Source organism: Streptomyces sp. CNH287, assembly GCF_000424825.1.
Genome location: NZ_AUKQ01000015.1, coordinates 170,322 through 214,781 on the forward strand (window position 1 = coordinate 170,322; position 44,460 = coordinate 214,781).

38 protein-coding genes (1 of these 38 cut by a window edge) are annotated in these 44,460 nt (G+C 72.5%); 16 read left to right on the top strand and 22 right to left on the bottom strand.

The window, feature by feature from the left end:
- Both H299_RS0116935 and H299_RS0116940 read right to left on the bottom strand, forming a co-directional pair.
- On the bottom strand, positions 1-211 hold the start of the coding sequence (locus H299_RS0116935; protein WP_027749365.1) for an SUKH-4 family immunity protein. The gene continues 350 nt to the left of window position 1, outside the view; the window shows 211 of its 561 coding nt (coding positions 1-211); the start codon lies at positions 209-211; the stop codon falls past the left edge of the window.
- A gap of 25 nt (positions 212-236) precedes the next feature.
- A complete protein-coding gene (locus H299_RS0116940) occupies positions 237-1,121 on the bottom strand; it encodes a hypothetical protein (RefSeq protein WP_027749366.1) in 885 nt (294 codons plus the stop codon).
- A gap of 284 nt (positions 1,122-1,405) precedes the next feature.
- On the opposite strand from H299_RS0116940, the gene purN reads away from it, so the two are divergent.
- Positions 1,406-2,005, top strand: a complete 600-nt coding sequence (gene purN, locus H299_RS0116945) for a phosphoribosylglycinamide formyltransferase (RefSeq protein ID WP_486587305.1) — start codon at positions 1,406-1,408, stop codon at positions 2,003-2,005.
- Between the two features lie 23 nt (positions 2,006-2,028).
- Positions 2,029-3,588 (top strand): bifunctional phosphoribosylaminoimidazolecarboxamide formyltransferase/IMP cyclohydrolase, encoded by a 1,560-nt coding sequence (gene purH, locus H299_RS0116950; RefSeq protein ID WP_027749368.1) that lies wholly within the window; start codon positions 2,029-2,031, stop codon positions 3,586-3,588.
- Positions 3,589-3,645: 57 nt separating this feature from the next.
- Here the strand turns inward: purH and H299_RS0116955 are convergent, their stop codons facing one another.
- Together H299_RS0116955 and H299_RS0116960 are read right to left on the bottom strand one after the other, a co-directional pair.
- A complete protein-coding gene (locus H299_RS0116955) occupies positions 3,646-4,317 on the bottom strand; it encodes a hypothetical protein (RefSeq protein WP_027749369.1) in 672 nt (223 codons plus the stop codon).
- Positions 4,318-4,432: 115 nt separating this feature from the next.
- Positions 4,433-5,074 carry an RDD family protein gene (locus tag H299_RS0116960; protein WP_027749370.1) on the bottom strand — a complete coding sequence of 214 codons (642 nt, stop codon included), beginning with the start codon at positions 5,072-5,074 and terminating at the stop codon, positions 4,433-4,435.
- A 343-nt stretch (positions 5,075-5,417) separates the two neighbouring features.
- Here H299_RS0116960 and H299_RS0116965 point away from each other — a divergent pair, with 343 nt between their 5' ends.
- The 4 genes from H299_RS0116965 to H299_RS0116980 all read left to right on the top strand — a co-directional run bounded on the left by H299_RS0116965 (position 5,418) and on the right by H299_RS0116980 (position 9,591).
- Positions 5,418-6,275 carry a bifunctional methylenetetrahydrofolate dehydrogenase/methenyltetrahydrofolate cyclohydrolase gene (locus tag H299_RS0116965; RefSeq protein ID WP_027749371.1) on the top strand — a complete coding sequence of 286 codons (858 nt, stop codon included), beginning with the start codon at positions 5,418-5,420 and terminating at the stop codon, positions 6,273-6,275.
- A 127-nt stretch (positions 6,276-6,402) separates the two neighbouring features.
- Complete coding sequence (locus tag H299_RS0116970; RefSeq protein ID WP_027749372.1) at positions 6,403-6,831, top strand: DUF3017 domain-containing protein; 429 nt, start codon at positions 6,403-6,405, stop codon at positions 6,829-6,831.
- Between the two features lie 228 nt (positions 6,832-7,059).
- Positions 7,060-8,319, top strand: a complete 1,260-nt coding sequence (locus H299_RS34635; RefSeq protein ID WP_078512811.1) for a helix-turn-helix domain-containing protein — start codon at positions 7,060-7,062, stop codon at positions 8,317-8,319.
- A gap of 282 nt (positions 8,320-8,601) precedes the next feature.
- Positions 8,602-9,591, top strand: a complete 990-nt coding sequence (locus H299_RS0116980; RefSeq protein WP_027749373.1) for a malate dehydrogenase — start codon at positions 8,602-8,604, stop codon at positions 9,589-9,591.
- Positions 9,592-9,693: 102 nt separating this feature from the next.
- Here the strand turns inward: H299_RS0116980 and H299_RS0116985 are convergent, their stop codons facing one another.
- From H299_RS0116985 to rocD, 4 genes are all read right to left on the bottom strand, one after another.
- Complete coding sequence (locus H299_RS0116985) at positions 9,694-10,260, bottom strand: Uma2 family endonuclease (protein WP_078512812.1); 567 nt, start codon at positions 10,258-10,260, stop codon at positions 9,694-9,696.
- Between the two features lie 177 nt (positions 10,261-10,437).
- A complete protein-coding gene (locus tag H299_RS0116990; RefSeq protein WP_027749375.1) occupies positions 10,438-11,199 on the bottom strand; it encodes an isocitrate lyase/PEP mutase family protein in 762 nt (253 codons plus the stop codon).
- Positions 11,196-11,675, bottom strand: a complete 480-nt coding sequence (locus tag H299_RS0116995; protein WP_027749376.1) for a carboxymuconolactone decarboxylase family protein — start codon at positions 11,673-11,675, stop codon at positions 11,196-11,198. Before H299_RS0116995 ends, H299_RS0116990 begins: the two co-directional genes overlap by 4 nt.
- 236 nt (positions 11,676-11,911) lie before the next feature.
- Complete coding sequence (rocD, locus tag H299_RS0117000) at positions 11,912-13,153, bottom strand: ornithine--oxo-acid transaminase (RefSeq protein WP_051262551.1); 1,242 nt, start codon at positions 13,151-13,153, stop codon at positions 11,912-11,914.
- 254 nt (positions 13,154-13,407) lie between these two features.
- Here rocD and trpS point away from each other — a divergent pair, with 254 nt between their 5' ends.
- The 3 genes from trpS to H299_RS34640 all read left to right on the top strand — a co-directional run bounded on the left by trpS (position 13,408) and on the right by H299_RS34640 (position 16,281).
- A complete protein-coding gene (gene trpS, locus H299_RS0117005) occupies positions 13,408-14,424 on the top strand; it encodes a tryptophan--tRNA ligase (RefSeq protein ID WP_027749378.1) in 1,017 nt (338 codons plus the stop codon).
- A gap of 145 nt (positions 14,425-14,569) precedes the next feature.
- Entirely contained in the window at positions 14,570-15,193 is a 624-nt protein-coding gene (locus H299_RS0117010; RefSeq protein WP_027749379.1) for a 2'-5' RNA ligase family protein, read from the top strand.
- A gap of 65 nt (positions 15,194-15,258) precedes the next feature.
- Positions 15,259-16,281: a YihY/virulence factor BrkB family protein gene (locus H299_RS34640; protein WP_051262561.1), complete on the top strand. Its 1,023-nt coding sequence runs from the start codon at positions 15,259-15,261 to the stop codon at positions 16,279-16,281.
- Between the two features lie 25 nt (positions 16,282-16,306).
- On the opposite strand, the gene H299_RS0117020 is transcribed toward H299_RS34640, so the two are convergent.
- The 7 genes from H299_RS0117020 to H299_RS34650 form a co-directional block, all read right to left on the bottom strand.
- Positions 16,307-17,281 (bottom strand): HAAS signaling domain-containing protein, encoded by a 975-nt coding sequence (locus tag H299_RS0117020; RefSeq protein ID WP_027749380.1) that lies wholly within the window; start codon positions 17,279-17,281, stop codon positions 16,307-16,309.
- Entirely contained in the window at positions 17,278-17,625 is a 348-nt protein-coding gene (locus tag H299_RS0117025; protein ID WP_051262552.1) for a helix-turn-helix transcriptional regulator, read from the bottom strand. The genes H299_RS0117020 and H299_RS0117025 overlap by 4 nt, the downstream gene beginning before the upstream one ends.
- A gap of 100 nt (positions 17,626-17,725) precedes the next feature.
- Positions 17,726-18,097, bottom strand: a complete 372-nt coding sequence (panD, locus tag H299_RS34645) for an aspartate 1-decarboxylase (RefSeq protein WP_037759335.1) — start codon at positions 18,095-18,097, stop codon at positions 17,726-17,728.
- A 2-nt stretch (positions 18,098-18,099) separates the two neighbouring features.
- Complete coding sequence (locus H299_RS0117035; protein WP_027749382.1) at positions 18,100-18,315, bottom strand: MbtH family protein; 216 nt, start codon at positions 18,313-18,315, stop codon at positions 18,100-18,102.
- 58 nt (positions 18,316-18,373) lie between these two features.
- Entirely contained in the window at positions 18,374-24,979 is a 6,606-nt protein-coding gene (locus H299_RS0117040; protein WP_027749383.1) for a non-ribosomal peptide synthetase, read from the bottom strand.
- Between the two features lie 89 nt (positions 24,980-25,068).
- Complete coding sequence (locus tag H299_RS0117045) at positions 25,069-26,001, bottom strand: TauD/TfdA family dioxygenase (protein WP_027749384.1); 933 nt, start codon at positions 25,999-26,001, stop codon at positions 25,069-25,071.
- A gap of 5 nt (positions 26,002-26,006) precedes the next feature.
- Positions 26,007-26,909 (bottom strand): thioesterase domain-containing protein, encoded by a 903-nt coding sequence (locus H299_RS34650; RefSeq protein WP_078512814.1) that lies wholly within the window; start codon positions 26,907-26,909, stop codon positions 26,007-26,009.
- Between the two features lie 422 nt (positions 26,910-27,331).
- On the opposite strand from H299_RS34650, the gene H299_RS0117055 reads away from it, so the two are divergent.
- Entirely contained in the window at positions 27,332-28,381 is a 1,050-nt protein-coding gene (locus H299_RS0117055) for a diiron oxygenase (protein ID WP_027749385.1), read from the top strand.
- Positions 28,382-28,486: 105 nt separating this feature from the next.
- On the opposite strand, the gene H299_RS0117060 is transcribed toward H299_RS0117055, so the two are convergent.
- Positions 28,487-28,882: a cupin domain-containing protein gene (locus tag H299_RS0117060; RefSeq protein WP_027749386.1), complete on the bottom strand. Its 396-nt coding sequence runs from the start codon at positions 28,880-28,882 to the stop codon at positions 28,487-28,489.
- A gap of 114 nt (positions 28,883-28,996) precedes the next feature.
- Positions 28,997-30,115, bottom strand: a complete 1,119-nt coding sequence (locus H299_RS0117065) for a serine hydrolase domain-containing protein (protein ID WP_027749387.1) — start codon at positions 30,113-30,115, stop codon at positions 28,997-28,999.
- Positions 30,116-30,290: 175 nt separating this feature from the next.
- On the opposite strand from H299_RS0117065, the gene H299_RS0117070 reads away from it, so the two are divergent.
- Together H299_RS0117070 and H299_RS0117075 are read left to right on the top strand one after the other, a co-directional pair.
- The gene (locus H299_RS0117070) at positions 30,291-30,959 is read left to right on the top strand and encodes a TetR family transcriptional regulator (RefSeq protein WP_027749388.1); all 669 of its coding nucleotides are present in this window, start codon (positions 30,291-30,293) and stop codon (positions 30,957-30,959) included.
- Positions 30,960-31,316: 357 nt separating this feature from the next.
- Positions 31,317-31,856 (top strand): hypothetical protein, encoded by a 540-nt coding sequence (locus tag H299_RS0117075; RefSeq protein WP_027749389.1) that lies wholly within the window; start codon positions 31,317-31,319, stop codon positions 31,854-31,856.
- 138 nt (positions 31,857-31,994) lie between these two features.
- Here the strand turns inward: H299_RS0117075 and H299_RS38420 are convergent, their stop codons facing one another.
- From H299_RS38420 to H299_RS0117090, 3 genes are all read right to left on the bottom strand, one after another.
- Positions 31,995-32,102, bottom strand: a complete 108-nt coding sequence (locus H299_RS38420; RefSeq protein ID WP_078512815.1) for a DUF397 domain-containing protein — start codon at positions 32,100-32,102, stop codon at positions 31,995-31,997.
- A gap of 192 nt (positions 32,103-32,294) precedes the next feature.
- Positions 32,295-32,501, bottom strand: coding sequence for a DUF397 domain-containing protein (locus H299_RS0117085; RefSeq protein ID WP_027749390.1), 207 nt, complete (start codon positions 32,499-32,501; stop codon positions 32,295-32,297).
- A complete protein-coding gene (locus H299_RS0117090; RefSeq protein ID WP_027749391.1) occupies positions 32,485-33,372 on the bottom strand; it encodes a Scr1 family TA system antitoxin-like transcriptional regulator in 888 nt (295 codons plus the stop codon). The genes H299_RS0117085 and H299_RS0117090 overlap by 17 nt, the downstream gene beginning before the upstream one ends.
- Positions 33,373-33,740: 368 nt before the next feature.
- Here H299_RS0117090 and H299_RS34655 point away from each other — a divergent pair, with 368 nt between their 5' ends.
- Genes H299_RS34655 through H299_RS40495 form a run of 3 tightly spaced genes read left to right on the top strand, consistent with a single transcriptional unit; the run spans position 33,741 to position 34,995 of the window.
- Entirely contained in the window at positions 33,741-34,220 is a 480-nt protein-coding gene (locus H299_RS34655) for a hypothetical protein (protein WP_486587306.1), read from the top strand.
- On the top strand, positions 34,217-34,564 hold the full coding sequence (locus H299_RS0117100; protein ID WP_027749392.1) for a DUF6415 family natural product biosynthesis protein: 348 nt from the start codon (positions 34,217-34,219) through the stop codon (positions 34,562-34,564). The genes H299_RS34655 and H299_RS0117100 overlap by 4 nt, the downstream gene beginning before the upstream one ends.
- Positions 34,561-34,995: a DUF7848 domain-containing protein gene (locus H299_RS40495; RefSeq protein ID WP_486587307.1), complete on the top strand. Its 435-nt coding sequence runs from the start codon at positions 34,561-34,563 to the stop codon at positions 34,993-34,995. Before H299_RS0117100 ends, H299_RS40495 begins: the two co-directional genes overlap by 4 nt.
- A 160-nt stretch (positions 34,996-35,155) precedes the next feature.
- On the opposite strand, the gene H299_RS0117110 is transcribed toward H299_RS40495, so the two are convergent.
- A complete protein-coding gene (locus tag H299_RS0117110) occupies positions 35,156-35,971 on the bottom strand; it encodes a class I SAM-dependent methyltransferase (RefSeq protein ID WP_027749394.1) in 816 nt (271 codons plus the stop codon).
- A gap of 308 nt (positions 35,972-36,279) precedes the next feature.
- On the bottom strand, positions 36,280-37,914 hold the full coding sequence (locus H299_RS0117115) for an AMP-binding protein (RefSeq protein ID WP_027749395.1): 1,635 nt from the start codon (positions 37,912-37,914) through the stop codon (positions 36,280-36,282).
- Positions 37,915-38,152: 238 nt separating this feature from the next.
- Here H299_RS0117115 and H299_RS34660 point away from each other — a divergent pair.
- Positions 38,153-44,460, top strand: a 6,308-nt coding sequence (locus tag H299_RS34660; protein ID WP_037759338.1) for a non-ribosomal peptide synthetase, incomplete at its 3' end; no start/stop codon positions are given.

The window sequence follows — 44,460 nt, forward strand, 5'->3', positions numbered from 1 at the left end:
CCTCTTCGCAGTGCGCACCGTAGGTCTTGACGCCTTCCTCCAGGTCGGAGGCGTAGGAGAGCGCGTCCAGCAGGTTCGTGGGCAGCCCGGTACGCGTCAGCGAGTGCCCGGCGGGCTGCCCTCGGAGTTCTTCCGGTACGGCTTCGGGGGGAAGGAGCACCACGTCTTCTCCGAACACCTCTACGAGGCGTTCGTGGGTTATCGCTTCCACTCTTGTCCTCCCCTTGCGTAAGTGCTCAGCGCTGGCTTTCCAGGAGGGGGAGGATGGTGTCCGGGACGAGGTCCTCGCACTGTTCGCGGGAGGACTGGGTGAGGGCGTCGCTCTCGCAGGAGAAGTAGTCGCTGTAGATCAGTTCCAGGCTGAAGGTGCCCAGCACGATCGCCAGCGTCAGGCCGCCGGTGACCAGACCGCTGATCGCCGCGGTCGTGCGGGCCTTCCTGGCCTGGGCCGGGGTGGCGGTGACCGGGATGGGCGAGGTCGTGGTGCGCGCGGGGGCCGCGGGCGAGGCCGTGCGGTCGCTGCCCGAGACGTCCTGCGCGGTGGCCGTCCCGTCCGACCGGCGGCCGGCCGCGCCCGCCTCGCCTCGGCGCGGCTTGGCGCGCAGGCCGCTGACGCCCCAGTAGACCGAGAGCGCGCCCAGCAGCAGGGCGATCTCCACGAGGCTGAAGAGGGCGAAGAAGAGCCCCCAGATTCCGGCGTGCAGCGCGTAGCGGGCGTGCCGCTGGTGCGGGTCGCTCGGGTCCCAGCGCAGGCCGCCCTGGCCGCGGCCGCCCTTGCGGCCGTTGCCACCGTTCCCGTTCCCGCCGTTCCCGCCGTTGCCGTTCCCCTGGCCCGGCTGGCCCGGTCCGCCGAAGCCGCCGCCCTGGCGGCCGGGCTGGTGGCGGCTCCACTTGCCGCCCCAGCGGGACGAGCCGTCGCCGTTCCCGCCGTCGCCGCCGTTCCCGTTCCCCCCGCTCTGGCCGCCCCTCCCGCTGCCTCCGCTGCTGCCGTCTCCGCCCTCGGAGCCCGCCGGTCGGCGCGGCTCCCAGGGCTTGTCCGGGCTGCCCTCCGGCGGCGCGGCGAAGGGGTTGTCGTCGTGCGAAGGCTCGGCGTGGGCCGCGCGGCGGCGTCGGTCGGTCATGTGGTGTGTGTCTTCCCCTTGCTCTTCCCGCGTCGGGCACGCAGCGCTCCGGTACGCACAGGCACGTACGCGTGGGCACGCATAGGTACGGCTGACGCTACCGCGCGCACCGGCCCCCGTCCCGTGGGGGTCGGCTCGGAGTGCCGGTATCGTTGCCGACGGTCGGCCGCCTCGCGGAGTTCCCCGGAATCCCTGATTCCCCGCGCTGCCACGGCCGCCCTCCGCACCGTCTCGCCAGAAAGTGCCCCATCGTGGCCGTGCCCGAGTCCCGTCCCCTCCGCGTCGTGGTGCTCGTATCGGGCTCCGGTACGAACCTCCAGGCCCTGCTGGACGCCATCGCCGCGCAGGGCGCCGCGGAGTACGGCGCCCGCGTCGTGGCCGTCGGCGCCGACCGCGGCGGGGTCGAGGGCCTCGCGCGTGCCGAGCGCGCCGGGATTCCCACGTACGTGTGCCGGGTGCGGGACCACGCCGACCGGGCCGCCTGGGACGCCGCGCTGGCGCGGGCGACGGCCGCGCACGAGCCGGACCTGGTGGTCTCCGCGGGCTTCATGAAGATCGTGGGGGAGGCGTTCCTCGCCCGCTTCGGGGGGCGCTTCGTGAACACGCACCCCGCGCTGCTGCCCAGTTTTCCCGGCGCCCACGGCGCGCGCGACGCGCTCGCGTACGGCGTGAAGGTGACCGGGTGCACCGTCCACTTCGTCGACGACGGCGTCGACACCGGCCCGATCATCGCCCAGGGCGTGGTCGAGGTGCGGGACGAGGACGACGAATCCGCTCTGCACGAGCGGATCAAGGAAGTCGAGCGACGTCTGCTCGTCGACGTCGTCGGGCGCCTGGCGCGCGACGGCTACCGCATTGAGGGACGAAAGGTAAGGATTCCGTGACCTCCGAAGGTGCCACCGAAGGTGTGACCCCTGAACAGCGGCGGCCCGTCCGCCGTGCGCTGATCAGCGTCTACGACAAGACGGGCCTGGAGGAGCTGGCCCGCGGCCTGCACGCGGCCGGGGTGGAGCTGGTCTCGACCGGCTCCACGGCCGCGCGGATCGCGGCGGCCGGGGTGCCCGTCGTCCCGGTCGAGGAGCTGACCGGCTTCCCCGAGTGCCTGGACGGCCGGGTCAAGACCCTGCACCCCCGCGTGCACGCGGGCATCCTGGCCGACCAGCGGCTGGAGAGCCACCGGCGGCAGCTGAGCGAGCTGGGCGTGTCGCCCTTCGAGCTGGTCGTGGTGAACCTCTACCCCTTCCGGGAGACGGTCGCCTCCGGCGCGTCCCCCGACGAGTGCGTGGAGCAGATCGACATCGGCGGCCCGTCGATGGTGCGCGCGGCGGCCAAGAACCACCCCTCGGTCGCCGTGGTCGTCAACCCCGGGCACTACCCCGAGGTGCTCGCGGCGGCGGAGGGCGGCGGCTTCACGCTGGCCGCCCGCAAGCGGCTGGCGGCGGAGGCGTTCCAGCACACGGCGGCGTACGACCTGACGGTGGCCACCTGGTTCGCGCTCGACTACGCGGCCGTCGACGACTCCGCCTTCCCGGACTTCCTGGGCGCCGCCTACCAGCGCACCGAGGTCCTGCGCTACGGCGAGAACCCGCACCAGCCCGCCGCCTTGTACGCGACCGGCAACGGCGGTCTGGCCGAGGCCGAGCAACTGCACGGCAAGGCCATGTCGTTCAACAACTACACCGACACCGAGGCGGCGCGGCGCGCGGCGTACGACCACGCCGAGCCGTGCGTGGCGATCATCAAGCACGCCAACCCCTGCGGCATCGCGGTCGGTTCGGACGTCGCCGAGGCGCACCGCAAGGCGCACGAGTGCGACCCGCTCTCCGCCTACGGCGGCGTGATCGCCGTCAACGCGCCGGTCACCCTGGCGATGGCCGAGCAGGTCGCCGAGATCTTCACCGAGGTCATCGTCGCCCCGTCCTACGAGGAGGGCGCCCTGGAGGCGCTCGCCCGCAAGAAGAACCTGCGGGTGCTGCGCTGTGCGGAGGCACCCTCCGACCCCGTCGAGATCAAGCCCATCGACGGCGGCGCGCTGCTCCAGGCCACCGACCGGCTCCAGGGGGAGGGCGACGACCCGGCCAACTGGCAGCTGGCCAGCGGCAGTCCGCTGGAGCCCGCCGAGCTGGCCGAGCTGGCGTTCGCCTGGCGGTCCTGCCGTGCGGTGAAGTCGAACGCCATCCTGCTGGCCAGGGGCGGCGCGACGGTCGGCGTGGGCATGGGCCAGGTCAACCGCGTGGACTCCGCCAAGCTCGCCGTCCAGCGGGCGGGCGAGGAGCGGGCGGCCGGGGCGTACGCGGCCTCCGACGCGTTCTTCCCGTTCCCCGACGGCCTGGAGGTGCTCACCGCGGCGGGCGTCAAGGCCGTGGTGCAGCCGGGCGGTTCGGTGCGCGACGAGGCCGTGGTCGAGGCGGCCCGGGCGGCCGGGGTCACCATGTACTTCACCGGGACGCGGCACTTCTTCCACTGAGCGGGCACCCCGGGAACCGGGCCGGCGGGCGCGAACAGGCGCGCGTGCCGGCCCGGTTCACTGGTAGCGCGGCCTGCGGAACCAGGTGTTCGCCTCGGTCACCGAGCAGAAGATCAGGGTGAGCACCGCCGTGCCGAGCCACACCATCGGGACGGCCGGGCTGTCCAGCGTGGTCTCGCCGTTGCCGTACTGCATCAGCACCAGGCCCGCGACCACGCCGTTGAGCGCGCTGGCGACGAGCGCCATCGCACGGGTGCCCGGCCCGCCCCGGCCGAACAGCGAGGCGGCGGTGATGTGCAGCGCGGCCAGCCCGCCGCCGAGCACGAAGAAGACGAAGCCGAAGAGCGCCGCGGCGTCCCCGGAGTCCTCGGCGAACATCAGGCCGTCGCTGTCCTTCTCGGCGGATATCCCGGACAGCAGCATGACCACGGACAGCAGGGCCCACAGGGTGCCCGCGATGAACAGCAGTACGCGCGCGGTGGCCAGTTGGCCCGGCATGCGCGGCGGCGCGTACGGCATCCCGCCCGGGCAGGGCTGCATGCCGTAGCCCGCCTGCGGCGGGTACCCGTAGGGCGGCGGCTGCTGGTACTGCTGCGGGTACGGCTGGAAGGGCTGGGTCTGCGGCTGCTGCGCGTACGGCTGCGGCGGCTGAGCCTGCTGGGGCTGCACCTGCGGCTGGGCCTGGGTCGGCTGCTGGTACGGGTTGTGCGGATCGGGCGGAAAGCTCATCGCGGCATCCCTCCGGGGGCATCGGGCCGGCCTCTGGGCCGTATACGCACCGGGGCCGGGAGCGGATCACCGCACCCGGCCCGGTATGTCAGCGTGAACTCAGCGTAGCGTGCGGTCAGTTGGCGGTGACGACCACGGTGCCGCAGACCTTGTCCGCGAACGTCTGGCTCTTGGCGTCCCACAGCGGCCACAGGTAGCCTATGTAGCAGAATCCGTCCAGGAAGTGCGCCAGCTTCCGCACGAAGGCCATGCCGAAGCCGATCGGCTGTCCCGTCGACTCCTTCACCAGGCGGATGTTGACCATCTTCTTGCCCTGGGTCTGGCCGGTCGTGCCCTCCTGGTACACCTGCCACACCAGCACGCCGATGTACGCGAGCACACCGAGGACGATCAACATGGTGCCCGCACCGCCACCGATGATCGCGCCGATGATCATCAGGACACCGCCGGCGGCAGCGGCGATGAGCCCGTCGACGATGCTGCCGCCGACGCGCGCGCCCCAGCTCGCGTAGTCGCGCGGTGCGCCGACCGGGTTGTAGCCGTAGCCCGGCTGCTGCGGGTAGCCCTGCTGGGGGTAACCGCCCTGCTGGGGATAGCCCCCCTGCTGGGGATAGCCGCCCTGCTGCGGGTAGCCGTAGCCCGGCTGGCCCTGCGGCGGCACACCCTGCGGGGCCTGGTAGCCGTAGCCCGGCTGCTGCGGCTGCTGGCCGTACGGGTTTTTCGGGTCCTGGCCTTGCGGCGGGGGTGGGTAGCTCACGAGCAGATGCCTCCGAGCGGGAGAATGGGGACGGAACAGTTCGGACTGCCTTGGGGAATCACGGGTCCGCCCCCGCAGGTGTGCTGCGTGAGTTGCGCGGTGTGCACGTGTTGCCTCCCCCGAGTGTCAGCGGGCCGTGCGATCCCCCAGGTGTCTCTGAACGGGCACGGCGCCAGCGCACAATGGTGGTAGCCCGAGGGCGACGATGTCCAGCCAAGATTTCCGACTGTGGCGAATCCGCAACGCTTGACACTGCGTGGTCACCCATGATTCAGAATCCGCGCACACCACCGGCGGCGGCCGGGATTGGAGACCACCCGCCGGTATCCGCGAAGATGGGGCCATGACCGCTCAGATTCTCGATGGCAAGTCCACCGCAGCCGCGATCAAGTCCGAGGTCGCCACCCGCGTCGAAGCGCTCCGGGCCCGTGGCATCACCCCGGGGCTCGGCACCCTGCTGGTCGGCGAGGACGTCGGCAGCCAGAAGTACGTGGCGGGCAAGCACCGCGACTGCGCGCAGGTGGGCATCGCCTCCATCCAGCGCGAACTGCCGGAGACCGCCGGGCAGGAGGAGATCGAGGCGGTCGTGCGCGAGCTGAACGAGGACCCGGAGTGCACGGGGTACATCGTCCAGCTGCCGCTGCCCAAGGGGATCGACGTCAACCGCGTGCTGGCCCTGATGGACCCGGCCAAGGACGCCGACGGCCTGCACCCCACCAGCCTGGGCAAGCTCGTGCTGGGCGACCCGGGCCCGCTGCCGTGCACGCCCAACGGCATCATCGAGCTGCTGCGCAGGCACGGCGTCGCCCTCGCGGGCGCGCACGTCGTCGTGGTCGGGCGGGGCATCACCGTCGGCCGGTCGATCCCGCTGATGCTGACCCGCAAGTCCGAGAACGCCACGGTGACCCAGTGCCACACCGGCACCCGCGACCTGCCCGCGCTGCTGCGCCAGGCCGACATCATCGTCGCGGCGGCGGGCGTGCCGCATCTGGTCAAGGCCGAGGACGTGAAGCCGGGTGCGGCGGTGCTGGACGTCGGCGTGAGCCGGGACGAGCACGGCAAGATCGTCGGCGACGTGCACCCCGGCGTCGCCGAGGTCGCGGGCTGGCTCTCGCCGAACCCGGGCGGCGTGGGCCCGATGACGCGGGCCCTGCTGCTCCAGAACGTCGTGGAGGCGGCGGAGCGCGGCACCGGGGGCTGATCGGCGGCACCGGTGCCGTGCCAGGCCGGAGGGCGGGGTGAACCTCGCCTGATGCGGCACTAGTCTTCCGAACCGAGAGACGATCAGAACCGAGAGTCTGTCCGAAGCGAGATTCAGGAGCGCACCGATGAGCGGACCGCAGGCGCCGGCACCCGGCGGGGCCGCGCCGAAGGCGAAGTCGCGCCGGTTCCCCACCTTCACCCGTGACACCGCCCGCCCCGAGGGCGGCGGCCGGGCGGCGAGCGGGGACGCGCCCGCGCCGTACCGGCAGTGGCCGCTGCTCGCGGTGTGGTGCGGGGTGCTGGCGGGGCTGCTGGTGACGTTGGCCGAGTTCCGCGCGGGCACGATCATCATCGGCCTGTCCCTGGTCGGCGCCGCCGTGCTGCGCTGGGCGCTGGCCTCCGTCGGCATGCTGGCGGTGCGCTCCCGCTTCACGGACATGACGACGTACGCGCTGCTGGGCTCGGTGATCACCCTGCTGGCGATGATGGCGCAGCCGGCGCCGTGGATCTCGATTCCGATCCTGGACGACATCGTGCATTTCTCGGTCCGGTGACCGCCTTGATCCGTAGGCCATGAGGGCGGTACACGGCGCCTGCCTGCTCCGGTACGAGGCCGGTCCGCAGGCGGGTGGCAGACTGGGCGCGCACGCGCGCGGCCGGTGACCCGGGACGCCCCGTGCGCCCCCCGGTCTGATACCGCGATCCCGGCTTTCCACATCCCCCTGTGAGCCGGCGACGCATAACCGGGGGGACCGCACCCATCGGGGGGACGAGGGGGAGAGATGCCTCGCTGGAAGACGTTGCCGGACGAACTGGACCCGCAGATCCGCGAGTTCACCCACCAGTTGCGCCGTCTCGTGGACCGCAGCGGGCTCAGCCTCGCCTCGGTCGCGGACCGTACGGGCTACAGCAAGTCGTCCTGGGAGCGCTATCTCAACGGACGGCTGCTCGCCCCGCGCGGCGCCACCGAGGCACTCGCCGACGTCACGGGCACCGAGGTGCGGCATCTGGCGACCATGTGGGAGCTGGCGGAGCGGGCCTGGAGCCGCAGTGAGATGCGTCACGACATGACCATGGAGGCCATCCAGGTCGCGCAGGCGCGCGCCGCGCTGGCGGAGGTGGAGGAGTCCCCGGCCAAGAGCCGCAAGTGGGGACTGAACCGGGACCGCAACGCCGAGGGCGATCCGGCGCAGCCCCCGCAGGGCGCGGTCGGTGTGGAGCCGCGCGTGCCCTCGGCGGCACCGCTGGTGCCGTCCGCGCCGCCCGCCGCGCCTCCGTCGGTGCCGCCCGCCCGGTCGGCTGCCGCGGCGGACCCGACCGACCCGGGGACCGCCAAGCTCAGCAAGCAGGCCCTCGCCCGCGCCGCCGCCGACGCGGCGGCAACGCCCCCCGCGGGCGACCCGCCGCGCCGGTCCCGCGGCCGCGCGGGCGCCGCCGGGGGCGGCCCCAGGAACCCCGGCCCCCCCGCCGGGGGTGGCCGGGGCCGGGGCGCGATGGTCGTCGGCAGTGCCGCCGCCGCGCTCGTCATCCTCGTCGGGGTGGCCCTCGTGCTCGACGGCCCCAGCGGCGAGTCCGCCGCCGAAACCCCGCCGCCGTCGCCCAGCGCCCCGGTCAAGAAGCTGCCCGCGGGCGTCAAGTGCACCGGTGAGGACTGCAACGGCAAGAACCCGGAGGAGATGGGCTGCGGCGGCCGGCACGCCAGGACGGGCGGATCGGGCAGCGTGGGGCCGAGCATGATCGAGGTCCGGTACAGCAAGGTGTGCAACGCGGCCTGGGCGCGGATCGCCGGCGCGGTCGACGGCGACAAGCTGGTGATCTCGGGGGAGAAGCGCACACAGACCGAGCGGGTGGTGGACGCCACCGACGCGTACACCACGATGGTGCCGGTCGAGACGCTGGAGCGGGCGCGTGCCTGCGCGACCCTCGCCGCGGGCGGCGCGGGCTGCGTCCAGGGCGGGACGGCGCCTTCTGCCGAGCCCCCCGCCCAGCCCTCCGCCGAGACCCCCGGGGAGCCCACCGCGTCCCCGTCGAACGACTGGTGAAGCGGCTGCCGTAACCGATTCGAGATTTCTGGCATGCCCGGCGGGATACCGGGGCAGGCGTCGAGTAACCCCCCACGGGTGTGCCACACACCCGGGCAGCCGCCCGCCCGTCCCCCCTCCTTGTGCGGGCGGCTGCCCATGGTGATCGGACGTCCGATAGCCTGACGGCGGGGTCTCTTGATGTAGAGAGACCTTCACGAGCCAGCACAGGGAGCCGACCCAGACCCCGGGTCCCGCTCCAGGGGAGACCCACCGCCACCGTCAGGTACTACGGAGACCGCCATGACCCGCACTCCCGTCAATGTCACCGTCACAGGCGCCGCCGGACAGATCGGCTACGCGCTGCTCTTCCGCATTGCCTCCGGCCATCTGCTCGGCGCGGACGTGCCGGTCAAGCTGCGCCTGCTGGAGATCCCGCAGGCGGTGAAGGCCGCCGAGGGCACCGCGATGGAGCTGGACGACTGCGCCTTCCCGCTGCTGCGGGGCATCGACATCACCGATGACGCCGCCGCCGCCTTCGACGGTACGAACGTCGCGTTGCTCGTCGGCGCCCGCCCGCGCGCGAAGGGCATGGAGCGCGGCGACCTCCTGGAGGCCAACGGCGGCATCTTCAAGCCGCAGGGCAAGGCCATCAACGACCGCGCGGCGGACGACGTCCGCGTGCTGGTCGTCGGCAACCCGGCCAACACCAACGCCCTCATCGCCCAGGCCGCCGCGCCCGACGTACCGGCCGAGCGCTTCACCGCGATGACCCGGCTGGACCACAACCGCGCGATCTCCCAGCTGGCCAAGAAGACCGGCAGCGCCGTCTCGGACATCCGGAAGCTCACCATCTGGGGCAACCACTCCGCGACCCAGTACCCGGACATCTTCCACGCCGAGGTCGCGGGCAAGAACGCCGCCGAGGCCGTGGGCGACGAGAAGTGGCTGGCCGACGACTTCATCCCCACCGTGGCCAAGCGCGGCGCCGCCATCATCGAGGCCCGCGGCGCCTCGTCTGCCGCCTCCGCCGCCAACGCCGCCATCGACCACATCCACACCTGGGTCAACGGCACCGCCGACGGCGACTGGACGTCGATGGGCATCCCCTCCGACGGCTCCTACGGCGTGCCCGAGGGCCTCATCTCGTCCTTCCCGGTCACCTGCGCCGGCGGCGCGTACGAGATCGTCCAGGGCCTGGAGATCAACGACTTCTCGCGTACGCGCATCGACGCCTCCGTCAAGGAGCTGTCGGAGGAGCGGGACGCGGTGCGCGGCCTCGGCCTGATCTGACGCGTTGCGCGGCAGCGCCGCTCGTCGGCACGCTGCCGTACGGCGCGTGGGCCCGTACGGACCGAGCCGGTCCGTACGGGCCCACGCGCCGTACGGGCCCGCTCAGCTACGCGGGAACTCGTCGGTCGCCAGCGACAGGCCGACCTCCGTGCCGGTGAGGTCGACGGCCTCGCCGAAGGCCACGATCAGCTCGCTCTTGTACGTCTCGCCCTTGGGGTGGGTGAACACGTGGCACTCGCCCTTGTACGGGTCGGCGATCAGGTAGACCGGGACCCCGGCGAGGGCGTAGGCGGTCTTCTTGCGGCCGTAGTCGTTGGCCGCGGTGCCCGAGGAGATCACCTCGACCAGGCATTCGATGTCCGCGGGCTGCCAGCGGTTCCGCCCGTCCATCGCGGCGTCCTCCCGGAGCGCGGCGAGGTCGGGGGCGAAGCCGTTTCCCTCGCCGGGGAAGTCGAAGCGCACATCGGACTTGATGTGCTTCTTCGAATACCGGGATCCCAGCTGGAGGATCAGGTTCAGGATGATCTCCCAGTGCGCGTTGCGCTGCGGTGACATGTAAAGGGTCCCCTCGACGACCTCGACCTTGTAGCCCTCGGGGACGGGCATGCGCTCCAGTCGCTCGAACATCTCGTCGAGCGTGATTTCTTGCGTCTCGTCAGTCTCGGCCATGTCGATCCTGTCGCTCAGCGCGATGGTCAGCGTGCCGCTCCTCCCCGCTGCTGCGTGTGACGCGGGCAGTCGCGCAGTACAACGATACGCACGGAGACGAGGTCACGGCCCCGGCGCGCGGGGGCGCCTGGGGCCGGACCCGGGGGACGGGCCGCCGCGGGGACGGCCGCAGGGGGGTCAGTGCCCGTACGACTCCCGCAGCTCGCGGGCCAGGCCGGTGACCGCCGCCACCGCGCGTGTGTGCAGGTCGCCGCCGAAGGTGACACGGGACGCGCCCGCCTCGCCCAGCTCCCGGACGCCCGCCCCGCCCGCGCCCGTCGGGTCGCCCGGGCCGCCGGTGCGGCACAAGGCGTTCACCGGGACGCCCAGCTCCGCCGCCAGCACGCCGATGTCCTCGGGCGGCGCCAGGATCGGGTACACGCACTCCGCGCCCGCCGCGACGTAGAGCCGCCCCCGTTCGACCGCCTCGGCCAGCGGGTCGGGCGCGCGGCGCACGTAGGTGTCGATGCGCGCGTTGAGGTAGACCCGGCCGCCCGCCGCCGCGTGCACCTCGGCCAGCCGGTCGGCCTGCCGCTGCGGCTCCACCAGCACGCCGTCCGCCGAGTCCTCCAGGTTGCAGCCGACCGCACCGGTCTCCAGCAGCCGCGCCACGAGTTCGCCCGGGGGCAGCCCGTAGCCGTTCTCCAGGTCGGCGGAGACCGGCAGCGCGCCATCCACCGCGGAGACGATCCGGGCCACCGCCTCGAACATGCCGTCGGCCCCGACTTCCCCGTCCCTCAGGCCCAGGGACTCCGCGATGCCGTGGCTGGGCGTGGCGAGGCCCTCGAAGCCCGCCGCCGCGAACACCCGTGCGCTGGCCCCGTCCCAGGGGCCGGGCAGCACCAGGGGCGTGCCGCCCGCGCGCCCCTGGTGCAGCGCGCGCAGCTGGCCGGCGCTCACGCCGGACGCTCCTTGCCCAGGCTGGCCGGGACGGTCCGGGTGGTGACCGCGAAGCGGTTCCACACGTTGATGGCCACGATCTGGGCGATCAGCTGGGCCAGTTCGGTCTCCTCGAACTGCTCGGCGGCCCGCGCGTAGACCTCGTCCGGCACGAAGCCGTCCGTCAGCACGGTGATCGCCTCGGTCAGGGCGAGTGCCGCCCGCTCCCGGTCGGTGTAGAGGCCGTCGACCTCCTCCCAGGCGGCGAGCAGGTCGAGGCGCAGCTGCGTCTCGCCCGCCTCCCGGGCCTCCTTGGTGTGCATGTCCAGGCAGAAGGCGCACTTGTTGATCTGCGAGGCGCGGATCTTGATCAGCTCGGCCACCACCGGGTCGAGCCCCTGCGCCGCCGCACTCTGGAAGGCGGACACGCCCTTGTAGAGGTGGGGCAGGGTCTTCCAGACGTTCAGGCGGGCAACGGATGTGTCGGTCGTCGTCATGAACCCGACTCTACGGAGCGCGGGGCTGCGCGTATGGTCCATTTCCATAGAGAGTTCGTGGGCCATTTCCGGGACGGACCCGCACCTGGAGGTCTCCCGCGGCGGCGGCCCTGATGGCCGAGCTGGACGAGCGCCTGCGGCGGCACCTGGCGCTGTGACCCGGCCGCCCTGCCCCGCCCCGCCCGGCCACCGGTCCGGCGGCCGGGCGGGGCGCGCGTGACGCCGGGCGCGGGCCGTCAGCCCGCCGCGAGCACCGCGCGGAGCTGGTCCAGCCCCCAGTCCAGGTCCTCCTTGGTGATCACCAGGGGCGGCGCCATCCGGATCGTGGAGCCGTGCGTGTCCTTGACCAGCACGCCCCGCTCCATCAGGCGCTCGGAGATCTGCCGCCCCGTGCCGCGCGCCGGGTCGATGTCGATGCCCGCCCACAGGCCCCGGCCGCGTACGGCCGCCACCGGGCCCTCGCCCGCCAGCACGCCCAGCTCGCGGTGGAGGTGCTCGCCCAGTTCGGTGGCCCGCTGCTGGTACTCGCCGGTGCGCAGCATGTCGATGACCTCCTGGGCGACGGCGCACGCGAGCGGGTTCCCGCCGAAGGTGGAGCCGTGCTCGCCGGGCCTGAAGAGCCCCAGCACCGCGCGGGAGGAGACCACCGCCGAGACGGGTACGATCCCGCCGCCCAGCGCCTTGCCGAGCACGTACATGTCCGGCACGACGCCCTCGTGCTCGCAGGCGAAGGTCGCCCCCGTGCGCCCCAGCCCGGACTGGATCTCGTCCGCGATGAAGAGGGTGCCGCGCACCCGCGTCAGCTCCCGCACCGCCGGGAGGTAGCCGGCCGGGGGCACCAGCACGCCCGCCTCGCCCTGGATGGGCTCCAGCAGCACGGCCACCGTGTTCTCGTCCACGGCCGCCTCGAGCGCGGCGAGGTCGCCGTAGGGCACGATCTCGAAGCCGGGGGTGTACGGGCCGTAGTCGGCGCGGGCCTCCTCGTCGGTGGAGAAGCTGACGATCGTCGTCGTCCGGCCGTGGAAGTTGTTCTCCGCGACGACGATCTTGGCTTGTCCCTCCGGCACGCCCTTGACCTGGTAGCCCCACTTCCGCGCGGTCTTGACCGCCGTCTCCACCGCCTCCGCGCCGGTGTTCATCGGCAGCACCATCTCCATGCCGCACAGCTCGGCCAGCGAGGAGCAGAACGCGGCGAAGCGGTCGTGGTGGAAGGCGCGGGAGGTCAGGGTCACCCGGTCCAGCTGGGTCTTGGCCGCGTCGATCAGCCGGGGGTGGCCGTGGCCGAAGTTCAGCGCCGAGTACCCGGCGAGCATGTCGAGGTAGCGGTGGCCCTCGACGTCGGTCATCCAGGCGCCCTCCGCCGAGGCGACGACGACGGGGAGGGGGTGGTAGTTGTGCGCGCTGTACGCGTCCGAGGTGGTGATCAGCTCGGCGGACCGGGTGGTGCCGGAGCCGGGGAGACCGGAGGGCTTCGCCATGGGTGGGCGCTCCATTCTTCTTGCCAGATCTTCTTGCCGGACAGACGGGCGGTGCCTCTTTCTATCGTCGGCCGGTGCCTTTGCGCGGAAACCTTCCGGAAGTGGCAGCCGCTGTCCCGGTTCCGCCCGGCGATCCCGCCCCGTACACGCGTCCGGTCGTCCGGCGTGTGACCTGTATGACACTGTAGGGGCAGGTTGTCCCGATACGGTTCCTGGGCGCCCCAGGGGCCCCCGGGCTCTGCGAGAATGTGCGCATGGCCAACGATCGTCGCCCCCGCGTGCTGTCCGGAATCCAGCCCACAGCCGGGTCGTTCCACCTCGGGAACTACCTCGGCGCTGTGCGCCAGTGGTCGGCGCTCCAGGACACCCACGACGCCTTCTACATGGTCGTCGACCTGCACGCGATCACCATCCCGCAGGACCCGGAGCAGTTGCGCCGCAGCACCCGGTTCGCCGCCGCCCAGCTGCTCGCGGCCGGGGTCGACCCGGACCGCTGCACGCTCTTCCTCCAGAGCCACGTGCCCGAGCACACGCAGCTGGCGTGGGTGATGAACTGCATGACGGGCTTCGGCGAGGCGTCCCGGATGACGCAGTTCAAGGACAAGTCCGCCCGGCAGGGCGCCGAGAGCACGACGGTCGGCCTCTTCACCTACCCGGTGCTCCAGATCGCGGACATCCTGCTTTATCAGGCCGAGCGCGTCCCGGTCGGCGAGGACCAGCGCCAGCACATCGAGATCACCCGGGACGTCGGCGCCCGCTTCAACGCGCGCTTCGGCGAGACCTTCACCATCCCGGAGCCGTACATCCTCAAGGAGACGGCCAAGATCTACGACCTCCAGGACCCGTCGATCAAGATGAGCAAGTCGGCGTCCTCGCCGAAGGGCATCATCAACCTGCTCGACGAGCCCAAGGCCACCGCGAAGAAGATCAGGAGCGCGGTGACGGACGCCGGCGGCGAGATCCGCTTCGACGAGAAGGAGAAGCCGGGGGTGAGCAACCTGCTCACCATCTACTCCACCCTCACCGACACCGGAATCGCGGAACTGGAGCAGAGGTACGAGGGCAAGGGCTACGGTGCGCTGAAGACGGACCTCGCGGAGGTCGTCACCGAGTGGGTGGAGCCCTTCCGGGTCCGTACGCAGGAGTACCTGGACGACCCGGAGTCGCTGGACGCAGTCCTGGCCAAGGGGGCCGAGAAGGCGCGTGCGGTCGCCGCCGAGACGCTGGCGGACGCGTACGACAAGGTGGGCTTCGTGCCCGCGAAGCACTGACGGAAGGCCCTTGCCCCGGTGGGGTGGGCAGCCCGCACACTGTGACGGGCACAGCCGCGCGCGCGAGCGGGCGGCCACGACGGCCGCGCGGGCGGGACGGCGACGGCCACCGGACAGGACACGGTTACCGAGAAGGGAGAACGACGTGGGGACCGTCACACTCGGTGTATCGATCGCGGTACCGGAGCCGTACGGCAGCCTGCTCCAGTCGCGGCGCGCGGGCTTCGGCGACCCGGCCGCGCACGGCATCCCCACCCACGTCACCCTCCTCCCGCCGACGCAGGTCGAGGCCGCCGCCCGGCCCGTGGTCGAGCGGCACCTCGCGGGCGTCGCGGCGGCCGGGCGGGCCTTCCCGATGCGGCTGAGCGGCACCGACACCTTCCGTCCGCTCTCACCGGTCGTCTTCGTCCAGGTGGCGGAGGGCGGGTCGGCCTGCGGCTGGCTCCAGGAGCGGGTGCGGGCGGCCGAGGGGCCGCTCGTACGCGAGTTGCAGTTCCCCTACCACCCGCACGTCACCGTCGCGCACGGCATCGCCGAGGAGGCGATGGACCGGGCGCACGCGGAGCTGGCCGACTTCGAGGCGGCCTGGACGGTCTCCGGCTTCGCGCTCTACGAGCAGGGCGCGGACTGCGTCTGGCGCCTGCGCCGTGAGTTCGCCTTCGGGGACCAGCAGTGCGTCCCCGGCGGTGCGGGCTCCTCCGGCGTTCCCGGCGTGGCGGGCGTACCGCGCCAGGCGGGCCTGGCACGCCCGCCTGCGCCGTCGGTCTAACCCTTTCAGGGGGTGTGCCCGCAGCCCGGCCGTGCGACGGCCGTCATTGGGGGTAGTCGGAGATGATGGACTGGCTCCGCAAGCTGCCCGTGCTCGGCCCCGCCGCCGCGTGGTTCTTCCGTACCCGCGTCTGGCGGGTGTACGAGCACCTCGACGCGCGCAAGTGGCAGCGGCTTGCCGCCGCCATCACCTTCACCAGCTTTCTCGCGCTCTTCCCGATGCTCGTCGTCGGGGTCGCCATCGGCGCCGCCGTGCTGCCCGCCGACCGGATGGACGACGTGCAGGACGCCATCACCGACCAGGTGCCCGGCATCGCGGACGACCTCGACCTCCAGTCGCTCGCGGACAACGCGGGCACCATCGGGCTGATCGCCGGCGCGCTGCTGCTGTTCACCGGCGTCGGCTGGGCGGGGACGCTGCGCGAGTGCCTGCGCGCGCTGTGGGACCTGGAGGAGGACCCGGGCAATCCGGTGCTGCTGCGGGTCAAGGATCTGGCGGTGCTGATCGGGCTCGGCATCGCGGGGGCGGTGTCGGTGGCGGCCTCGGCCTTCGCGCTCACCGTCGTCGGCTGGCTGGCCGAGCGGATGGGGCTCGCCGAGGGCGGCCTCGGCACCTGGCTGCTGCGGCTGGCGGGGTACGCGGCGGCGGTCGGGGCGGACTTCCTGGTGCTGATGTACGTGCTCCAGTGGCTGCCCCGGGTCCAACCGCCGCGCCGGGCGCTGTTCGCCGCCGCGCTCATCGGCGCCGTCGGCTTCGAACTGCTCAAGCTGCTCCTGGGGGGCTACCTCCAGGGGGTGGCGGCGAAGAGCATGTACGGCGCCTTCGGCGTGCCGATCGCGCTGCTGCTGTGGATCAGCTTCATGACGAAGCTGCTGCTGTTCTGCGCGGCTTGGACGGCGACGGAGGAGGAGGGGGCGCACGACATGGAGGCGCCTGACGAGGACGACGGCGCCGGTGGCGGGGACGACGGCGCCGGTGGCGGGGACGGCGGCGCGGAGGGGGATGCGGAGGGGGATGCGGGAGCGCGCGCGGGCGCGGAGCCCGAGCCGGAGCCCGGAGGGGGCGGCGCCGGAGCCGGGAAGGGCTGAACCCCTCCCGGCCCCGGCGGCGGGGTCAGCGCTTCCCGCGCCCCGCCGCCCGGTTCAGCTCGCGGAAGCGGTCGAAGACGTCGCCCCCGCTCCACAGCAGGACGGCGACGGCCGCGCTGCTCCAGAAGGCGTCCGGGGTGGTCCAGTCCTCGCCGTTGAAGTGGTGCAGAAAGGTCTCGTTGACGAACATCTGCTCCGCCAGCAGCCAGGCCGTGGTCACGGCGAAGACCGCGTGCGAGGCCGCGTACCACAGGACGAGGCGGGTGTTCCAGCCGCCGACGGCGATCCGCACGAGCTGGACGACGGCGATGCCCGCGAGCCCGGCCAGGACCGGCCACATCCAGCCGGACCACAGGTCCGGGTCGAGCAGCTGCACCTGCTCGCCGTCGGCGTCGTACGGCTCGGCCAGGTGCTGCCAGACGATGCCGCAGATCAACAGCGCGTGCAGGGTCACGGAGGTGAAGGGCCAGAAGAGCGCGCCGCGCCTCTGCTGTTCCGGCTCGCGGTGCTCCGGCAGGTCGTCGGGGGTCCAGCCGTCCGGCCTGGTCGCGGTGCCGCGCCGCTGGCGGGCGTACTCGACCAGGGCGAAGACCACGGTCACGCAGGCGATCAGCTGGCCGCCGACGGTGAACAGCGCCAGTACGGCGCCGCCCAGCGCCGGTCCCAGGCCCGCGCCGCCGGCCACGTCGGCCAGGAGCAGCACGAGGACGATTCCCGGCAGGGCCCCGGCGAGCAGCACCCGCATCAGCCGCAGGTAGGTGGGGTAGAGCTCCGGGCCGATCAGGGACAGCCGCCGGTCGGAGTAGCGGGCGGCGAGGCGCATGGGGTCGCCCATCTCGAGCAGCACCGTGCGTTCGGCCTCCGGGCCGCCGCCGCCCCGTGCCTCGACGGTGTCCGCGATGGTGGCGTGCAGTTCGTCGGCCACGTCGTCGCGCTGGTCGGCCGGGATCTGCCGGACGACCTCGTGCACGTAGCGCGCGGTCAGCGTGTCCGTACTCATGGGCTCCCCCTGGTCAGTCGGGATAGTGACGTCACGATGTCCTGCCACTCGCCGGTCAGTTCGTCGCATACGCGGGAGCCCTCCGGGCTGGTCCGGTAGAACTTCCTGGGCCGGGTCTCGTCGGTGTTCCACTCGCTGGTGAGCAGTCCCTGCTTCTCCAGTCTCCGAAGCAGCGGATAGAGGGTGTTCCCCTCGACCGTGATTCCGGCGCCGTTCAGCGTCTCCAGCAGGGCGTAGCCGTACTGGGGCCGCTCCAGGAGCGTCAGGCACGCCAGCATGACCGTGCCGCGCCGCAGCTCCTGGGTCTGGGTCTCGATCAGCTGGGTCGGGATCGGTCCGTCCATACTCACACGTCGCACGTTACTGTGTGCCGCACAGTATCGTCAACGCCTCGCCCCGCCGTCCGCGCGGATCGGGCACCGCGGACGGCGCGGCGGGGGAGGGTCAGGCGGCCGGGTCGCTGCCCGTCTTCAGCAGCTGGTTCCGCTCGTCCACGAAGACCACCTTGGGCTCCAAGGTGCGGGCTTCCTCGTCGCTGACCAGCATGTAGCCGATGATGATCACCAGATCGCCCGGGGCCACCAGGCGGGCGGCGGCGCCGTTGAGGCAGATGGTCCCCGAGCCCCGCTCACCCTCGATGACGTAGGTTTCGAACCGCTCGCCGTTGTTGATGTTGACGACGTGCACCTGCTCGCCCGTCAACAGGTCCGAGGCCTCCATGAGAGCGGGGTCGATGGTGATCGAGCCGATGTAGTTGAGGTTGGCCTCGGTGACCGTGGCGCGGTGGATCTTCGACTTGAGCATCGTGCGCTGCATCGTCAGCTTCCTTCCTGGGTGGCGGTGACAAGACTTGCAGGGCGCATGTCGGTCCAGTGCGTCTCGATGTGGTCCAGGCAGCTCTGCCGGTCGCTGTCACTGAGGGCAATCTCCCAGCCCTCCGGCACGACGGCGAAGGCGGGCCACAGGCAGTGCTGGCGTTCCGCGTTGACCAGTACGTGGAAGGTGCCGTTCTCGTCGTCGAAAGGGTTAGCCATCGCGGTGTCCTTCTTCTCGGTGTCCTGGCTTCTTCTCGGTTCTCACGGGTCTCTCGGTTCAGGACAGTTCGTCGGCCAGCGCGCGGGCTGTCCGGCAGCGGAACACCACCTCGACGTCGACCGGGCGGCCCACCGCCGTCTCGATGCCCCCGGCCAGCCGCAGTGCGGTCAGCGAGTCGCAGCCGAGGTCGAACACGTCCTCGTCGGGCCCGACCTGGTCCCGTCCCAGCACCCGGGCGATCAGGGTGCGCAGCGACGCCTGGGTGTGCCGCAGCCCCGACGGGCCTTCGGCCAGGAGGTGCTCGGTCGACTCCTCCAGCGCGTCCGGCAGCCGTACGCACAGCGCCCGCAGCCGGTCGGCGACCTCCCGGGCCTCCGCCGCCCCGAACAGGTCCGGGCGGTGGCTGATCTCCAGGTGGAGCCGGTCACCGGGGGCGGCCATCAGCTTCAGCGGGTAGTGGTACGCGTCCCGGCCGACGATGTCGGCCAGCCGCAGCCCCTCCTCGCCGTCGTCCGGCATCCCCTCGGTGCTGGGGTAGTTCTCGAACACCACGCAGCTGTCGAAGAGCGTGCCGTGACCGGCCGTGCGCTGGATGTCACTCAACGCCAGGTGGTGGTACGGCAGCAGGTCGGCGTGCTCGCCGTGCAGCCGGTCCAGCAGCTTGCCCACCGGCTCGGTCGGGTCGAGCCGGACCCGCACCGGCACGGTGTTGATGAACAACCCCACCATCTCCTCGACGTCCGGCAGTTCGGGTACGCGGCCGGAGACGGTGGTGCCGAACACGAGGTCCCGCTGGCCGGTCTCGTGGTGCAGGCAGAGCGACCACGCGACGTTGACCAGGGTATTCAGGGTCACTCCGCGGCTGCGCGCGGCCTCCCGCAGCGCAGTGGTGGCCGCCTCCGGGAGTTCCACGACGAGGCGTTCGGGCAGCTCCCGGACGCGGGCGGTGTCCGCGCCGGGGCAGACCAGGGTGGGTCCCGGCAGACCCGCCAGCGCCTCGCGCCACGCCTCGCGCGCCGCGTCGCGGTCCTGCGCGGCCAGCCACCACAGGTAGTCGGGGTAGTGCCCCGGCTCGGGCAGGGCGCTCTCCGCGCCGTCGTAGAGGGCGAGCAGGTCGCGCAGCAGCAGCGAGGTGGTCCAGCCGTCGACCACCAGGTGGTGCAGGCTCAGCACCAGCTGGTGCCGGGACTCGGCGAGCGCCACATGGGTGCAGCGCAGCAGCGGCGGCCGGGCCGGGTCGAAGCGGCGCCGCCGGTCGGCCGCCAGGATCTCCGCGAGCCGCAGCTGCTGCGCGTCGGCGCCGAGGCCGGTGAGGTCGTGGGAGTCCCAGGGGACGGTGACCTCCTCGGGCACCGCCTGCACCGGTTCGCCGGAGGGCAGCTGGAGGAACGCCGCGCGCAGCATGGGGTGCCGCCGCAGCAGGGCGTCGCAGCTGCGGCGGAAGAGGCCGAGGTCGGGGCGGCCCTCCACCACCAGCGCCATCTGCACGTGGTAGACGTCGAGCCCGCCGCTGTCGTAGCGGGCGTGGAAGAGCAGGCCCTCCTGGAGCGGGGTCATCGGCAGGACGTCGGTGACGGGCGTGCCGAGCCGGGAGGTGAGGTGGGCCAGGTCCGCCGCGTCGTACGTCCGCTGCGCGCCGCGGCGGTGCGCGGGGGCGGTTCCGGCGGTCCTGGTGGTGCCGGCGGTGCCGTGGCCCGGTGCGGTCGCGGCGTGTGCCACCAGCGCACGGAGCGCGGTGAACCACAGCTCGGCCAGCTCCCGGGCATCCTCGCCGGACAGCAGCTCGCCCGCCCACAGCCAGTGGGCGACCAGCCGGGACCCCTGCGGGCCGCTGTGCACGGCCGCGTTGACCTCCACGACGTGGCCCATCGGCATCCGGGGATCGGCGCCGACGGCGAGCGCGTCGGACTCGGGCGCCAGGTCCCAGTCGTCGGTGCCCTCGGTGAGCCCCTGCCGGCCCAGGTAGTTGAACAGCAGCTGGGGCGCTGCGCAGGCCCGAAGACCGGGTGCGGTCTGCTCGTTGAGGTGCCGCAGCAGGCCGAAGCCCAGGCCGCGGCCGGGCACCTCGGCCAGACGGCGGGAGACCCGGCGCACCGCCTCGCCGAGCCGCGGGTCGGCCGGGTCGTGCTCCGGCGCCCAGCCGGGGAGGCCGCCGTCGATCCGCAGGGGGTAGAGGCTGGTCAGCCAGCCGACGGTGTCGGACAGGTCGGTGTCCTCGCCGAGCTGCTCCCGGCCGTGGCCTTCCACGTCCAGCAGGAGCCCGCCGTCGCCGTCGGGACCGCTGCCGGGACCGCCGCCGAGGCCGTGCCGCCGCCGCCAGGCGGAGACGGCCAGCTCCAGCCCGGCGAGCAGCACGTCCTGCGGCTGCCCGCCGAGGGTCGCCGGGACGGTGCCCAGCAGCGGATCGGTGACCTCGGGCGGCAGCGTCAGGCGCAGTTCCCCGGCGGTCGCGTAGGTGTCGCGGCCCGGGGTGAGGGCCCCGGGGCTGAGCGGGGTGCAGTCGGTGCCCAAAGTGCGCGTCCAGTAGGGGAGTTCGGCGAGCACCTCGGGTGTGGTGGCGGCTTCGCGCAGCCCCGTGCTCCACTCCCGCAGCGGCAGCGGCACCGGGTCCAGCTGCGGTGCGCCGCCCGCCCCGGCCGCCTCCCAGGCGCGGTAGAGGTCGGTCAGCAGGATGTGCCAGGAGACCGCGTCGACGGCCAGGTGGTGCACGGTGACCAGCAGCCGTCCCTGGGCGTCGCCGGTGTCGAACCAGGTGATGCGGACCATCGCCCCGTCGCGGGGCGCCAGCGCGTCGGCGTCCGCCCGTGCGCGCTCGGCGATACGGGCGCGTAGCGCCTCCGGGCCCAGGCCGCCCGCGTCGACGCGGTGCACCTGGTCGCGCAGCTGCGCGGGGTTGACCGGGGCGACCGCCAGGGAGCCGTCCGGGAGCAGCCGGGACCGCAGCGCCTGGTGCCGCTTCAGCACGGCCCGCGCGGCGGTGGTGAGCCGTCGGATGTCCAGGCCGGAGGGGGCGCGCAGCAGCGTGGACTGGTGGAACGCGTCGTGGCTGCCGCCGAGTTCGTGCAGCCACCGCATGATCGGGGTGGCCGGGACGGCGGACGGGGAGACGGCCGCGGGGGCGGGTGCCGGGCGTGGCGGCTGTGCGGTGGGTGTGGTGGGTCGGAGGAGTGTGGCGAGGGCTTCGGCGGTGCGGTGGGTGAAGATCTGCTTGGGGGTGAGGCGCAGGTCTGCTTGTCGTGCGCGGGCGGCGAGTTGGATGGCGGTGATGGAGTCGCCGCCGAGGGTGAAGAAGTCGTCCTCGGGCCGGGCGGTCTCCAGCCCCAGCACCTGCGCGAACAGCCCGGCCAGCGTGGCGGCTGTGTCCTCGGGGCCGGGTGCGGTGGGCTCCGGCGCGGGGGTGGGTGTGGTGGGTCGGAGGAGTGTGGCGAGGGCTTCGGCGGTGCGGTGGGTGAAGATCTGCTTGGGGGTGAGGCGCAGGTCTGCTTGTCGTGCGCGGGCGGCGAGTTGGATGGCGGTGATGGAGTCGCCGCCGAGGGTGAAGAAGTCGTCCTCGGGCCGGGCGGTCTCCAGCCCCAGCACCTGCGCGAACAGCCCGGCCAGCGTGGTGACCAGGCTCTCCCCGTCGGTCAGGGACACGGGCGCAGGCACGGGTGCCGGTGCGGGCCGCGCCTGCGGCGCGTCGTCCAGGTCAGGTTCGGGCAGTGCCGCGCGGTCCAGCTTGCCGTTGACGGTCAGCGGCAGCGCGGTCAGCGGGACGAACGCGGAGGGCACCATGTACGTCGGCAGCCGCGCGCCGACACGCTTCGCCAGCGCGGCGGGCCCGGCCTCCTGCCCGTCGGCGGCGACGACGTAGGCCACCAGTTGTGCCGCGCCCCGCCGGTCGTCGCGTACGACCACGGCCACCTGCGCGACGGCCGGGTCCGCGCCCACGGCGGCCTCCACCTCGCCCAGTTCGATCCGGAAGCCCCGGATCTTGACCTGGTCGTCGGTGCGGCCGAGGTAGACGAGCACACCGTCGGGCCGCCACCGGGCGAGGTCGCCGGTCCGGTACATCCGGGCACCGGGCGGGCCGCAGGGGTCGGCCACGAACCGTGCGGCGGTCAGCGCGGCGCGGTGGAGGTAGCCGCGGGCCAGCGTGTCCCCGCCGATGTACAGCTCGCCGGGCACACCGGGCGGCACCGGCCGCAGGTACCCGTCCAGCACGTACACCCGCGCGTGCGGCACCGGGTGGCCCACGGGCACCGGGCCGGACGGCAGCGGGTCACCCGGTTCCAGCCGGTACTCCATGCACCCGACGGTCGCCTCGGTGGGCCCGTACTCGTTGATCACGGTGGTGCCGGGGTGCCTCTCCCGCCACTCGGCCAGCGCCTCGCCGGTCAACTGCTCTCCACCGAGGACGAGTTCGCCCGTCGGCGAGTACCACGGCGGTGAAGCCAGCAGCACCGGCAGATGGCTCGGGGTCGCCTTCACGAACGCGGGGGCCGCTCCGGCCGGACCGGCCGGGGCCGCGAAGTCCGTCATGTCGACGAGGTTCGCGAGACCGCCGGACGTCAGCGGACCGAAGATGCCGGTGACCGTCAGGTCGAAGGACGGCGGCGAGTGCACCAGCGCCTCCCGTGCCAGCCCCGGGTAGGCGTGGTGGCAGAAGGTGAGGTAGCGGACGACGCTGTGGTGCTCCACCACGACGCCCTTCGGACGGCCGGTCGACCCCGAGGTGTAGAGCACGTAGGCCGCGTCGGATGCCCGCAGCGGCCCGCCGCGCTCCTCGTCGGTCGGCGGCCGGTCCGGCAGCAGCGCGAGTTGTGCCCGTACGGCGGGATCGGCGGGCAGCAGGTACGGGTGGGACCCCCACGCGCGGTCGGGAGCCGTACCGCAGACCACCACGCGCGGCGCCGCGTCGCCGAGCATGAACGCGACGCGCTCGGGGGGGTATCCCAGGTCGAGGGGCAGGTACGCGGCGCCCGCCTTCAGCGCGGCGAGCATCGTGACGATCAGCTCCGTCGAGCGGGGCAGCGCCACCCCGACAAGGTCGCCGGGGCGTACCCCGCGCGACAGCAGCAGGTGCGCCAGCCGGTTCGCGGCGGCGTCCAACTGGCGGTACGTCAGGGACCCTTCCGCGTCGGCGACCGCAGGGGCGTCCGGGGTACGGGCCACCTGCTCCGCGAACCGCACCGGGAGGGCCGCCGGTTCGGCACCGGCATCCGCACCGGCCGCCGTGTGCCCCGTACCCCACCCGTGAAGGGTCTCCGCCTGCTCCTCGGGCCGGAGCAACGGCAGCCGGGCCAAAGGGGTTTCGGGCGCGTCCGCGAAGACGTCCAGGAACAGCCGCAGCCGCGCGGCGATCATCTCCACCCGCTCGGCGGGGAACAGCTCCGTCCGGTAGTTCAGCTCCAGCCGCAGCTGCGGTCCGGGCACGGCGACGACACTGAGCGGGTAGTGCGTCGAGCCGGTACGGTCCTCCGCCCCGGTGGCCTCCCCGTCGTCCTCCAGCGGGAGGACCTGGAGGCCCGGCAGGCCGTCGCGGATCGCCGTCCAGTCGAAGGGCGCGTTGCCGAAGCCGGTCGAGGTGTCGAAGAGCGGTCCCAGCCCGGTCTGTCGCTGGATCGCGGCCAGCCCCAGGTGCTGGTGCCGGTCGAGGGCGAGCTGCTCGTCCTGGAGGCGGGCGAAGAGCCGCGCCATCGACTCCTGCGGGCGCAGCCGTACCCGCACCGGCACGGCGTTCATCAGCAGCCCCACCACCGTCTCGGAGCCCGGCAGTTGCGACGGCCTGCCGTGCACGGTCTGCCCGAAGGCGACGTCGTCCCGGCCGGTGAGCATGGACAGCAGCAGCGCCCAGACGCCCTGCACCACGGTGTTGAGGGTCAGGCCGTTCTTCCGGGCCGCCGCGGTCACCGCCGCGGTGGTCTCCTCCGGCAGGGTCACCGCGGCCAGCCCCGGCAGGGCGCCGTCCCCGGCCGCCGGTGCTCCGGGTGCCACCAGCGTGGGTTCGGCGAACCCCGCCAGCGCGTCCTGCCACGCCTGCCGGGCGGCGTCGGCGTCCTGCTGCGAGAGCCAGCGCAGGAAGTCGGCGAACGGAGTGGCGGGCTCCAGCTCCGCTCCGGCCCCGCCGTCCTCCGCCCCTTGGCGGTAGAGCGTGCACAGGTCGCGCAGCACCAGCGGCAACGACCAGCCGTCCAGCAGGATGTGATGGTAAGTCAGCACCAGTACGTGGCGCCGCTCTGCCAGCCGTACGCAGGCGAAGCGGATCAGCGGCGGCTGCGCCATGTCGAAGCGCCGCAGCCGGTCCTCGGCGAGAAACGCCAGCAGCCGCTCGCGGCTGTCCTCTTCGGGCCCATCGGGCCCACCGGACCCACCGGACCCGCCGGACCCGCCGGAGAGGTCCAGCCGGGTCCAGGGGATCTCCACCGCGCGCCGGACCAGCTGCACCGGCCGGCCGTTCTTGCGCTGACGGAAGCCCGCCCGCAGCACCGGGTGCCGTGCCACGGTGGCGGCGCACGCGGCGCGCAGCCGGTCCTCGTCGAGGTCGCCCGCCAGCTCGAAGGCCGCCTGGATGGTGTACACGTCGGTGGCTTCGGAGTCGTACAGCGCGTGGAAGAGCATGCCTTCCTGAAGCGGCGTCAGGGGCAGCGCGGACTCGATCGGCGACTCTGTCACATCGTTCACTGTGGGACTTCCCCGAAGGCGTGGCGGAGCGGACAGGACAGTTGCGGGGCGCGCCGGGGCGGGGTGCGCCGGGGGTCGGTGCGGGCGGCTCAGGACCGGGAGATCAGGTCGCTCAGCGAGACCAGCACCCGCCGTTCGCCGGTGAACGCCTCCCGCCCGTGCGACCAGCGCATGTTGTCGATGACCAGCAGGTCGTGCCGCTGCCAGTCGAAGCGCTGCACGTGCCGGCCGAAGGCGGCCCGTACGGCGTCGACCAGCGCGTCGTCGATCGGCGCGCCGTCGCCGAAGCGCACGTCGTTGGGCATCCCGTCGGCGCCCAGCAGGCTCACCAGGTTCTCCCGGAGCGAGCCGGGCAGCGACGACGGGTGGAAGAGCACCAGGTGGTTGAACCAGACGCGCGCCCCGGTGCGCGGATGTGCGGCCAGCGCGGGCGCCTGCCGGACGGTGCGCAGGCAGTCGTCCTCCAGCCACTCCCGCTCCAGCCCGTTGGCGGCGCAGTAGCGGTCGACCTCCGTGCGGTCCTCGGTCTGGAAGGCGTCGCGCCAGTCGAGCCCGACGCCGCTGCCGTAGTTGCGCACGTAGCGCAGGCCGCGGGACTCCAGGGTCGCGACCACCTCGGCGGGGATGTCGGTGAGGACCTTGGCCACGTCGGTGATCGGCGTCGCGCCGCCGGTCTCGGCGGGGGTGGCGCAGAAGAACGCCAGCCGCCCCGGCCAGGCGCCCGCGTAGGACGACTCCAGGTGCTGCGGGATCACCTCGCGGGCCGGGTACTCGGTGGAGGTGAAGACCCCGTCGCTGACCTGGCTGCGGGGCGTGGAGCGTTCGGTGTACTCCAGCGGCTCGAAGCCCAGGCCGTCCACGGCCCGCTGGAAGTCCTCCGCCCCCTGGGCGCCGCCGCCGCGGACCAGTACCGCGCCGTACTCGGCGAGAGCGGTCTCGACCGCCCGCGCGTGCTCGCGGGTGAAGGCTGCCAGCTCCGAGCCGTCCGCGGGGAACACCTTGATGCCGGTGAGATCGTCCATCTCCGTCAACTCCCTGGGGCTGGGGCCGCGTTGCGGGGCCCGCTGTCCGCGTGTGGGTCACCGGCCCGGACCAACGCCGCCAAGACGGCGTCGAGCATCGCCGGTGCGCCGGTGAAGAGGTAGTCGTGCGCGCCGGGCAGCTGCCGCACGGTGCAGGCGCCTCCCGGGCCGCCGCCGTCCGCCCGCCAGCGCGCCAGCGTTGCGGCGTCCACCAGCGGGTCGTCCGTGCCGCCGAAGACCCGCAGCGGGCACGGGAGCGGCTGCGGCGCGGGGACGTGGTAGTCCTCCGTCAGCGCGAGGTCCCCGCGGATGGTCCGCAGCGCGTAGCGGAGGTACGCGGGGTAGCGGGAGAGTTCGGCGGGCAGCCCGCCGAACCCGTCCAGCCAGGCGAGGAGGCCGGCGTCGTCGCGGTCGGAGACGCGCTCGCGCACCCGTACGTGCGGGGCGCGGGCGGCCGAGACCAGCAGCGCGGTGGGCGGCGGGAGTTCACGCCGCGCGCCCCGGACGACGATCTCGTAGCCGAGCAGCGCGCCGAAGCTGTGGCCGAAGACGGCGTAGGGCAGGTCGAACTCCCCGGCGATGCCGTCGAGTACGGCGTCCGCCAGCTCTTCCATGGTGCCGGGGAGCGGCTCGCCCGCGCGGGTGCCCCGGCCGGGCAGCTCGACCGTCGCCAGCTCCACCCCGGGCGGCGGGGTCAGCCGCCACGGCGCGAACGAGGCGGCGCTGCCACCTGCGGGCGGCAGGCAGAACAGCCGCAGCCGTGGCTGCGGCGGGCCGACCCGCCCCACGATCCACGGTGACGTCGACCGGTCCGCGCCGTACTCCACCGCACGCGGCGGCGCGGCGGGCGCGGACGCCGCCGGTGCGCCCACGGCGTCGGTGACCGGTGCGGTCGCCCGCGCGTGCATCTCATCCCCCCTGTACCTGCCTGTACCTGCCTGCCGTCATGTCCTCCGGGAGGCTCACCCCCGGCCGCTCCAGCGTGTGCCGCACGTCGGCCCGCCACCAGGCACGGGCGGCGGCAACCGGACTGCCGCCTAGTTGCCCGGGCGATGCCTGGAGCGGGTACGAGCGGGCCGGACAGGATGCGGGACACGTACACACACGGCCTGGGCGGAGGCCGCAACCGACCTTCACGCTTCCCGGGCACGAGGGATGCGGCTCCAGGGCCTTTCGCGTGATCAGCCCGGGGCCACGGGATCTGGCGCGCACCTCCGCGGCGTCGCCCCCACCCGACGGCGCACCCCGCCGCCCCGGCCCTCCGCCTCGCAGCCGCCCGCGCCAGATCCCGCCACCCGATCCGGCCTGATCACACGAAAGGCCCCAGCCGATGACCACCGTTCCCGATTCGGCGGCCGACTCCGCCGCCGATTCCGCTGCCCCGACGCCGTCGCTCTTCAGCCTCGAAGCCTCCGGTGTCGGGCAGATGAACGTCGAGGCCGTGTTCCAGGCGTGCATGAACTGGAACTACGGGCACCGCGACAGCAACGTCTTCGCGCTGTACGAGAAGAACAAGCTCGCGCAGTGGAACGCCACCACGGACATCGACTGGGACCACGACATCCGCTTCGGCTCCGAACTGACCGAGGAGAACGGCGCGCAGCTGGCCTCCTTCGTCGTCGGTGAGGGCAGCCCGGTGCCGCGTGAGCTGCTCACGCAGTTCCGCTGGGAGTACCAGTCCTGGATGTGCAGCCAGTTCCTGCACGGGGAGCAGGGCGCACTGGTGACCACCGCGCGCCTGGTGGAGACCGTCCCCGACATGGACGCCAAGGTCTACGCGGCCTCCCAGGTCGCCGACGAGGCCCGGCACGTCGAGGCGTTCGCCCGGTACGTCGACGAGAAGCTCGGCCACTCCTACCCGATCAACCCGGGCCTGGAGACGCTGCTGCGGGACCTGCTCTCGGAGTCCGAGTGGGACATCGTCTACCTCGGCATGCAGGTCGTCGTCGAGGGCCTGGCCATCACCGCGCTGCGGCTGGCCAGCTCCAGCTTCGGCGACCCGATCATCCGCCAGATCACCCGCCTGGTCGCGCGGGACGAGGCCCGGCACATCGCGTTCGGCGTGAGCGCGCTCAACGGCATGTACGACGACGTCACGACGGCGGAGATGCGCGCCCGCGAGGACTTCCTGCTGGAGGCCATCCACCTGATGTCCCGCCGCTTCCTGCTCCGCGAGGTGTGGGAGCGGATGGAGCTGGACGTCAAGGAGGGCCTGCACTTCGCCCGCACCAACCCGATGATGAAGACCTACCGGCAGCTGCTCTTCCAGCAGGTCATCCACGTCCTCAAGCAGCTGGACCTGCTCTCGGACCGGATTCGCGACCTGCTGCACTCCGAGATGCTGGCCCGCCCCGAGGCCCTCCGGACCGTCCACGACTGACCCCCACGACGGCCACCCGTACCGTCCCCCACCGCCGCCGCGACCCACGGCGCACACCAGCGCCCCGCCCCGGCCACAACCCGGCGGCGGGGCGCCGTTGCGCGCTCAGGACTGGGTCCGCTGCTCCTGACGGGTGCCGCGTGGCAGCGTGACGGCCATCATGTCGCTGGGGGCGTCCAGCGCGAGCCGGTGCCATCGGCCGCGCGGCACGATGGCGGCGGTGCCCGCGCCCAGCGTGATCACCTCCTCCTCGCCGCCCGGCTGTTGCGGGCGGAGGATGATCCGTATGCCGCCGGTGAGGCAGGAGACGAACTCGTCCGCCTCGGCGTGGATTTCCCAGTGGTCGCCGTGGACGTCGGCCTCGGTCTCCACATGGGCGACCATCAACATCCAGCCGTCCCGGTCGAGTTCGGTTTCCTCGGTGGGCTGCTCGGTGTGCATCCGGCCGTCCGGCTGAAGGGTGACCAGGGAGCCGAAGAGGTCGACAGAGGTGACAGTCATACGGGGACGTCCTTCCTGCGGTGGGCTTTCCTTAGGTGTGCTGTGGGTGTGCTGCGGGCGAAGAAGGTCGGCGGTCCGCCGTGCGGAACGCGCCGTCCGGCGGGCACGTTCGCCTCAGCCGTACATCGCCACGCGGTAGAGAGCCGCGAGCGCGTGGTCGATGGGATGGAGCTGCGGCCTGCCGCCGGAGTCGATCTTGTTCCACCGCTGCATGTTCAGCGCGACCGCCAGCTGCCGCCCGCCGTCGGCACGGGTCATGGCCAGCGTCCCGCCGCCCCAGACCGTGCCGCCGTTGCCCCAGAAGGTGCCCTGACCGGCCTCCTCCATCGGGAACAGGCCGAGGCCGTAGTCGATCGTCCTTCCCTCGTGGGAGACGACCGGGCCGGTGCGCTGCATCTGCGCCAGCGACGACGGGCTGACGATCTCGCCGGCCAGCAGCAAGCCGTAGAAGCGGTTGAGGTCCGCGACGGTCGAGATCAGCGAGGCCGCCGGCCCCGTCCATGACATGTCGTAGACGCTGTAGTCGCGCGGCGGATCGATCTTGCCGAACCACGCCTCGTAGAGATGCGAGTGCGGCCCCTCGACGTGCGGCCCGGTGGGGAATCGGGTGTCCCGGAGCCCGGCTGGTTCGATGATGTTCTCGGTGATGTACCGCTCGGCCGTCGTGCCGGTCACCTGGGCCAGGAGCTGGCCGAGGAGCAGGTAGTTGGTGTTGGAGTACACCCCCGGCGTGCCGCCCGGAGTGCCGGCGGCGGGTGCGGCCACCCCTCTCCCGATCAGCTCGGTGGGGTCGAACCGGGTGAGCCGGTGGTCGTCCAGGCTCTGCGGCCCGACCTTGGTGAGGTCGGGGAACGCCTTGAGGGACGGGTAGATGTACGGCAAGTACTCGGCGAGGCCGCTGGTGTGGTTGATCAGCATCCGGACCGTGATCGCGTCGCCGCGCGCTCCGGGCACCAGTTTCGGCAGGTACCGGCCGATCGGTGTGTCGAGGCCGAGCTGACCCCTCTCAGCCTGCTGGAGGACGGCGGCGGCGGTGAAGGTCTTGGTGACGCTGCCGATCCGGTGCCGCATGTCGGCGGTGACGGGACGGCCGGTGGCGGCGTCGGCGACTCCGGCGGCGCCGCGCCAGACCTCGTCGCCGTCGCGCACCTCGGCGAACAGGCCCGGTATCCCGGCGCGGCGGACGTCTTCCAGAGCGGCATCCAGTGCTGCGGGATCGAGTGGGTTCTTCATGGTCTGTGTCCTTTCCGCTGCTCCAGGGCGGGGCGCAGCGTCGGTCGCCCTTCCCGGGCCACACGCGGCTCGAGTGGCGGGCCGGCCCCGGCCACGGGCACATGTCCTCATTATGCACGCGGTGCGTGCAACACCAAGTGCACAGGTACTCTGACAGCTGGCGAGAGGAGCGGGGATGGCAGGCCGCAGGCGATGGTCGACCGAGGAGATCCTGGACGCGGCGGCGGAGCTGCTGCGCACGAGCGACGCGGATTCCTTCAGCGTGCGCAAGCTGGCCGCGGCCCTCGGCACCGATTCCTCCAGCCTCTACCGGCACTTCCGCACCAAGACGGAACTGCTGCGCGCGGTCGCCGACCGGATTCTCCTGGCCTCCATGGACGGCTACCGCCCCGAGGGCGACTGGAAGCAGCGCATCACCGCCCTGGCCCTGCGCGTGCGGGAGGCGTTCGGCCGACAGCCCCAGCTCGCCGCGGTCTGGGGCCGGTACGCGTCGGGCGGCGCCGGTTCCCGGCTGGTCGTCGAAGAGGTGCTCCAGGCCCTGCGTGCGTCGGGACTGCCCGACGAGGAGATCCCCGCGCACTACCACCGGCTCGCGGTCCTCATCGCCGCGCTGACCGCCTCCGAGGCCGGAGTCAGCAGCCTCACCCCGGAGGAGTACGCACAGGGCATGGAGCAGTTCCGCGTCGCGGTGCTCGGAGCCGACCCCGAACACTTCCCCGCCCTGGCCCACTTCGCCCGCGACATCCGCCCCCTGGGGGCGGACCGCCGCGCCGCGTTCGAGGAACTCCTCGCCGCCCAACTCGCCCACATCGAGGCCGAGATCGGCCCGAACCACCGGACCTGAACCGAGACCGGCTGCCCACGGGACGAAGGCGGCGGACCTGCTCCACCAGGAGGACGCGGGCGGCAACCGCTGCGTCGTGCGCGCACGGGCCGCTCCCGGCCCGGCATACTGAGCGGCCACGACATCCTGCGCACGCAGTGCGAGTTCCGGCGCGGCGAACGATCGGTAACCTTCGCGTGTGTGACGCTGCGGGCCGCCAGGGGCCCGTGGGCGCTGGGAGAAACGCCTCCCGAGCCGCATCCAAGGTGAAGGGCGAAACCCCTCATGCCCGCAAGCACGGAGAAGCAATGCTACGAAAGCGCCCTAGCGAGACTGCGGCACCGAGGCTGGACAACTTCGGAAGGTCAGGATCTCGGGATGCACCGCCCGAGCCTTACGCTGCCCCCGCAAGCTGGAGGGTTCTTCGACGCGGGCGGAACGCTGCGGGAGGATCTGCCCTTCACCTGGGCAGTGGGCATGCCGTCCCACGTGCAGACCGCCTTCGCGCGCGAAGGTCTGGTCGTACGCATCCCTCTCGACCGTGATGAGGACGGGTCCGGGGTGGTGCTTGCCGGACGGGCGGGAAATTCCGATCTGTGCCGGATCGCGCAATCGTTCCGGCTCCTTGAGGAGGTCGGCTATATCGCGGAGCCGGACTTCGCGTTCACAAACTCCGGCGCCTGGCAGGATGTTCACGAACGGAGCGGGAGCGACGGCAAGGCGATCTTCTGGAACTCCCAGGCACACGTGGACTGCTTCGACGACGAAGGGGCCCTCATCGACGACATCCCCCTTCAGTGGTCGGGTGACGCCGAGGTGATAGAGGCCGCGCTACGCGAATGCGGCCTCGTGGTGGATGCTCCCGAAACTCCGGAGATCACCTTCTTTCTGGGGCCTGAAGGAGAAGATGAGTTCTGACCGGACCACGCCCCAGGAACTCGGCAGGTTCGACGTGACCGACAGCAAGGAAGAGCAGAGTCCTTGAGGGTTGCGGGCCGGGGCAGCAGGTGACGCCCCGGCCAGACCGGACGGGGGCGTCACCTGTGCCTCCGGTGTTCAGCCGCCGAGGCGCCCGACCTTGAGGGCGCCCACGAACGCGGCCCAGCCGTCGGCGGGGAAGAGGAGCGCGGGCCCGTGCGGCACCTTGCTGTCCCGTACCGGCAGCCAGCGGTTCCGGTGGCGTGCTGATCGTCAGACATCTGATCCGTCCCTTCCATGGATCATGAAGTGGTCAGCTTCAGACTGCCATCGACTGACGTCCTACCGACGTTGCCCCTCACCGCCGCTGCGGCCCATGGCGAACGAAGACGCCCCGCACCGGCCACAAGCCGGTGGCGGGGCGCTGCCGCGGGTAGCTCAGGTGTCCAGCCGACCGCTCTTGACGGCTGCGACGAACGCGTTCCAGCCGTCGGCGGGGAAGAGGAGCGCGGGTCCGTGCGGCACCTTGCTGTCCCGCACGGGCATTCCGGCGTAACCGTCCGCCACCTCGACGCAATTCGCCTGGCCGTTGCTGTAGCTGCTCTTGCGCCAGGTGGCGCAGGTGAGATCACTGTGCGTGTTCATGTTCCCCTGCCATTTCAGACATCAGGCGTAGAGACGCCCGCTCATCGAGTGATTGCTCCCAGAGGCTCCCAAATGCGTTGTCGAACGCCTCCACCTCCCTTGTCTTGTCCAGATACAGGCACCCGGTGTAGCCATCCACGTAGACGATCGGCGGCTCGGTGTCAGCGCCGGTGCCGGTGAGCGGGAAGCGCAGGATCACGAACGGCCCGCTCATTGTGCCGAGGTGGAGGTCAGCAGCCAGCGGCATCACCCGGATCATGACATTGGGCAGGGCAGCTGCTCCAATGATGTGCGCGAGTTGAGCCGCCATGACATCATGCCCGCCCACTGGGCGCCGCAGCGCTGCCTCGCCGATCACCATGCGGAACTCGGGGCGGGCTGCGCGTCGGGTGAGCAGGGCCTGCCGTGTAATGCGCAGCCGAACGCGCCGCTCGATCTCTTCCGGGTCCTCATCGGGGCTGAACACGCGGATGACGGTGCGAGCGTAGTCCTCGGTCTGAAGGACGCCGGGCACAAGCTCCCCCTCGTACCAGGCCAGTTCGGACGCGACCTCTTCCAAGCTGATGTAGATGTCGAAGCCTTGGGGGATGACGTCGCCGTACGCGTGCCACCAGCCGCGCGCTTTGGTCTCCTTCGCGAGCCCCATCAGCGCATCCGTCATCTCCGCTGGTGCGCTGTAGATCCGACACATCAGCTCGGCATCGTGGCTGCGCAGCGAGGTCTGACCGGTCTCGATCCGCCACAGCTTCGCCTCGCTCCACTCCAGAGCCTCGGCCGCAGCCTTCACGCTATAGCGCGCCCGTCCGCGCAGCTCTCGCAGATGTCGGCCCAACTGCCGACGCGGAACCGTTGATCCACTCGCCTTCTCCATCCCCTACCCCTTTCCCTTCATCGGAATGAAGCATCCCCGTCATCCAAAATGAAAGCATCGGCGCCATCAATTCACAATGAGATTCACTAGTTCGAGTGAGCTAACTGAATTCTCGAAATGAAGGTTGCATTTCTTCACGCGAGGAGTGCACGCTGTGGGCCGAGTCACCGAGCGTGCCAACTGCCCTACTCAGCAGTGTCCTTGAGGTCGAGTACCCCTGGCCGGCTTCGGGCTGCCCCTCCCTCCCCTGGGTCGGGGGCGGGCCGGAGCCACCCGCCCACGCTGTGCCGACATCCAGGGCCGCACTGCGTGGGCGGCCCCACCCGCCCTGCATGCCGAACACCGAACACCGATGGAAGGGAATCGCGATGGCCACCGCCACCCGCCGCCGTACCCCGCAGTCCCGCGCGCGCCCCGCCGAGTTGGCCGATGCCGCCGCTGGAGGCACGCCGCCTCCGCGTCCCTGGTTTCCGCCCGGTGGGCTGGACTTAGAGGTGGAGCGCGTCGGGGAGGCGTGGGACGCCGTCAAGGCTCCGGCCTGCCTCGGGGACCGGGCGCTACCGCTGCTCGGTGACGGGTGCGGGGCGGTGATCCGTGATCCGTACGGGCATGTCCTGTACTGGCTGACTCCGGTGGGGACGGCCGCCGCGTGGAGGCCGTTGCCGCAGGTGGCCGTGCTGGGCTCCACCTCCTGGCTGGCGGTGCCGCCGGGGCACCGCACCCGGGGGCTGGGCCCGTACTGGGCGGTGGCGCCCAGCCACGAGCGCCTGCTGACCGACCCCGCCGACCTGCACGCCGCACTCACCTGCGCGGTGAAGACGGCGTTCGGCACGGAGCCGGACCGGTGACCGCCCAAGCGGGGGCCGGGGCGCCCGTCGGCGTTGCCGAAGTCCGGGCCACCGTCGCCCGCGCGGACGCCGTCCTCAAGCTCCCCGGACGCCCCGAACTAGCCGTGCTGGATGCCGAGTTGCGCGGCCACATCCGCGCCCTGCTGCCGGTCGCCGAGGCGGCGGTGGACCGGTTGCCGCACTCTTCACTGGAACGGTGGACCCGCCACACCCGCCTGGACGCGGTACGCCACCTCCTCAAAGAAGCACCCGGACTCAGCCCGGTGCTCGCCCACGCCCACGTGGCGAACCTCGCCGCCGACTGCCGTCTCCTCCTCACCTACGCCGATGAGGAGGCCCGGTGACCTGGCGACACTCCGGAACCGAAGCCGTCGTCACCGCGCACACCGTGCACATCGGCGACACCGTCCGCGTCTACGGCGCACCGCGCGTCGTGCAGAATCTGCGGGCGCTGCCGGGTGGGGACAAGCTGCTCTTCTTCGAAGGGGGCATCACCTACCGCCTCCTGGTCAACGTCCCCCTGCCCAGCCCCGCACCCCCAGCCGTACCGGTACAGGCACGCAGCTGGCACAGCACACCCGACCGCGAACCCGACGCCGAACCCGTCACCCACGCCATGCAGTGCACTGTGTGCGCCAAAACGTCCGCCGCCTACCAGGACTTCACCGCCGCCGAGCGCTGGATGCTCCACCACACCCAACGCCTCCCCACCCACACCACCTACCGCGAAATCATCCGCCGCCCCTGGCGCACCACCCCCACTACCGAGCGTTAGATGACTCGCTGCGGCGGCAACTGTTCGCCACACGCCGTCCTCGTCAGGGAAGCCAACGCCCGCCCTCCCTGACGGGAATCGCCGAGGCAAGCCAGGGCCCTGGCTTGCCGGAAGCGACAGCTGGGTGCGCGTCGGCGACCGGGACGGGCACCGTCTCTCGTCATACTGGGCGGCGGCCGACTGCGAGCAAGTGGGAGCTGGCTGCCAGCAGTTCGGGGTAGGTCTCGGCCAGTCGCGCTGCGGTCAGGGCGGAGTCGAACAGGGGAGTGCCGATGAGCGGCTCCCCAGTGTGTTGTTCCGCCGCCTTGAGCAGGGCCCACGTCGGGCCCTCGATTCCGAACACCTCGGCCCGCTCGAACCCCGCCGCGTCCACCTCGTCCCGAAGTTCCGCGCCACTGTGGAAGTACGCTGCGGTGAAAGCCTTCTTTCCGTCATGGAATTGGGTCTTGAGAATCTTCTCGATGCTGTCGCGGACCCGCTCCTTGTGGAGGTGCCCGTACGCGGTGTGTTCGAAGAGGCTGGCGTAGCGGTTGATTCCGGCTGCGGCGATCAGGCCGCCGGGTCGCAGTACGCGGTACGCCTCGGCGAGTGCCTGGTCTCGGTCGGTGCGCTCCAGCAGGTGGTAGAGCGGGCCGAGGAGGAGGACGACGTCCCACGAGGCGTCGGCGGCAGTCAGCTCACGCGCGTCGCCGAGCTCGGCGGTGCATCCCGGCACCCGGGACGCCGCCTCGATGTGGCGGGGCACCGGATCGACCAGCCGCACCTTGTAGCCGTCCTCGACCAACCAGCGGGCGTGGGCACCGGGCCCGCCACCCACGTCCAGGACGTCGGCGGGCGTGGAGGGGAGGTATCGGCGCAGCAGCTCCCGCGTGCGTAGCATTTCCAGCGCGCCGTCCGCCGAGGCCGCGAGCCGCTCGGCCTCGTCGACCGTGGACGAGTAGAAGGTCATCACCTCGGGTGCGATCTCTGGTGGCATACCTTCATTGTGGCTGCCGGAGCCGATGCTGAACGCGTCTCCCGCACGAGGCACGGCATCACCTGACCGGAATCACGGCCCGCGTCCACGAACTCCACCTCTACCGGCGGTACTTCGATCTCGTCGCCACGGGCAGGATCGCGCTTCTCGACCCCTGACCCGTCCGCACCGCGCCCGTGTGCTCACCAGGGCCTGTCGTCAAAGTGCCGGCGTTCGGCCGGAGGATCGTCCTGCATCGGAGAGAGCGCCCCGGGCGGGTGCCGGGGGTGCCGCTCCCCATGGGGTGCCGCCCGCGCCGCGCGCAGTGTTCAGGCCAGGGGCGTCGTGGTCTCCGCGTACGTGCCGGCGCACAGGGCCGACCACATGGAGCGGCGGCGGGGCTTGCCGCTGGAGGTGACCTCGACGTCCCCGCGCGCGAGTTCGACGGCCAGCAGCCGCGCCCCGGGCAGCGCCTCGCTGAGCGCCTGCCGGGCCAGGTCCCGCCAACCCTCCTGCACGCCGCCGAAGACGGCCACACCGGTGGGCTCGCCGTCCCGTACGCCGAGGAGGACCACCACGCGGCGCTCGGGCACGCCCTGCTGGTGCAGGACCGTCTCCACGTTCTCCGCGAAGACCATCCGGCCGCTGACCTTGAGCCCGTCGCCGAGGCGGCCGATGACGAAGAGCTGCCCTTCGTCGAGGAACCCGGCGTCCCCGGTGCGCAGTTCGTCGCCGAGGCGGGTGCCGGAGGCGGTGCCCGGGTCGCCGACGTAGCCGCTGGCGACCGACGTGCCGGTGACGACGATCTCGCCGACCTGCCCGTCCGGCAGCGTCTCGCCGTCCTCGGACCGGATGGTGACCTCGGTGCCCTCCACCGGCGTGCCGCAGCCCACCACCCCGGCCCCGTCCCCGGCACCGGCCAGCGACGCGGCGGCGCCCTCGCGCGGGGCGCGGGCGGTCCACCCCGTGCGGCGCGCCAGGTGGGTGACCGCGAGTGTCGCCTCGGCGCCGCCGTACGCGGGCAGCAGCGCCCTGCGGTCCAGGCCGTGCGGCCCGAGCAGCCCGTGGAAGTCCTCCAGCACCCGCGGGTCGATGCGCTCGGCGCCGAGGGTCACCGTGCGCAGCGAGTCGAACCGGAGGCCCTCCAGCTGCCGGGGGCGGACGCGGCGCAGGATGTACGCCATGCCGAAGTTGGGCATGGCGGTGGCGGCGATCCGCTGGTCGCTGATGCACGTGAGGTAGCGCAGGGGCGAGCGGATGAAGTCGTCGGGCTGCATCAGCCAGCCGTCGCATCCGGTGGTGACCTTGGTGAGCAGGCAGCCGATGAGCCCCATGTCGTGGTGCACCGGCAGCCAGCTCAGCGCCGGGGTGTCCGGGCGCAGTTCCAGCCGGCCGCGGAGCCCGGTGAGGTTGGCCCGCAGCGACGTCGACGGGATCAGCACTCCCCGCGAGAACCCGCTGGAGCCGGAGGTGAACTGGAGCAGCGCCGTCTCCGGCAGCGCCTCGGGTGCCGCGAGCGGCTCGACGTCCCGGATCAGGTCGTCGAAGACGATCGGCTCGTTCAGGCCCAGGCCGGAGTTGAGCTTGCGGGTCTGCTCCAGCCACTCGTCGTCGCAGAGGGTGTGGCGGGGGCGGGCCGTGGCGAACAGGTGCGTGGCGTGCCGCTCGTAGGCGTCCGCGTGCTGGAAGGCGAACGGCGGCGCGATCGAGCACGGGGTGGCGCCCGCGGCCAGGGTGCCGAAGAACCCGGCGGTGAAGCCGGGGCTGGAGCGCTGGACGAGCGCCACCACGTCGCCGGCGCGGACGCCGTTCGCGCGCAGTGCCGCGGCGGTGCGCAGCACCAGCGCGGCCAGGTCCCGGTAGGAGGAGAAGGTCCAGCCGTCGGCGCCCGCGGAGAAGTGGAGGCCGCGCTCGCCGGACGGGTCGTCCAGCCACTCGAGTATGCCCCGGTCCGGGATTCCCATCGTCCTCGTCCTCTCCCACGCTCCTTGACGGGCGAACCCCGCACCCGCGCATCCTCGCCAGGTTCGGCGGGCCGTCACCAGGCACGCGGCCGGTAATTCGGCGGGGTTCCGGCGGCAGTTCGGCAGCAACAGCGATTGCCGGTCGGTTGCCTGGCAACCGGCGGTCCCGCGGATGCAGCATTTTCCGGAGTTCTGAGTTTCCGGCCATCGGACTGACCGAGAGAGCGGACACCCACCCATGCATGCACGCGACGCCGAGGACGGCCTGCTCCCGCTGACCACCACCCAGCGCGGGGTCTTCTTCGCGCACGAACTGGACCCTGAGAACCCGGGGTTCAACGTCGTGCTGTTCATGGAGGTACGCGGTCCGGTCGACGGCGAGCTGCTCGCCCGCGCGATCCGGCTCTCGGAGCAGGAGAGCGGCACCTTCGACATGGAGCTGGTACGGCGGCCCGACGGCCCGTACCAGCGGCAGCTGCCGGCCGGGGTGTCCAGCTGGCAGTCGCTGGACTTCCGCGACCGGGACGACCCGGCCGCGGCGGCCCGCGACTGGATGGAGGCCGACCGCGCCACCCCGCTCGACCTGCTGCGCGACGTGCTCTCCGCGCAGGTGCTGATGCGGGTCGGCGAGGAGCACTACTTCTGGTACCAGCGCAGCCACCACATCGTCTCCGACGCGTACGGCTCGGTGCTGCACACCCGCCGCATCGCCGAGATCTACGGGGCGCTGAGCGAGGGCCGGGAGCCGGCGGGCGAGCCGCTGGGCCGCATCACGGACCTGCTGGCCGAGGAGGCGGAGTACCGGGACTCGGACGACTTCACCACCGACCGCGACTACTGGAACGCGCTGTTCGCCCGGCGCGCCGAGGTCGCCTCACCCGCCCCGGGCGCGCCCTCCGGCTCACGGCCGCCGATCGGCGTGATCACCACCGTCGGTGAGGACAGGTTCGCGGCGCTGCGCCGGGCGGCGCGGGAGGCACGCGTGCCGTGGACGGTGGTGATGCTGGCCGCCGTCTTCGCCTACCTGCACGGGATGACCGGGCAGCGCGACCTGACCATCGCCGTGCCGGTCACCGCCCGGCGCGGCGGCCGGTCGCAGCGCACCCCGGGCATGCTGGCCAACCAGGCGCCGCTGCGCGTCACGGTGGACCCGGCCGCCTCGCGCCTCGACCTGGTGCGGCACGTCGCGCGGCGCCTGGGCGAGCTGCTGACTCACCAGCGCTACCCGTACGACGACCTGCGCCGGGACCTGCGTCTGCTGGCCACCGAGGAGAACCTCTTCGGGCTGCTCGTGAACATCATGCCCAGCGGCTCCGAGGTCTCCCTCGGGGAGCAGCGCACCCGGCTGGTCGCGCTGTCCGGCGGGCCGGTGCTCGACCTCAACATCACCTGCCACCCCGACCCGGACGGGCAGGGCCTGCGGCTGGACTTCGAGGCCAACCCGGAGCGCTACACCGCCGAGGAACTCGCTGCGCACCAGGAGAGGTTCGGCGAGTTCCTCGCCGCGTTCCTGGCCTCCCCGAGCGCACGTCCGCTGGGCCGCCTGGACGTGCTCGGCGCGGACGAGCGCCGCAGCGTGACGGAGTTCGGCACGTACGGGGGCGGCTTCGGCGCGGAGCCCGAACCGCGCACCATCCCGCAGCTGTTCGAGGAGTGGGTGCGCCGCGCCCCCGGGCGGGACGCCGTCATCTCCGCCGCCGGGACGCTCAGCTACGCCGCGCTCAACGCTCGCGCCAACCGGCTCGCCCGGCACCTGGTGACCCGCGGCGCGGCGCCCGAGCAGGTGATCGCGGTGAGCATGCCGCGCGGCGCGGGGCTGCCGGCGACGGTGCTCGGCGTCATGAAGTCCGGCGCCACCTACCTGCCGTTGGACCTCAACTACCCCCGGGCGCGCACCTCCACGATGCTCGCGGACGCCCGCCCGCTGCTGCTGCTCACCACCCGCGAGGCCGACGATGCGACGCTGGCTCCCGAGGTGCCCCGGGTGTACGTGGACGCGGACGGCGTACTCCCCGCGGGGGACGGGGGCGCGGCGCACTCCGACGCGGAACTGTCCGGCACCGACCTGACCGACGCCGACCGGCTCGCGCCGCTGCGCACCCACCACGCGGCGTACATCGTCTACACCTCCGGTTCGACGGGCAAGCCCAAGGGCGTCGTCGCCATCCATACCGGACTGGCAGCGCTGGCACGCCAGTTGGGCCAGGCCACGCCGGTGACCGGCAACACCCGGATGCTCCAGTTCGCCTCCCCGAGCTTCGACGCGTGGATGTTCGAACTGTGCACCTCGCTGCTGTGCGGCGGCACCCTGGCTGTGGCACCCGCCGAGCGGCTGCCGCCCGGCACCGACCTGGCCCGCACGCTGGCCGAACTCGAGGTCAACGCCGTCCTACTGGTGCCCTCCGCGCTCTCCGCGATGCCCGCCGACGGGCTGCCGGAGGGCTGCGCGCTGATGGTCGGCGGGGAGCTGTGCGCGCCGGAGCTGGTCGAGCGCTGGTCGTCCGGCCGGATCATGCGCAACAACTGGGGACCCACGGAGACGACGGTCATCGCCACCCAGACCGACCCGCCGCTCTCCGGCCGCAACGTGCCCCCGATCGGCGGCCCCGTGGTCGGCGCCCGCGTCATGCTGCTCGACGACGCGCTGCGCCCCGTACCCCCCGGCGTACCCGGTGAGGCGTACGTGGGCGGGCCCGGAGTCACCCGGGGGTACCTGCGGCGGCCCCGGCTGACAGCCGAACGCTACGTCGCCGACCCGTGGGGCCCGCCCGGCTCCCGGATGTACCGCAGCGGCGACGTCGCGTGCTGGACGGCGGACGGGGAGCTGCGCTTCCTGGGACGCGCCGACCGACAGGTCAAGGTGCGCGGCTTCCGGATCGAGCCCGGCGAGATCGAGGACGTCCTCGCCCAGGGCGCCGGGGTCGGCCACGCCGCCGTCACCGTCCGCGAGGACGTACCCGGGCTGCGGCAGCTCGTCGGCTACGTCGTGCCCGCGCAGGCGGGCGACGGCACCGGCGGCGCGTCCGGCGGAGCGAGCGGCGGGAGCGCCCCGGACCCCGCCGCGCTGCGCGAACTGGTCCGCGACCGCCTGCCCGAGTACATGGTGCCGACGGCCGTCGTCGTCGTACCCGAACTCCCGCTGACCCCCAGCGGGAAGCTGGACGAGGCGGCGCTCCCCTCCCCGGACCACAGCGGCTCCGGCACCAGCCGGCCGCCCCGCGACGCGGTGGAGGCCACCTTGGTCGACCTCTTCCGCGAACTGCTCGGCGCCCGCGACCTGGGCATCGACGACGACTTCTTCGATCTGGGCGGTGACTCCATCGTCGCGGTCCGGCTCGCCGCGCGGGCCCGGCGGGAGGGCATCGGCCTCACCCCCAACCTGGTCTTCGAACACCACACGGTGGCCCGGCTCCGCGAGCACGTGGACCGGACCGGGACCGGCTCCGGCCCGGCAGCAGCCGCCACCCCCGCCGCGCTCGTCGCCCTGGCCCCCGGCGAACGCGCGCGCCTGGAGGCCGACTGGGCCGCACCGCGCCCCGGCGGGGCGCGCGGACTGGCGGACGTGCTGCCGCTCGCCCCGCTCCAGCAGGGCATGCTCTTCCACGCCCAGTTCGCGGGCGAGCACGGCGCCGACGCGTACAACGCGCAGAAGGTCTTCGGACTGAGCGGACCGGTGCCGCCCGAGCGGCTGCGCGCCGCCTGCCAGGCACTGGTCGAACGGCACCCCGCCCTGCGCGCCGCCTTCGTGCAGGGCGAGTCGGGCGAGCCGCTCCAGCTCATCGCCCAGCACGCCGAACTGCCGCTGCACGTACACGACCTGCGGGACCTGCCGCCCGCCGAGCAGCGGCAGCGGACCGCCGGCATCCTGGCCCGGGAGAAGCGCACCCGCTTCGACATGACGGCGCCGCCGCTGCTGCGCTGCGCCCTGATCCGACTGGCCGACCAGGAGAGCCTCTTCGTCCTCTCCAGCCACCACATCCTCTTCGACGGCTGGTCGCTGCCGCTGATGCTGCGGGACCTGCTGGAGCTGCACCACCGGGGGGACGACGCCCGACTGCCGCAGCCCGTACCGTTCCGCGACTACCTCGGCTGGGTCGCGGGCCAGGACCGGGCGGCGTCCGAGGCGGCCTGGCGCACCGCGCTCGCGGACCTGGACGGGCCGACGCTGGTCGCCCCCGCACACCGGGGCACCGCCGCCCCCGCGATGCCGCAGCTCCAGGTCACCGAGCTGCCCCGGGAGCTGACCGCCGCGCTGGAGGAGGCCGCGCGCAGCCGGGGCCTGACGATGAGCACCGTGCTCCAGGGCGCGTGGGCGCTGCTGCTGGCGACCCTCACCGGCCGCGACGACGTCACCTTCGGCGGCACCGTCTCCGGCCGCCCGCCGGGGCTGCCCGGGGTCGACGGCATCGTCGGGCTGCTGATGAACACCGTGCCGGTGCGCGTCGCCATCCGGCCGGGCGAGCCGCTCGAGGCGCTGCTGACCCGCGTACAGCGCGAACAGACCGAACTGATGGAGCATCACCACCTCGGCCTCACCGACCTGCACCGCCTGGCGGGGATGCCCGAACTCTTCGACACCTCCGTCGTCTTCGGCAACGCGCCGGTCGACCGCGAGGAGATCGGCCGCCACGCGGGCGGCCTCGGGATCACCGTGGAGGAGGCCGACGCCACCGGCGAGACCCACTACCCGCTCAGCCTGCACACCGTGCCCGGCGAGCGGCTCCGCCTCGAACTGACCTACCGGGGCGACCTGTTCGGCGCCGAGGAGGCCGAACGCTGCCTCACCCGGCTGCGCCTCGCACTGGAGGGCTTCGTACGCGACCCGGGGTGCCCGGCCGGGCGGCTGTGGCTGCTCACCGACGAGGAGCGCCGCGAGCTGGAGTCGTCCGCCGCGGCCACCGAGCACGCCGACCGCCCCCGGGCCACCCTGCCCGGGCGCTTCGCCGAGCAGGTACGCCGCGACCCGCACGCGGTGGCCGTCGTCTGCGAGGGCGAGCGGCTCACGTACGGGGAACTGGACGCGCGCGCCACCCGCCTGGCCTCCGTGCTGGCCGCCAAGGGTGCCGCGCCCGAGCAGACCGTCGGCGTCCGCCTGCCCCGCTCGGCGGAACTGGTCGTCACGCTGCACGCCATCCACAAGGCCGGTGCCGCGTACCTGCCGCTGGACCCCTCGTACCCGGCGGAGCGCATCCGGTACATGACCGAGCAGGCGCGGCCGGTGCTGGTCGTCGACGAGGACTTCCTGGCGGCACTCGGCCCGGCCGCCGGGGACGGCGGGTTCACCCCGCCGCGGCTGCTGCCACAGCACCCCGCGTACGTCGTCTACACCTCCGGCTCCACCGGACGGCCCAAGGGCATCGTGGTCACCCACGAGGGCGCCCTCAACTACCTGGACGGCATGCAGGAGCGGCATCCGCTGACCTCGGCGGACCGGGTGCTCCAGCGCACCTCGCTCAGCTTCGACCCCTCGGTGTGGGAGGTCTTCTGGCCGCTGCTGCACGGCGCCCGCGCGGTGGTCGCCCGCCCGGACGGCACCGGGGCGCCCGGCTACCTCTCCGGTCTGATCCGGCAGGAGGGTGTGAGCGTCGCCCAGTTCGTGCCCTCCACTCTGGAGGTCTTCCTGCGCGAGCCGGGCGCCGAACGCTGCGACAGCCTCCGCCAGGTCTTCTGCGGCGGGGAGCAGCTGACCGGATCGCTGGCCGCGCGCTTCCACGCCGCGCTCGGCGCCGAACTGCACAACCAGTACGGCCCCACCGAGGTGTCCGTGTACACCACCACCGGGCCCGCCCGCCGGAACGAGGCCGCCGAGGCCGCCGGTGCCGCCGATGCCGTGCCCGAGGCCGTGCCGGTCGGCACGCCGCTGCCGAATCTGCGGGTGTATGTGCTGGATGGGTTTTTGCGTCCGGTGCCGGTGGGTGTGGTGGGGGAGTTGTATGTGGCGGGTGTGGGTGTGACGCGGGGGTATGTGGGTCGGGCGGGTTTGACGGGTGAGCGGTTTGTTGCGGATGTGTGGGGTCCGGCGGGTGGGCGGATGTATCGGACGGGGGATTTGGGGCGTCGGTGTGCGGGTGGGGTGGTGGAGTATGTCGGGCGTTCTGATTTTCAGGTGAAGGTGCGGGGTTTTCGTATCGAGTTGGGTGAGATCGAGGCGGTGTTGGCGGGGGACTGTTCGGTTTCGCGGGCGGTGGTGGTGGTGTCTTCGGATGTTTCGGGGGCGCGGCGGGTTGTGGGGTATGTGTCGCCTGCGGTGGCGGGTGGTGTGGTGGATGTGGAGGGTTTGCTTTCGCGGGTGTCTTCGGTGTTGCCGGAGTACATGGTGCCTTCGTTGGTGATGGTGGTGGAGGATTTTGCGTTGACGCCGAACGGGAAGGTGGATCGGGGGGTTCTGCCGGTTCCGGTGTTTGGTGGTGTGGGGGAGTTTCGTGCTCCTTCGTCGGTGTGTGAGCGGGTGTTGCATGGGGTTTTTGTTGAGGTGTTGGGGGTTTCCCGGGTCGGGGTGGATGATTCTTTCTTCGATTTGGGTGGGGATTCGATTGTGTCGATGCG

Coding starts and splice junctions, on each gene's coding strand:
- H299_RS0116980 (WP_027749373.1), top strand. CDS start 8,602: ATGACCCGCACTCCCGTCAATGTCACCGTCACAGGCGCCGCCGGACAG.
- H299_RS0117090 (WP_027749391.1), bottom strand. CDS start 33,372: ATGGAGAAGGCGAGTGGATCAACGGTTCCGCGTCGGCAGTTGGGCCGA.
- H299_RS0117070 (WP_027749388.1), top strand. CDS start 30,291: ATGGCAGGCCGCAGGCGATGGTCGACCGAGGAGATCCTGGACGCGGCG.
- H299_RS0117020 (WP_027749380.1), bottom strand. CDS start 17,281: ATGAGTACGGACACGCTGACCGCGCGCTACGTGCACGAGGTCGTCCGG.
- H299_RS0117055 (WP_027749385.1), top strand. CDS start 27,332: ATGACCACCGTTCCCGATTCGGCGGCCGACTCCGCCGCCGATTCCGCT.
- H299_RS34655 (WP_486587306.1), top strand. CDS start 33,741: ATGGCCACCGCCACCCGCCGCCGTACCCCGCAGTCCCGCGCGCGCCCC.
- H299_RS0116955 (WP_027749369.1), bottom strand. CDS start 4,317: ATGAGCTTTCCGCCCGATCCGCACAACCCGTACCAGCAGCCGACCCAG.
- H299_RS0116940 (WP_027749366.1), bottom strand. CDS start 1,121: ATGACCGACCGACGCCGCCGCGCGGCCCACGCCGAGCCTTCGCACGAC.
- H299_RS0117035 (WP_027749382.1), bottom strand. CDS start 18,315: ATGGCTAACCCTTTCGACGACGAGAACGGCACCTTCCACGTACTGGTC.
- H299_RS34640 (WP_051262561.1), top strand. CDS start 15,259: ATGGACTGGCTCCGCAAGCTGCCCGTGCTCGGCCCCGCCGCCGCGTGG.
- H299_RS0117075 (WP_027749389.1), top strand. CDS start 31,317: ATGCACCGCCCGAGCCTTACGCTGCCCCCGCAAGCTGGAGGGTTCTTC.
- H299_RS0116985 (WP_078512812.1), bottom strand. CDS start 10,260: ATGGCCGAGACTGACGAGACGCAAGAAATCACGCTCGACGAGATGTTC.
- H299_RS0116970 (WP_027749372.1), top strand. CDS start 6,403: ATGAGCGGACCGCAGGCGCCGGCACCCGGCGGGGCCGCGCCGAAGGCG.
- H299_RS0117060 (WP_027749386.1), bottom strand. CDS start 28,882: ATGACTGTCACCTCTGTCGACCTCTTCGGCTCCCTGGTCACCCTTCAG.
- H299_RS0117045 (WP_027749384.1), bottom strand. CDS start 26,001: ATGGACGATCTCACCGGCATCAAGGTGTTCCCCGCGGACGGCTCGGAG.
- H299_RS34650 (WP_078512814.1), bottom strand. CDS start 26,909: ATGCACGCGCGGGCGACCGCACCGGTCACCGACGCCGTGGGCGCACCG.
- H299_RS0117115 (WP_027749395.1), bottom strand. CDS start 37,914: ATGGGAATCCCGGACCGGGGCATACTCGAGTGGCTGGACGACCCGTCC.
- H299_RS0117110 (WP_027749394.1), bottom strand. CDS start 35,971: ATGCCACCAGAGATCGCACCCGAGGTGATGACCTTCTACTCGTCCACG.
- H299_RS0116965 (WP_027749371.1), top strand. CDS start 5,418: ATGACCGCTCAGATTCTCGATGGCAAGTCCACCGCAGCCGCGATCAAG.
- trpS (WP_027749378.1), top strand. CDS start 13,408: ATGGCCAACGATCGTCGCCCCCGCGTGCTGTCCGGAATCCAGCCCACA.
- H299_RS0117025 (WP_051262552.1), bottom strand. CDS start 17,625: ATGGACGGACCGATCCCGACCCAGCTGATCGAGACCCAGACCCAGGAG.
- rocD (WP_051262551.1), bottom strand. CDS start 13,153: ATGGCGAAGCCCTCCGGTCTCCCCGGCTCCGGCACCACCCGGTCCGCC.
- H299_RS34635 (WP_078512811.1), top strand. CDS start 7,060: ATGCCTCGCTGGAAGACGTTGCCGGACGAACTGGACCCGCAGATCCGC.
- H299_RS0117085 (WP_027749390.1), bottom strand. CDS start 32,501: ATGAACACGCACAGTGATCTCACCTGCGCCACCTGGCGCAAGAGCAGC.
- H299_RS0116995 (WP_027749376.1), bottom strand. CDS start 11,675: ATGACGACGACCGACACATCCGTTGCCCGCCTGAACGTCTGGAAGACC.
- H299_RS0117065 (WP_027749387.1), bottom strand. CDS start 30,115: ATGAAGAACCCACTCGATCCCGCAGCACTGGATGCCGCTCTGGAAGAC.
- panD (WP_037759335.1), bottom strand. CDS start 18,097: ATGCAGCGCACGATGCTCAAGTCGAAGATCCACCGCGCCACGGTCACC.